General features: G+C 62.3%; 68 protein-coding genes and 1 tRNA gene (2 of these 69 cut by a window edge). 23 read left to right on the forward strand and 46 right to left on the reverse strand.

Going from position 1 to position 52646, the window contains the following annotated elements; genetic code table 11:
- On the forward strand, positions 1–526 hold the 3' portion of the coding sequence (locus H0274_RS01540) for an RBBP9/YdeN family alpha/beta hydrolase (protein ID WP_226792545.1). Its footprint begins 137 nt before the window's first position; only the last 526 of its 663 coding nucleotides appear in the window; the start codon falls outside the window, past its left edge; its stop codon occupies positions 524–526.
- Positions 527–787: 261 nt separating this feature from the next.
- Here H0274_RS01540 and H0274_RS15645 read toward each other — a convergent pair whose 3' ends face one another.
- The 11 genes from H0274_RS15645 to H0274_RS01590 form a co-directional block, all read right to left on the reverse strand.
- Positions 788–1843 carry a tyrosine-type recombinase/integrase gene (locus H0274_RS15645; RefSeq protein WP_226792547.1) on the reverse strand — a complete coding sequence of 352 codons (1056 nt, stop codon included), beginning with the start codon at positions 1841–1843 and terminating at the stop codon, positions 788–790.
- 4 nt (positions 1844–1847) lie between these two features.
- A complete protein-coding gene (locus tag H0274_RS15685) occupies positions 1848–2129 on the reverse strand; it encodes a helix-turn-helix domain-containing protein (RefSeq protein ID WP_226792549.1) in 282 nt (93 codons plus the stop codon).
- A gap of 10 nt (positions 2130–2139) precedes the next feature.
- Positions 2140–2658, reverse strand: a complete 519-nt coding sequence (locus tag H0274_RS01555) for a hypothetical protein (RefSeq protein WP_226792551.1) — start codon at positions 2656–2658, stop codon at positions 2140–2142.
- Positions 2655–3101 (reverse strand): hypothetical protein, encoded by a 447-nt coding sequence (locus H0274_RS01560; RefSeq protein ID WP_226792554.1) that lies wholly within the window; start codon positions 3099–3101, stop codon positions 2655–2657. Before H0274_RS01560 ends, H0274_RS01555 begins: the two co-directional genes overlap by 4 nt.
- 11 nt (positions 3102–3112) lie before the next feature.
- Positions 3113–3235, reverse strand: a complete 123-nt coding sequence (locus H0274_RS15590) for a hypothetical protein (protein WP_264295419.1) — start codon at positions 3233–3235, stop codon at positions 3113–3115.
- Positions 3235–3480, reverse strand: coding sequence for a DUF2312 domain-containing protein (locus H0274_RS01565; protein WP_226794413.1), 246 nt, complete (start codon positions 3478–3480; stop codon positions 3235–3237). Before H0274_RS01565 ends, H0274_RS15590 begins: the two co-directional genes overlap by 1 nt.
- Before the next feature lie 137 nt (positions 3481–3617).
- Complete coding sequence (locus H0274_RS01570; RefSeq protein ID WP_226792556.1) at positions 3618–6377, reverse strand: toprim domain-containing protein; 2760 nt, start codon at positions 6375–6377, stop codon at positions 3618–3620.
- Between the two features lie 123 nt (positions 6378–6500).
- On the reverse strand, positions 6501–6839 hold the full coding sequence (locus H0274_RS01575) for an Ogr/Delta-like zinc finger protein (protein WP_226792558.1): 339 nt from the start codon (positions 6837–6839) through the stop codon (positions 6501–6503).
- Positions 6836–7300, reverse strand: a complete 465-nt coding sequence (locus H0274_RS01580) for a hypothetical protein (protein WP_226792560.1) — start codon at positions 7298–7300, stop codon at positions 6836–6838. Before H0274_RS01580 ends, H0274_RS01575 begins: the two co-directional genes overlap by 4 nt.
- A 150-nt stretch (positions 7301–7450) precedes the next feature.
- On the reverse strand, positions 7451–7786 hold the full coding sequence (locus H0274_RS01585) for a hypothetical protein (protein ID WP_226792562.1): 336 nt from the start codon (positions 7784–7786) through the stop codon (positions 7451–7453).
- Positions 7783–8124, reverse strand: a complete 342-nt coding sequence (locus H0274_RS01590; RefSeq protein ID WP_226792564.1) for a transcriptional regulator — start codon at positions 8122–8124, stop codon at positions 7783–7785. Before H0274_RS01590 ends, H0274_RS01585 begins: the two co-directional genes overlap by 4 nt.
- An 86-nt stretch (positions 8125–8210) precedes the next feature.
- On the opposite strand from H0274_RS01590, the gene H0274_RS01595 reads away from it, so the two are divergent.
- On the forward strand, positions 8211–8867 hold the full coding sequence (locus H0274_RS01595) for an XRE family transcriptional regulator (RefSeq protein ID WP_226792565.1): 657 nt from the start codon (positions 8211–8213) through the stop codon (positions 8865–8867).
- Between the two features lie 59 nt (positions 8868–8926).
- On the forward strand, positions 8927–9940 hold the full coding sequence (locus tag H0274_RS01600; RefSeq protein WP_226792566.1) for a type I restriction enzyme HsdR N-terminal domain-containing protein: 1014 nt from the start codon (positions 8927–8929) through the stop codon (positions 9938–9940).
- A gap of 176 nt (positions 9941–10116) precedes the next feature.
- Here H0274_RS01600 and H0274_RS01605 read toward each other — a convergent pair whose 3' ends face one another.
- The 11 genes from H0274_RS01605 to H0274_RS01655 form a co-directional block, all read right to left on the reverse strand.
- Positions 10117–10587, reverse strand: coding sequence for a hypothetical protein (locus H0274_RS01605; protein ID WP_226792567.1), 471 nt, complete (start codon positions 10585–10587; stop codon positions 10117–10119).
- 364 nt (positions 10588–10951) lie between these two features.
- Positions 10952–11125 (reverse strand): hypothetical protein, encoded by a 174-nt coding sequence (locus H0274_RS01610; RefSeq protein ID WP_226792569.1) that lies wholly within the window; start codon positions 11123–11125, stop codon positions 10952–10954.
- Between the two features lie 284 nt (positions 11126–11409).
- Entirely contained in the window at positions 11410–12426 is a 1017-nt protein-coding gene (locus H0274_RS01615; RefSeq protein ID WP_226792571.1) for a contractile injection system protein, VgrG/Pvc8 family, read from the reverse strand.
- The gene (locus tag H0274_RS01620) at positions 12419–12799 is read right to left on the reverse strand and encodes a phage tail protein (RefSeq protein WP_226792573.1); all 381 of its coding nucleotides are present in this window, start codon (positions 12797–12799) and stop codon (positions 12419–12421) included. The genes H0274_RS01615 and H0274_RS01620 overlap by 8 nt, the downstream gene beginning before the upstream one ends.
- 11 nt (positions 12800–12810) lie before the next feature.
- Positions 12811–15153, reverse strand: coding sequence for a phage tail tape measure protein (locus H0274_RS01625; protein ID WP_226792574.1), 2343 nt, complete (start codon positions 15151–15153; stop codon positions 12811–12813).
- Positions 15150–15353 (reverse strand): GpE family phage tail protein, encoded by a 204-nt coding sequence (locus tag H0274_RS15690; RefSeq protein ID WP_413463469.1) that lies wholly within the window; start codon positions 15351–15353, stop codon positions 15150–15152. The genes H0274_RS01625 and H0274_RS15690 overlap by 4 nt, the downstream gene beginning before the upstream one ends.
- Entirely contained in the window at positions 15278–15607 is a 330-nt protein-coding gene (locus tag H0274_RS01635; protein ID WP_226792578.1) for a phage tail assembly protein, read from the reverse strand. The genes H0274_RS15690 and H0274_RS01635 overlap by 76 nt, the downstream gene beginning before the upstream one ends.
- Before the next feature lie 91 nt (positions 15608–15698).
- Positions 15699–16202 carry a phage major tail tube protein gene (locus tag H0274_RS01640; RefSeq protein ID WP_226792580.1) on the reverse strand — a complete coding sequence of 168 codons (504 nt, stop codon included), beginning with the start codon at positions 16200–16202 and terminating at the stop codon, positions 15699–15701.
- 45 nt (positions 16203–16247) lie between these two features.
- Positions 16248–17381 carry a phage tail sheath subtilisin-like domain-containing protein gene (locus tag H0274_RS01645; protein ID WP_226792582.1) on the reverse strand — a complete coding sequence of 378 codons (1134 nt, stop codon included), beginning with the start codon at positions 17379–17381 and terminating at the stop codon, positions 16248–16250.
- An 18-nt stretch (positions 17382–17399) separates the two neighbouring features.
- Complete coding sequence (locus H0274_RS01650) at positions 17400–17741, reverse strand: GPW/gp25 family protein (protein WP_226792584.1); 342 nt, start codon at positions 17739–17741, stop codon at positions 17400–17402.
- Positions 17738–18268, reverse strand: a complete 531-nt coding sequence (locus H0274_RS01655) for a phage baseplate assembly protein V (RefSeq protein ID WP_226792586.1) — start codon at positions 18266–18268, stop codon at positions 17738–17740. The genes H0274_RS01650 and H0274_RS01655 overlap by 4 nt, the downstream gene beginning before the upstream one ends.
- A 249-nt stretch (positions 18269–18517) precedes the next feature.
- Here H0274_RS01655 and H0274_RS01660 point away from each other — a divergent pair, with 249 nt between their 5' ends.
- Complete coding sequence (locus tag H0274_RS01660) at positions 18518–21508, forward strand: sensor domain-containing protein (protein ID WP_226792588.1); 2991 nt, start codon at positions 18518–18520, stop codon at positions 21506–21508.
- A gap of 30 nt (positions 21509–21538) precedes the next feature.
- Here H0274_RS01660 and H0274_RS01665 read toward each other — a convergent pair whose 3' ends face one another.
- Genes H0274_RS01665 through H0274_RS01680 form a run of 4 tightly spaced genes read right to left on the reverse strand, consistent with a single transcriptional unit; the run spans position 21539 to position 24992 of the window.
- Entirely contained in the window at positions 21539–21739 is a 201-nt protein-coding gene (locus tag H0274_RS01665) for a hypothetical protein (protein ID WP_226792590.1), read from the reverse strand.
- Positions 21740–21753: 14 nt separating this feature from the next.
- Complete coding sequence (locus H0274_RS01670; protein WP_226792592.1) at positions 21754–23448, reverse strand: phage tail protein; 1695 nt, start codon at positions 23446–23448, stop codon at positions 21754–21756.
- An 18-nt stretch (positions 23449–23466) separates the two neighbouring features.
- Entirely contained in the window at positions 23467–24111 is a 645-nt protein-coding gene (locus H0274_RS01675) for a phage tail protein I (protein ID WP_226792594.1), read from the reverse strand.
- Entirely contained in the window at positions 24108–24992 is an 885-nt protein-coding gene (locus H0274_RS01680; protein ID WP_226792596.1) for a baseplate assembly protein, read from the reverse strand. Before H0274_RS01680 ends, H0274_RS01675 begins: the two co-directional genes overlap by 4 nt.
- 134 nt (positions 24993–25126) lie before the next feature.
- On the opposite strand from H0274_RS01680, the gene H0274_RS01685 reads away from it, so the two are divergent.
- From H0274_RS01685 to H0274_RS01710, 6 genes are read left to right on the forward strand one after another with little or no spacing between them, the layout of a single operon-like run.
- Positions 25127–26377 carry a hypothetical protein gene (locus H0274_RS01685; RefSeq protein WP_226792597.1) on the forward strand — a complete coding sequence of 417 codons (1251 nt, stop codon included), beginning with the start codon at positions 25127–25129 and terminating at the stop codon, positions 26375–26377.
- 3 nt (positions 26378–26380) lie between these two features.
- Positions 26381–27283 carry a hypothetical protein gene (locus H0274_RS01690; RefSeq protein WP_226792599.1) on the forward strand — a complete coding sequence of 301 codons (903 nt, stop codon included), beginning with the start codon at positions 26381–26383 and terminating at the stop codon, positions 27281–27283.
- A gap of 14 nt (positions 27284–27297) precedes the next feature.
- Positions 27298–27495 (forward strand): hypothetical protein, encoded by a 198-nt coding sequence (locus H0274_RS01695; RefSeq protein ID WP_226792601.1) that lies wholly within the window; start codon positions 27298–27300, stop codon positions 27493–27495.
- Positions 27492–28082, forward strand: coding sequence for a lysozyme (locus H0274_RS01700; RefSeq protein ID WP_226792603.1), 591 nt, complete (start codon positions 27492–27494; stop codon positions 28080–28082). The genes H0274_RS01695 and H0274_RS01700 overlap by 4 nt, the downstream gene beginning before the upstream one ends.
- Complete coding sequence (locus H0274_RS01705; protein WP_226792604.1) at positions 28079–28447, forward strand: hypothetical protein; 369 nt, start codon at positions 28079–28081, stop codon at positions 28445–28447. The genes H0274_RS01700 and H0274_RS01705 overlap by 4 nt, the downstream gene beginning before the upstream one ends.
- Entirely contained in the window at positions 28407–28649 is a 243-nt protein-coding gene (locus H0274_RS01710; protein ID WP_226792606.1) for a hypothetical protein, read from the forward strand. Before H0274_RS01705 ends, H0274_RS01710 begins: the two co-directional genes overlap by 41 nt.
- 27 nt (positions 28650–28676) lie before the next feature.
- Here H0274_RS01710 and H0274_RS01715 read toward each other — a convergent pair whose 3' ends face one another.
- Entirely contained in the window at positions 28677–29021 is a 345-nt protein-coding gene (locus H0274_RS01715; protein WP_226792608.1) for a helix-turn-helix transcriptional regulator, read from the reverse strand.
- 22 nt (positions 29022–29043) lie between these two features.
- The gene (locus H0274_RS01720; RefSeq protein WP_226792610.1) at positions 29044–29292 is read right to left on the reverse strand and encodes a type II toxin-antitoxin system RelE family toxin; all 249 of its coding nucleotides are present in this window, start codon (positions 29290–29292) and stop codon (positions 29044–29046) included.
- Positions 29293–29587: 295 nt separating this feature from the next.
- On the opposite strand from H0274_RS01720, the gene H0274_RS01725 reads away from it, so the two are divergent.
- The 3 genes from H0274_RS01725 to H0274_RS01735 all read left to right on the forward strand — a co-directional run bounded on the left by H0274_RS01725 (position 29588) and on the right by H0274_RS01735 (position 30383).
- Positions 29588–29857 carry a hypothetical protein gene (locus H0274_RS01725; RefSeq protein WP_226792612.1) on the forward strand — a complete coding sequence of 90 codons (270 nt, stop codon included), beginning with the start codon at positions 29588–29590 and terminating at the stop codon, positions 29855–29857.
- A 138-nt stretch (positions 29858–29995) separates the two neighbouring features.
- Positions 29996–30148, forward strand: a complete 153-nt coding sequence (locus H0274_RS01730; protein ID WP_226792614.1) for a hypothetical protein — start codon at positions 29996–29998, stop codon at positions 30146–30148.
- A complete protein-coding gene (locus H0274_RS01735) occupies positions 30117–30383 on the forward strand; it encodes a hypothetical protein (RefSeq protein ID WP_226792616.1) in 267 nt (88 codons plus the stop codon). The genes H0274_RS01730 and H0274_RS01735 overlap by 32 nt, the downstream gene beginning before the upstream one ends.
- 82 nt (positions 30384–30465) lie before the next feature.
- Here the strand turns inward: H0274_RS01735 and H0274_RS01740 are convergent, their stop codons facing one another.
- From H0274_RS01740 to H0274_RS01760, 5 genes are all read right to left on the reverse strand, one after another.
- On the reverse strand, positions 30466–31071 hold the full coding sequence (locus tag H0274_RS01740; RefSeq protein ID WP_226792618.1) for an SOS response-associated peptidase: 606 nt from the start codon (positions 31069–31071) through the stop codon (positions 30466–30468).
- Between the two features lie 31 nt (positions 31072–31102).
- The gene (locus H0274_RS01745) at positions 31103–31303 is read right to left on the reverse strand and encodes a hypothetical protein (protein ID WP_226792620.1); all 201 of its coding nucleotides are present in this window, start codon (positions 31301–31303) and stop codon (positions 31103–31105) included.
- Positions 31304–31949: 646 nt separating this feature from the next.
- Entirely contained in the window at positions 31950–32612 is a 663-nt protein-coding gene (locus H0274_RS01750) for a thermonuclease family protein (RefSeq protein WP_226792622.1), read from the reverse strand.
- A 105-nt stretch (positions 32613–32717) separates the two neighbouring features.
- Positions 32718–33215, reverse strand: a complete 498-nt coding sequence (locus tag H0274_RS01755) for a hypothetical protein (RefSeq protein ID WP_226792623.1) — start codon at positions 33213–33215, stop codon at positions 32718–32720.
- On the reverse strand, positions 33199–33552 hold the full coding sequence (locus tag H0274_RS01760) for a hypothetical protein (protein ID WP_226792624.1): 354 nt from the start codon (positions 33550–33552) through the stop codon (positions 33199–33201). Before H0274_RS01760 ends, H0274_RS01755 begins: the two co-directional genes overlap by 17 nt.
- An 81-nt stretch (positions 33553–33633) precedes the next feature.
- Between H0274_RS01760 and H0274_RS01765 the strand changes: the two genes are divergently transcribed.
- Together H0274_RS01765 and H0274_RS01770 are read left to right on the forward strand one after the other, a co-directional pair.
- Positions 33634–33915 (forward strand): hypothetical protein, encoded by a 282-nt coding sequence (locus tag H0274_RS01765; RefSeq protein ID WP_226792625.1) that lies wholly within the window; start codon positions 33634–33636, stop codon positions 33913–33915.
- 52 nt (positions 33916–33967) lie between these two features.
- Complete coding sequence (locus tag H0274_RS01770; protein WP_226792626.1) at positions 33968–34744, forward strand: BRO-N domain-containing protein; 777 nt, start codon at positions 33968–33970, stop codon at positions 34742–34744.
- Here H0274_RS01770 and H0274_RS01775 read toward each other — a convergent pair.
- The 7 genes from H0274_RS01775 to H0274_RS01805 form a co-directional block, all read right to left on the reverse strand.
- Positions 34741–35415 carry a phage virion morphogenesis protein gene (locus tag H0274_RS01775; protein WP_226792627.1) on the reverse strand — a complete coding sequence of 225 codons (675 nt, stop codon included), beginning with the start codon at positions 35413–35415 and terminating at the stop codon, positions 34741–34743. The two genes, H0274_RS01770 and H0274_RS01775, sit on opposite strands and share 4 nt — an antisense overlap.
- Positions 35402–35920 (reverse strand): phage tail protein, encoded by a 519-nt coding sequence (locus tag H0274_RS01780; protein ID WP_226792628.1) that lies wholly within the window; start codon positions 35918–35920, stop codon positions 35402–35404. The genes H0274_RS01775 and H0274_RS01780 overlap by 14 nt, the downstream gene beginning before the upstream one ends.
- Positions 35921–35924: 4 nt before the next feature.
- Positions 35925–36146 carry a tail protein X gene (locus H0274_RS01785; RefSeq protein ID WP_226792629.1) on the reverse strand — a complete coding sequence of 74 codons (222 nt, stop codon included), beginning with the start codon at positions 36144–36146 and terminating at the stop codon, positions 35925–35927.
- The gene (locus H0274_RS01790; protein ID WP_226792630.1) at positions 36146–36622 is read right to left on the reverse strand and encodes a head completion/stabilization protein; all 477 of its coding nucleotides are present in this window, start codon (positions 36620–36622) and stop codon (positions 36146–36148) included. The genes H0274_RS01785 and H0274_RS01790 overlap by 1 nt, the downstream gene beginning before the upstream one ends.
- 123 nt (positions 36623–36745) lie before the next feature.
- The gene (gene gpM, locus H0274_RS01795; protein WP_226792631.1) at positions 36746–37540 is read right to left on the reverse strand and encodes a phage terminase small subunit; all 795 of its coding nucleotides are present in this window, start codon (positions 37538–37540) and stop codon (positions 36746–36748) included.
- A 73-nt stretch (positions 37541–37613) separates the two neighbouring features.
- A complete protein-coding gene (locus H0274_RS01800; protein ID WP_226792632.1) occupies positions 37614–38630 on the reverse strand; it encodes a phage major capsid protein, P2 family in 1017 nt (338 codons plus the stop codon).
- Between the two features lie 49 nt (positions 38631–38679).
- Positions 38680–39531: a GPO family capsid scaffolding protein gene (locus H0274_RS01805; protein ID WP_226792633.1), complete on the reverse strand. Its 852-nt coding sequence runs from the start codon at positions 39529–39531 to the stop codon at positions 38680–38682.
- Positions 39532–39646: 115 nt separating this feature from the next.
- Between H0274_RS01805 and H0274_RS01810 the strand changes: the two genes are divergently transcribed.
- The 4 genes from H0274_RS01810 (at position 39647) to H0274_RS01825 (ending at position 44338) form a co-directional block, all read left to right on the forward strand.
- Positions 39647–41503, forward strand: a complete 1857-nt coding sequence (locus H0274_RS01810) for a terminase large subunit domain-containing protein (protein ID WP_461395892.1) — start codon at positions 39647–39649, stop codon at positions 41501–41503.
- Positions 41500–42504: a phage portal protein gene (locus tag H0274_RS01815; RefSeq protein ID WP_226792634.1), complete on the forward strand. Its 1005-nt coding sequence runs from the start codon at positions 41500–41502 to the stop codon at positions 42502–42504. Before H0274_RS01810 ends, H0274_RS01815 begins: the two co-directional genes overlap by 4 nt.
- Before the next feature lie 152 nt (positions 42505–42656).
- Complete coding sequence (locus tag H0274_RS01820; protein ID WP_226792635.1) at positions 42657–43451, forward strand: DNA adenine methylase; 795 nt, start codon at positions 42657–42659, stop codon at positions 43449–43451.
- A gap of 811 nt (positions 43452–44262) precedes the next feature.
- A tRNA-Val gene (locus tag H0274_RS01825) sits at positions 44263–44338 on the forward strand.
- 178 nt (positions 44339–44516) lie between these two features.
- Here the strand turns inward: H0274_RS01825 and H0274_RS01830 are convergent.
- Both H0274_RS01830 and H0274_RS01835 read right to left on the reverse strand, forming a co-directional pair.
- Positions 44517–45296, reverse strand: a complete 780-nt coding sequence (locus H0274_RS01830) for a dioxygenase family protein (RefSeq protein ID WP_226792636.1) — start codon at positions 45294–45296, stop codon at positions 44517–44519.
- Positions 45297–45299: 3 nt separating this feature from the next.
- Positions 45300–45884 (reverse strand): TlpA family protein disulfide reductase, encoded by a 585-nt coding sequence (locus H0274_RS01835; protein WP_226792637.1) that lies wholly within the window; start codon positions 45882–45884, stop codon positions 45300–45302.
- A gap of 19 nt (positions 45885–45903) precedes the next feature.
- On the opposite strand from H0274_RS01835, the gene argH reads away from it, so the two are divergent.
- Genes argH through H0274_RS01855 form a run of 4 tightly spaced genes read left to right on the forward strand, consistent with a single transcriptional unit; the run spans position 45904 to position 49576 of the window.
- Positions 45904–47280: an argininosuccinate lyase gene (gene argH / locus H0274_RS01840; protein ID WP_226794416.1), complete on the forward strand. Its 1377-nt coding sequence runs from the start codon at positions 45904–45906 to the stop codon at positions 47278–47280.
- Positions 47277–47522 (forward strand): hypothetical protein, encoded by a 246-nt coding sequence (locus H0274_RS01845; RefSeq protein ID WP_226792638.1) that lies wholly within the window; start codon positions 47277–47279, stop codon positions 47520–47522. The genes argH and H0274_RS01845 overlap by 4 nt, the downstream gene beginning before the upstream one ends.
- A 9-nt stretch (positions 47523–47531) precedes the next feature.
- On the forward strand, positions 47532–48797 hold the full coding sequence (gene lysA, locus H0274_RS01850) for a diaminopimelate decarboxylase (protein ID WP_226792639.1): 1266 nt from the start codon (positions 47532–47534) through the stop codon (positions 48795–48797).
- Positions 48797–49576 carry a precorrin-2 dehydrogenase/sirohydrochlorin ferrochelatase family protein gene (locus tag H0274_RS01855; protein ID WP_226792640.1) on the forward strand — a complete coding sequence of 260 codons (780 nt, stop codon included), beginning with the start codon at positions 48797–48799 and terminating at the stop codon, positions 49574–49576. The genes lysA and H0274_RS01855 overlap by 1 nt, the downstream gene beginning before the upstream one ends.
- A gap of 45 nt (positions 49577–49621) precedes the next feature.
- Here the strand turns inward: H0274_RS01855 and ruvX are convergent, their stop codons facing one another.
- The 4 genes in view from ruvX to lepB are tightly spaced (each overlapping or abutting the next) and all read right to left on the reverse strand, a layout consistent with a single transcriptional unit that may run on beyond the window.
- Complete coding sequence (ruvX, locus tag H0274_RS01860) at positions 49622–50089, reverse strand: Holliday junction resolvase RuvX (RefSeq protein WP_226792641.1); 468 nt, start codon at positions 50087–50089, stop codon at positions 49622–49624.
- Positions 50086–51204 (reverse strand): DUF3089 domain-containing protein, encoded by a 1119-nt coding sequence (locus tag H0274_RS01865; RefSeq protein WP_226792642.1) that lies wholly within the window; start codon positions 51202–51204, stop codon positions 50086–50088. The genes ruvX and H0274_RS01865 overlap by 4 nt, the downstream gene beginning before the upstream one ends.
- Complete coding sequence (locus tag H0274_RS01870) at positions 51201–52328, reverse strand: AI-2E family transporter (protein ID WP_226792643.1); 1128 nt, start codon at positions 52326–52328, stop codon at positions 51201–51203. Before H0274_RS01870 ends, H0274_RS01865 begins: the two co-directional genes overlap by 4 nt.
- Positions 52315–52646 carry the 3' end of a signal peptidase I gene (lepB, locus tag H0274_RS01875; protein ID WP_226792644.1) on the reverse strand. Its footprint extends 640 nt past the window's final position, so 332 of the gene's 972 nt are visible here — the last part of the coding sequence; its start codon lies off the right edge, out of view; it ends in the stop codon at positions 52315–52317. The genes H0274_RS01870 and lepB overlap by 14 nt, the downstream gene beginning before the upstream one ends.

The raw sequence follows: 52646 nt of genomic DNA on the forward strand, positions 1-52646 counted from the left end.
GTGGGACCGGCCGCATCGCAATACCTGGGTCAACAAGCTGAACAGTGCGATTGCCGAAGCGGATCGCCCGGTGGTGCTGGTGGCGCATAGTCTGGGCTGCCATGCAGTTGCCTGGTGGAATGCGCTCGAACAGCCGGGCGAAAACAGCAAGGTGGTTGGCGCCCTGCTGGTCGCGCCGCCAGTGGTGGAAGGCAGCGCGCTCGACAGTCGCCTGACACAATTTGCTCCCCTCGTGAGAGAGCGGCTGCCGTTCCCTTCAATTCTGGCGACCAGTCAGGACGATCCCTATGTATCCTTCGGTCATGCGCGCAAAATGGCGCGGGCCTGGGGCAGCAGGCTGGTGGATGCGGGCTGGGTGGGGCATATCAATGCCAGCTCGGGCATCGCGAACTGGCCGTTTGGCCTCCATCTGCTCAACCGGCTGTTGTGGTTCATCGCCGATCCCTATCCGATGGCGCTCTATTCACAAGAGCCGCCGCGTCCGCGCAGCAGCCAGGATATTTCGCTGGGCCCCGATCCTGTCTGAGCATTACGGTGAGAGCGCCGGAAATTTCTGCATGTCCCATGGCACGGACAGATCCGCGACGTCGCCGGTCCGTTCGGGACTATGTTGGGACTCTTGATTTCGTTCTGGCTATTTACTCCCGTCCGTTCCGCAAACGCCACGGTTGACGGGGCGGGAAAATCGCTTAGAGGCGCGGGTTCCGAGTGATCGGGCGGTTAGCTCAGTTGGTAGAGCATCTCGTTTACACGGCGACTGGCTGTGTGGCGGTGAGCCGCAGGAAAGCTAGGCTTTTCGCTTCTCATTTTTGGTTTGGTCGGGACTATGTCGGGACTCGCTTGCATCGAGCGCGTTGCGGACGTCTTCGTCCAGAACGTGGGCATAGCGCAGGGTCGTTTCGATCCTGCGATGCTTCAACGCTTCTTTCGCGGCGGCCAGCGATCCGGTGGCGCGCACGATGCGGGTGCCGCGCGTGTGGCGCAGATCGTGCAGGCGAAAGGCGTCGATCCTGGCGGCCGTCAAAGCTTCTTCGAAGGGCTTGCGCAGGGCAGTGGGGGTCAGCGGGTATCGTTGCCCCTTGCGGCGCTTCTCCCGGCTCTGCTGGCAGACATAGGTGAACACGAAAGGCCCGATCACGGGTTGCCGTGCGATGATCTCCACCAGTGTGGTGGTTAGGGGGCGCACCACTATGTCGCCGCCCTTGATCTGGGTGACTGCCTGTTTGCGCGGAAGGTTCACATCGGACCAACGCAGGCCCAGCACCTCGCCACGGCGCCAGCCTGATTTCAGGATGAAATTCACCGCGTCGGCCACATCTTCGCGCAGGTGCTTGAACAGCCGTTCTTCTTCATCAAGACCCAGCTCGCGCGGCGGCTTACGCGGCACCTTCAGGGTGAGCTGCGCCCAATCCGGCATTTCTCCAATGTCGTATTTGGTGCGGTGCGCATGCCGCCACACGGACCGGGCGTTTTCCACCTCGCGGTTGACAGTGGCGTTCGATCGGTTGTCCCGCCGGGCGGCGAAATAGATCTGCAGTTCGCGCTGGGTGATCTGAGACAGCAATTTGCCCTGGCCAAGGCCGGTCACCAGCGCGGTCAGCATATATTTGATGGTGGGCCAGCTGGGCAGCAGTTCCGCGTGGTCCTGATACAGGCTGGCCGCTTCGTTCAATGTAATCGGCGGCCGGCCGGGATCGGGCATGGCGGCGCGCTGGCGTTCCCGGCGTTCGAAAGCCTCGGCCGCGCGCTTGGTATCGCAGCCGGTCGATCCGTAATAGCGGCGGCCACGGAACTGGAAATCATAGTGAAAGTGCGGTTTGCCCTTGGGCTTATAGACGCTCACCGCGTCACCGCCGCGTGTTGCGCACCGTGAATGGAACGATCACGCCGGAGCGTTTCGAGGGTTTGGAGGAGCGGGCTGTGGGCCTGTTCGGCGGGCATGGTTGCTGGACCTGTCGGAGCGATGCGACGTAAGATTCGAGATCGTCCATCGTGTAGCGAACGGATCGCCCGATCAAGACGTAGTGCAGAAGGCCCGCCTGCCGGGCCTTGCGCAACGTCCTGGGCGAAAGGCGAAGCGCCGCTGCCGCTTCAGCCTCGGTCAGCAAGATGGGTGGTGGGGCGCTCATGGCAGATCGTTCACGCTGCCTTCCGGATCTGCGCGTTCTGCAATGCCGCCAGCCTTTCCCCGCGTGTGGGGTGGCCGGCGGCGCGGCAGTTTTCGTGGATACGGCGGGCGCGTTCGCGCGCGTGGTGGTAGTGGCAGAAGAAGGTTCGTTCGCGCTCTGCCCACCAGCGCATGGCGCAGATGGCTTCGCCCTGGCGCTGGTCGGCCGGGAAGAGCGAGCCGCCTTCATTGGCGGCGAAGTCGATCCATCGTTCCACTGCGATATCCAGCGCCTTCATTCGCTGTTCGAGCGTGTTGCAGTCGGCGGGTTCGCCGTCGCCATAGGCGATCCAGTGCCAGTCCCTGGCGATCGCGCGCCAGGCGAGCAGATCGGCGCGGGCATTCTCGGCCGAGATCCGGCCCGCCTTCACCAGATCGGGATAGGAGGCATAGCGGCGCTGGTAGGCGGCCTGTGCCTCGGCTGCCAGATCGTCCCAATCATCCTTGGCCGCGTCCACATTCTGCAGCCGGGGGTGGCTCCAGTCTTTCATCGGCCATACGCTTTGCCGATTGCCGGGATCGAGCCGGGCCGTTCGGCCAGGGCAGCGAGGTTTTGCAGTTCGCGGGCCATTTCGCGGGCTTGCGCGGGGGTCAGGAAGAAGCCCAGCGGCAGCCAGCGCATCAGCGCCTGTTCCGGGCTCATGGCGATATGGAAGGCGCCATCCGGCTGCTTTTCAAGATAGAGAGCGAAGGCGCTGCTGCGCGCTTGTGGCGAGGGCGCGTTGGGGTTGGGCCGACAATCCGGGCAGAGCAATTTTGCAGCATCACCATCACGGCTACCGGGAATGAACTGCCAACCTGCGGGCCGCTCGCAGCGCGGGGAGTGGTTTTGCACGCCGCATCCGCCGCAGATGAAGGAGAATGTGAAGGCCGTCCGGCAATCGCCCTTGGCGAAGTCCAGGCCAATGAAGTTGGAGTGGGAGGGGGCAGACACGGAGCGTCCTTTCAATCAATCAGCAGGGAGAGGGAGGCGAGGATCAGGGCGAGGCCCAAGGCGCTGCCAGCAGCGATGCAGCGCATCAGGCGCGTCGCGCGGCAGGCTTCGCAAAGGCAGGGGGCAGGGCGCATCAGTCGATCCCCAGCGCGGATTTGTAGGTTTCGAGGATGTCCTCTGCCTCGCGCCGCATTTCCGGGTTCATCTTGCGCAGGGCGATGATCGCGCGGACCGTCTTGACGTCAAAGCCGACTGCCTTTGCCTCCGCCAGCACGTCGCGCCGGTCGGCCTTGATGCCGAGTTCTTCATCGTCCAGGCGCTCCACCCGTTCGATAATCTGCTTGAGCTGCTGGGCCGAAGCATCGGGATTGGCGTGGATCGGGTCGGGCGTGCGCGGCTTCTTGCGCGCCTTGGGCTTCTCGGCCGGAATGGGCCGGAATTCGTGGCGAAAGCCGCCCTGGCCGTCCGAAACGCGGACAAGGGCCATGGGCTGCAGATCTGCAGATTGTTGGGCCGTCATACCGGCAAAGCCTCCTGATGCTTGGTGTCCTGGAAAACCCAGCAGTGGCGGTTCTTGCCGTCGCGGCAGTTCACCTGCTTATCGCCCAGGAACTTGCGCGCCTTGCTGGTCTTGAGGAGCTTCTTCAGATCCAGCATGGTCCCGCCGGGGATCGAGAAGCGGTATTGCGAGAATACCTGCTCGATCTCGGGCATGCTGACCGCGATCAGGCCCTTATCGGCCTTGCGGTAATGGTTGAGGCCGTAGCATTCGGATTCCAGCTTCCCTTCGGTGATCTTGCGATCGAGGAAGTCGAAGCTTTCCCAGAATTGAACCACGCCGGGCAGATCGGCGCCTAGCGCGCCGTGCTGCAGCAGGCACATCTGCTCGATCAGCTGGTGCCCTTCGGCCAGCTGCGCGGGCGCGATCACCGGCTTGCCATCCACCATCATGGCCTGGGCGAGGCAATCGAGCGCGGCGGCCAGCTGGGCATGGTTGAAGGCAAGCCGGTCGTTCTGGACTTCCGGGTGGTCCAGCAGGCGCTGTTCGTGCAGCGGGAAGCGCTGGTGGTAATGGGCGAGGATCTGCTTTTCCTGCCGGATCATCGCCACCATCCAGTGGGAGACGGCTTCGGTATCGATCCGCTTCAGGCGATTGCCCGCATCCTTGCCCTCCGGGGTGAACCGGCTCTTGTCCACGAACAGGGGCATGATGCGTTCCAGCACCGCATCTTCCGCATCGCGCACGGGATCGTTCTGGGCGATTACCATGGCGCCGCGAAAGGGCGGGCTGAACGTGTCCGTGCCGCCATTGGCAATGCCGCGCGTGCGGGGCGAATGGCCGTTGTAGATCTTCTTGAGTTCGGACCAGTCGAACTTCCGCGCGGCGGGCTGGTCTTTCTTGCGGTCCCCTTCAAGGAATACCACCGGCAGATTGCCGTATTTCACCAGCTCGCGCGCGATGCCGGCGGCGGTGGCGCTGGCGGGATCGAAGCCTTCGTAATTGTGGCGGCGGCCCACCAGCTTCCACAGGAAGATCAGCAGGGTGGACTTACCCGAACCGGGAGGCCCGGCGATTTCCAGAAAGGCCAGGCTCTGCTGATCGCGCCGGATCTGTTCGGCAAACAGGGTCAGCAGCCAGAAGGCCAGCGAGACAAGGCCCAGCGGCCCGAAGGCCGTATAAAGATCGTTCCACCAGCTGAAATTCAGCGCATGGGGATCATACTCTATCGCGAATTCGCCAGTGGCTTCCTTGGGCTTCAGGCCCACCTTGCCGATCTCGAAGAAATCTTCCTCGTTCAGCGCGATCACGCGGCCATCGGTGACGGCGATGTCGTCAAACATCCACGCGCCATGCTCGATCGAATAGCCGGAGAAATAGAGCGTATCGACCGTGCGGATATTGTCGAGCTGGCGCTCCATCAGCTTATCCAGCTGATAGTTGCTGCCGGTGAACATGGCGCCCGGCGCCACGCTGATCAGCCGCTTCTTGAATTCGCCCGCACCGGCCACGGCCGGGCCGGGGAAAGGCGCTTTCACCGTGTCCTGCTTGCCGGGGAAATCGACGCGCACATAATAGCTGGCATCGTTCAGCGCCTTGTCGCGCTGGAAATAGAGGGTGCGAAAGGTGCAGTTGGCAATTTCCTGCACTTCCACCGCTTCGCGCGCGGCCATGTCCCATTTCTGATCGTTGGACAGGGCGGCAAGCGTCTTGTCCTCGCCATAGGACTGGATCAGCTCATTGATCCGCTCGACCGAGAATTTTGCCCAGAGCTGGCGGCTCTTGAAGGTCAGCGGGAATTCGCTGCGGCGGGACCGGCGATAGAGCAGGAACGCCTTTTCAGCGGCATTCTCCGCAATGGTGATGTCGCCATTTTCGAGGTAGGTTTCCAGATCCGCGGCGGCCAGCTTCCTGCGCTTGAGCAGGTCGTTCCAGTCCAGCTTCGTGCCTTCGCCATCGGGCCGGACCTGCGCGGCGCGGGCGGTCCACCCGGCATCGCGCGCCTGCTCGACATATTGCCGGGTGAAGCGCACTCCGGCGGGCCCCACATCATAGGCGAAGACCAGCGTGGGCCGCCGGGCCATGGGCCCCAGCTCCGCCACGGCCCTGGCCAGATCGTCCAGCCACAGGGCGGGGTAATTATTGGTGGACATGGTGGAGGCGGCCAGCGCCCCCGGCCGATCCCGCTCGAATGCTTCGCCCAGGGCGACCGCGTCAAAGATCCCTTCCGCAAACCAGATTTCTTCGGCCTGGGCGAAGTCGGCAAAACTCAGATCAGGATGGTGCCAGGCATGGCCGCGATAGGAATAGCCATATTTGATGTTCGCCTTCTTCTTGCCGAAGCGGTGAACCCGGTCGATCAGCCGTTCCCACCATCCGCCGCCGGGCAGGGCGAAGCGCACCGTGGCCGATCCGGCATTCAGCTTCCGGTCGAAATAGGATTCCTGCGCATAGGCACCCGCCAGCTTGACGATGTTCAGCCCGCGCTCGTCCCGCAAATAGGCTTTGGCCGCCGCGTGGGGATCTTCCGGCGTCTGGGGGTGCCGGTCAGACCAATTGTCGAACAGGTCGCTGTAAAGATCGCGGGTCGACCATTCATGCCCGCATTTGTTTTCCCGCCCGCATTTCAGCAGCCAGGGGTGCTTGGCATGAATGTAAAGCTCCTTGCCCTTGCAATCCGGGCAGCGCCCACCGCGCAGCCAATCGCCGCCGCCCGCGCCGAATTTGTAATCCGCGCGCAGCCGGGAAAGGATATTCTGGCGAAGGGTATCATCCATTGGGGCGGTGCGATCTTTTCAGGGTGCAGGGCATCGCGCGCCGGTTGCCCGGCACGGCGAAACAGGGATGGGAGCGGATGAGTGGAGGCTAAGTCCGGGGCTGGCTTAGGGCGCCGGGCCCGCTCAGCCGGAAGGCTTGGGGATCATCTCAAAGATGGACATCTGCCCGAAATCCTCCCCCGGTGGGCGCTGCTGGGCCGGGCGCGGCGCGCGGAACTGATCACCCAGCCCGCTTGGGGAAAGCACCCGCTCAAAGCTGAGGCTGGCCACCCAGGTCATGCCGCAGGCGATATTGCTGCAGCGGTAATAGAGTTCGCGATAGGTGGGCGTAATCTCGGTGCTGCTGCGCGTGTGGGCCTTCTGCCCGCAAACGGGGCAGCTTACCGCCGGGGCCTTGCCCATGTGGATGCGATGCACATTGGCTGGGGCAGGTTGCTGGGGCTGGGCGCGGGCGGGCATCATGCGCGGCTCTCCTCGTTCTGGGCGGCAATGCGGGTAAGCAGGCGGGTCAGTTCCGTGATCGCCTCTTCAATTTCGCGGCAGGCTTTCACGCGGGCGCGGGGATCATTGGCGTTGCGGGCCAGATCGATCGCGGCGGCCACTGCCTCGCCGCTTTCTTTGGCTGCGCGCCCGGCGCCCACAATCATGCAGGCAGGCGCGGCAGGCTCCACCGGGATCTTCAGATCCAGCTTGATGGCATAACATTCCAGCAAGGGCGCACCGTCGCCCCCGGCGGCGCGGAATGCCGCGTCCAGGCGCACGGCATCGCGCAGGCTGATTTCACGTTCCACGCCGGGCGTGCCCAGCTTGCGCACCTGGCTTTCGGATTTGCCCAGCACCGCCGCGCAGCCATCCCAGCCCAGCAGGGCGGCGATCTGCCAAAGGGCATTTTCAAAGGTGAGGGGCTGGCGAGGGATCGTCACGCGGCAGGCTCCTGAAAACGATAGGGAAGGGGGCAGTTCAAGGCCGGGCATCCCCGGCGATGATCATCAGGAACAACAGGCTGGTCAGCGCGCCCACTACGCAGGCGCCAATCATCAGCAGCCGGTCTTCACGGCGCTGGGCGGGGTCGTTCATGGCCGCGCCTCCTGCGGGGTAGTTACGCCCAGCCAGATATTCTTGCCCATGATCGGCAGGCCCACCGCCAGCCCAAGGGCAAGGATGGCGAGGATTGCCAGCTGCACCTTGGCGGCAATGGCCTGCACCCGCCGATTACGCTCCGCCAGGCGCACTTCCAGCGCTGCCGGGTCATAGCGCCATTCCGGTTCGGAAATGGGTAGCAGCGTGTGTTTGATGGGCTGGGCGGGGGCAAGCGGGGAGCCCCCGCCCAGCGTAACCGGAGCCTGCCTCGGGGATGAGTGAGGCAGGTTCGGTTTGATGGCATGGCGAGCTAGGGTCTTCCCGATCATGCCGCAACTTCCCTTTCGTCCATATACTTGGCCAGATTGCCGTATTTCGCGAGCGCATGGGCGGATAGGATTGGGCCACAGAGCGGGGCTTCCTCGCCAATCGCGGAGGCGGGAAGTGCAGGTTCGAGTGGGTAGATATCCGGGCGCAGCTGGTGGCGGGAAACGTTAGTGGCGAACTCCACTGCGATAACGTGCTGGGCCGGGATTCGCTTGGAGGATTGCAGCCACTTCCAGACCGCCGGTTGTCCAACTCGGCAAATACGCGCCAGCGCTGATTGGCTCCCCGCGCGGGTAACGGCGAGTTCCAAGGCTTCCAAGGGTGTCAGGTCGTGTTCCATGCCCCCACTTATTCCATATGGAATTAGAACGTCAAGGGCATATCGAAGGTATCGAGCAATTCCAAACGGAATAAGTGTGTGTTGCTATGCGCACAGGTGAGAGAATCGCGGAATTGCGGAACAAGTTGGGCCTGTCTCAGACTCAGCTTGCGAAGCAGGTTGGCCTGTCTCAGGCGACAATCGGCAAATTGGAATCGGGCATCAGCTCGGGATCGTCGCATCTTCACAAGATTGCGCGCGCGCTGGGCACTACTGCCGAATACCTTTCAGGCGAAACGGACGATCCTTCTGTTGGGGCGCTGCCGGTGCCATCTGCCCACGCCTTGGCCGAACAACTCGACCTGGTCGAAGTTCAGGAAATCGATCTTCGGTTCGGCATGGGCGCAACGGCTCTGGAAGTTCCCGTCACAAAACAGGTCCGTCACTTCAGCCGGGACTGGTTGCGCCAATATACGAGCGCAAATCCAGAAGCGGTCTATTTCGCCCAGGGCGCAGGCGACAGCATGATGCCCACCATCCACGATAGCGATCTTCTGCTGATCGATACTTCTCAGCAAAACATGACCTTGGCCGACAAGATATGGGCTGTTGCGTATTGCGGCAGCGGCATGGTCAAGCGACTGAGGCCGACTCCGGATGGCGTGAAGATTCTATCCGACAACCCGGCGGTCCCGCCGGAAGTGGCACACGATGGCGAATTGCACATCCTAGGCCGCGTAGTGGGGATCGTTCGGAAGATGTGACGACGAGAATGGGGGGCACTATGGATCTGGGATCGAAGATTGACGAAGTCGCGCGGACAATGCGCGCGCACCGGGAAGTTCTGGCGACCGAGGAAGCGGCGAAGAACGCTCTTGTCATGCCTTTCCTGCAAGCCCTGGGCTACAATGTGTTCAACCCTGGCGAGGTGGTGCCAGAATTCACCTGCGATGTGGGGACGAAGAAGGGCGAAAAGGTCGATTACGCCATCAAGGATGGCGATGCCATTCGCATGCTGGTTGAATGCAAGCCCGCCAACGGCGAGCTTAACCTGAAGCACGCATCCCAGCTTTTCCGGTATTTTTCCGCCATTCAGGAAGTGCGCGTCGCGGTGCTGACCAATGGCGTTATCTACAAATTCTACTCTGACATCGACGCTGCGAACCGCATGGACGAAGTGCCGTTCTTCGAGTTTACGCTTGAGCGATACAGCAAGACAGACCTCCGGACGCTGGAGAAGTTTGCCAAGCAATCCTTCGATGTCGATGCGATCATTCGCGAGGCTGGCAGCCTGAAGCTGCAGTCGCTTGTCGATGCGGAACTGGAGAAGGAATTTGCCAGCCCTTCAGATCAGTTCGTGCGCTTGATCGCTGGCCGCATCCATGAAGGGAACCTCACTCCGCAGGTGCGGGAAACCTTCAAAGAACACATCACCCGTTCGATCAGCGGCCTAATCCGTGACAAGGTCAACGACCGGCTGAATTCAGCGCTGAGCGCCTCCAATCCCCATGAGGAGGAACCCGTTGAGGTGGCTGGCGCTGACGAGATTGTGACCACCGAAGAAGAGCTGGCCGGTTACAACATAGTGCGGGCTATTGCGGCCCGTGTGATCGATCCCGCGCGCGTGGTGATCAGAGACGCGAAGTCCTATTGCGCGGTCCTGCTGGACGATAACAATCGCAAGCCGCTCGCCCGGCTACACTTCAACAGCGAGAACGTCCGCTATCTGGGGCTGTTCACCGGCAAGGACGAGACGCGCCATTCGGTGGCGGGAGCGATCGATATCTACAAATTCGAAAAGGCGCTGTTGGACCGGATCGCTGAACTAGAAGGATGACTCCACGCCGCGTTTGCGTATTGAGGCAGCAACATGATCAAGTGACTGAGGCCGCCTCCGGCTAGGGTGAAGATTCTATCCGATAATCCGGAGGTCGCGCCGGAAGTGGCACACGAGGGCCAGTTGCACATCCTGTGCGGCGTAGTCGGGATCTTGAGGACTTGTCCTCGCTGCCCTCAGCGACGTCTAGTGCCTACGACGACCCAATTCTCGGGGCCATTGAACATGGCAAACAGGCGCATGCAAACGATAACGAACTCTTCTTTTTCGTTCTTAGGTTCAAATGCCAGCCTGAACATGTGAAGAGCTTCTGGCTCAGCCTTCACTTGGGCATGTGGCTTTCCTGTCAAAATATGGCGCGCAAATCCCCCCATCCATCGAGCGAAATCAGTGTCGGAACCCAATATAAACTCTCTGATCAGAGGTTTAAAACCATCGGGTCCTAGATAAAGTACCGACCACCCCAGAGCGATTTTAGCCATCATTCGGGCAGTCAAATGAACATGGCGCATGTTGTAGCGTTTCGGCGCCTCAGGGAAGACTATCTCTTTTCCATCACTTGTCAGTGGAGCAATCATTGGAGATACTGGCCCAACGAGTTGCGTAACACCCCAGAACACTTGATTGGGATGGGCAGGTTTGATCATTATCGTGGGATCACCATAAATCGGCATGGCAAGCGATATGGGTAATTCGTTGCGAGGAAGCCACCGCTCTTCCAGATTTCCCTGCCCATCCTTCACTATGACTTTGTACTGCGGCGGTCGTCGATCCTTTCGGTCGAGATCCAGGGCGATCCGAACGAAGGGGAATACGCGACGCAAACACTCTTGCTCCAACGATTGAGTGATTTGTCGGCACACTTCGCAACTGGCCTCTCGGAGAACGTGCGCCTCGTGGTAGCCTTCCAGGGCTCGACGACCACCGAGCCCTTCCGGAATAATATGCTCTCTTGTTAGCGCGTCCGTGGAATCGCAGTAGATGCACCTGCCAACAACGCGGTGTAGTCCATCATTCGTCATTCGACTGGAGAATCTTGGCTCGCGCCCCGACCCTGATCAGGTCATCAAGAGTGGCGTCATTGGCGCTGCAACTTAGCTCGCCAGTGGCGATCATGCGCTCGACTTTGGCGTGAAACCTGGCGCTCCGCTCTTCGGGCGCTTCGTTGTGCTTAACTTTCGGCATTAGAGCCTCGCACTTGCAGTTTGATAGTTCAAACGCTTGCCAAGAATGCCCTTCGACAACGCGCTAGAAATTAAGGACTCACACCGTTTGTTACGAAACGCAAGGATTTTGCGTGATAGTACATGTGAACCGTCCCTCCTTGTGCTGTGGCGCAGACTTGAAAGTTTCACTTGGCAAGGTCGATCGCGAGAAGAGGAAGAGGGGCTTCTCCTGTCTCGCATCGCTAATACGAACAGCGACATGTTAACGCCGCGGCAGATAGTCAAACGAGCGAACAAGATTAATCACCTTGTGGCCTCCAGCACCAGCTTCGATACCAAGCCACCACCGCCATCCATGGTGTGAACCGACTCCGCCACAACCCATTTCCGCGCGTTGATCTCCGCCTTGAACCCCGTCACCGTCACCGGCGTTTCCGGATAAATATCCGGCCGCCCCAGCGGCAGGGTGAAGCTCAATTTCGCCTTGGCGCGGGTCAGGCGGCTGTCTTCACCTTCGGCGGCCTGGCGGGCGTCGGCTTCATTGGCGAAGGTCTTGCGGATGCGCTTGGGCTTGGTGTCGCTCTTGCCGCTGCCGCCCACTTGCACTTCCTGCCGTCGTCCGCTGGCCTTGTCATGCCACACGGCAATGACGCCGCCGTAATTCTCCCGCTCTATCCGTTCATATTCCGCGCCATTGGTGGCTGCGCGGTCGATTGTTATCGCGGGGATCGTGCCGCCGGTGGGGGCTTTGCCCTTGCCGATCGGGGCGAAGAGCAGCTTGCCCGCCTTCACCGTGGCCATGGCATCAAAGCGTTTGCCCAGCAGCATCAGCAGCGCGGCATCGCTTTTCGCGCCGGGCCCCAGCGCGGGGATGGTCTTGCCGCCCAGCGCGGCATCGATGGCGGTGCCCAGGCCGTTTTCCCCGGCAATGGTGGAGAGAACGTCCCGCACGCTCTTGCCCACAAAGCTGCGTTCCCGCCGCACGCGGAAGGCATCGGTGAAATCGGCGCTGCGCGCGCGGATGGTCACGATGTCCAGCGCGCCGCTCCACTTCGCTTCATCCACCCGGAAGCGGCCCTTGTGGACCAGCCCAAGGGGCAGGCCCGCGCCGCGCAGCCAGCCCATGGATACTTCCAGCTCCACGCCCGGTGTGGGCAATTCCAGCAGTCCGTCCGCATCCTGCAGCACGATGTCCAGCTGGTCGGCTTCCTCGGCCCGCTTTTCGGTGATGCTGGCGGAAAGCAGGCGGGGGTTGAGCTTGTCGGTCATGTCCTTCCCGTCCAGCATCACCAGCCATGTGGCAAAGGGCAGGTCAGCCATCGGCGCGCACCAGCGAGAGGGCGAAATCCGATTTGCGCGGGGCACCGTCTACAAAGAACAGGCTCTGCGTCAGTTCCAGCGACCGGATAGTGAATTCGCCCAGGACTTCGCCCGCGCCGCTGGTGAGGGTGTAGGAATCGCCCCGCGCGGCAAGATCGCGGATCGTCTCGATAGAGGAATAGGCGCCGATCCCGTCCCCCGGATAAAGCGCGCCGGAAAGGTCCAGGCTTTCCGCGCCGGGGCCAAGGAATTGCGTTGCCGGGCGCACGCCAAAGCGGTCCCCTTCGGCAAAGCGCCATTCGAAGCGGTGGCGCAGCTCGGTATAGGGCAGGGTGCCGATTTCGAAGATGAACTGGTCCAGGGCCATCAGCATGGCGCAGGCTCCTATTGATCGGAAAAGGAAGATCGCTTCGCAGCGGCCTTGCCGTCCGCCAGGCGGCGGAATTCAGCCACCACTTCATCCGCGATATTGGCGGCGCTCTGACCCGGCGCGGCCTTGATGGTGATGGCGCCGGGGCCGAAGGTGAAATTATTGTTCGCCGCTGCCGGAGCTGCGCCGCGCATTGGGGAGAGGGCCAAGGGGAGGTTGCGTGGGCGCATGGCGGCCATGGCCACATCGCCCGCCATGGCGCGGCTTGCCTGCACGGGCCCATCCCCGCCGCGCTCAATCCCGCTGGCAAGGCCCTGCGTGATGAAACTGCCCTGCAGCATCATCAGACGGGAGGGGGATTTGATTCCGAAGAAATTCTTGAAGGCAGTCAGCCCGCTTTTGGCGATGTCCAGCAGGCGGTGGCGCAGGCCCAAGGGATCGAGCCCGTTCAGCAGTCCGGCCATGATCTGCTTGCCCAGCCCGAGCATCTTGCCCGGAAGGCCGGCAAGGAAGTCCAGCCCGGCGCCAAAGGCCGATTTGATCCCGTCCCAATGGCGGATGACAAAGGCCACGGCCACACCGATGGGGCCGAACAGATAGGGGAAGCGCATGAAGGTAGACTTCAGCCAGTTCCACGCGCCGGACAGCATGGCCAGGCCGGAATTGAAGGCCGCCTTGATGTTGTCCCAATAGCGCCAGATCAGATAGCCCACCACGACCACCGCCAGCACAATGCCGCCGAGCGCCAAGGGGGTGACAGACATCATCGCGGCTAGTCGAACGAAGCCTTGGCCCAGCATCAGGGCGGCACCGCGGATCTTGCCGAAGGCGGAAACGAAGGTGCCCGCTTCCTTCAGCATCTGAAACTGCTTCCACGCTTTCCAGAGCGTCACCAGGGGGCCAATCGCAAATCCAATGCCCAGTTTCAGCGCGCCAAGGCCCAAGGTCACCCCGGCAATGCCGGTGGCAGTCAGCATCAGGCCCTTGGCCAGATCGGGATGTTCCTTCGTCCAGGCGCGCACGGAATTGGCGATGGCCACCACTTTTTGCGCGCCTTCGGTAATGGTCGGCAGCAGGGCCTGCCCCAGCGTGATATTCACGGCGGACAGGCCGTTCTTCGCCAGCCCCAGCGCCCCTTCGGTGGTGGCGATGCGGGCCAGATATTCCTTCTGCATGCTGCCCGCATAGGCTGTGCTGTCCCCCACCAGGGCGAAGTTCTTTTTCAGCTGGTCCAGATTGGTCAGCATCGGCGCAATGGCGGCCACGCTTTCCGATCCGAATAGCTGGGTCAGTGTGCCGGCCTGCGCTTCCTTGGGCAGCTGGCGCAGCTTTTCCAGCAGGCCCAGGATCGCGCCGCCCGCGTCCTTCTGCATGGCAGCGGCCATGTCGCGAGCGTCCAGCCCCAGCGCTTCCATTGCCTGTTGCTGGCTCTTGGTGGCCTTGTCCCCCTTGGTCATGGCCAGCATCATGTTCTTGATGCCAGTGGCGGCGATCTCCTCTTCCACGCCCACCGAATTCATCAACTGGCCCATGGCCGCGATCTGCGGCGCGGCAAGGCCCGCCACCTTGCCCAGCGCGCCGATCCTTGTGGTGATGCCAGCCACGGCGCCCACATTGCCGCCATAGGTGTTGGTCAGCGCGTTGATCTGGTCAGCCAGAGTGCGCACGTCCTTCTGGCCCATGCCGAAGGCAGTGCGCCATTTGGCCATCATGCCGCCGGCATCCTCTGCCGTGGTATCGAAGGCGATGCCCATCTGCGCGGCATCTTCAGTGAAGGTCAGCAATTCCTTGCGCGCCACGCCCGCGCGCCCGGCGGCGGCCACGATCTGGGCCATGCCTTCCGCCGTCATCGGGATGCGCGTGGAAAGGTCCAGCAGATCGTCCCCCATTTGCTGGAACTGCCGGGGCGTATCGAAATCCACCACCTTGCGCACATCGGCCATGGCGCTTTCAAAGGTCATGGCCTGCTTTGACGCCAGCACCGCCGGGGCGGCCATGGCCACGCCGGTTACGATATTTTCGGTTCCGGCAGAGCGCAGATCGGCACCGCGATTGCGCATGGCATCGGCGCGGGCATTGATGGCCAGCAGCTTGGTCTGGCGTTCCATCTCGCTATTGGTGCGGGCAATCCTTTCGGCCAGGTCGCGTTCGCGGTTCATCAGGGCGGAAACATTGCCGGTGGAACGCTTCAGTTCCCCCTGCACATTGCGCATTTCCTTTTCCAGATCGCGCGCCTCGCGCTTCATCGCGGCCAGCTGTTCGCTGCCCGACTGGCCCAGCCCCACGATATTCTTCAGCGGGCCGGACAGCCGGTCGGAACTGGCAAAGCTGACGAGAAGGCGCAGGTTCTTGTTCATTCGGCCACCCGGTTGATGTCATTCCAGCGGCTGACCGCCAGTTCCCGCCACATGCGCAATTCGGCCAGTTCCATTTCCAGCAGCACGGCGGGCGGCCAGTGGAAGATCAGGGCAATGTCCGCGATCAGCTCTTCAACACTGCCTCCACTCGCTGGCGGTCGGCCGGGGTCAGAAAAAAATCGATGACTGCACCGGCGCAGGCGGCAGCGTCTGCCGGATCGAGAGCATCGGCCTCCGCCTGCGTGATTGGCGGGGTGGCAATACGGGGAAGCACGTCCAGCACAGCGCTGACGCGGGCATTCATCAGATCCTGAATGGAAAGGCCGCGCAGCTCGCCCGTGCGGGGCTTTCGCAGGGCGATGGCCGCGATCTGCTCATCGCCGCGCTGGATGGGTTCGGAAAGCGTGATGGGATCGGAGAATTTGCGCGCAGCAGCGGCGGACTGGTCGGCCATGGGGCACCTTTCGAGGATGGGGAAGGGGGAGCGGAAAATTCCCCGCCCCGGCGCGTCCGCTCGATGCACGCCGGGGCGAAGCTTCTGCGGGCTAGATGCCCAGATTGCGGCGATGTTCGGCCATGCGGTCCACGCCGCCCACGATGAAGACCATGTTGATCTCGTCTTTCTCGATCAGCGTGCGGCCATCGACCATCAGCTTGTAATAGGCGCAGCGGGTCTTCACGGTCTGCTCGGTATCGCTGCCAGCCTTGGCGCTGCCGGGATCGATCTCGGAATGGCGACCGCGCACGGTAATATCCACCGTCTTGGTCTGGCCGGTATTGTCGTCCTGATAGGAACCGACAAAGCGCAGCGGCACCGCGCTCAGCGTCGTGGCGCCGAACTGGGAATAGACCTTTTCCAGCATTCCGCCGATCTTCCATTCGAACTCGATCGGCTCGCCGCCCAGGTCTACGCCCACGGCAGCATCGAAGCCGCCGCCGCGCCAGTCTTCCAGCGTGCGGACAAGCTTGGGCAGGGTGACTTCGCCCGTTTCGCCCAGATAGGATTCGCCGTCATTGAAAACGGTCAGGGTCTTGAGTTTGGAGGGCATGCCCATGGCTGATTACTCCGGAAAATTGGGGGAAGGCGGGCGTGCTCAGGCCGCCAGCAGCTGGGAATAGAAACGGTCGGAAATCTGCGGGCGCAGGCCGATGGCCTCGGCGGGCGCGCAGTCGGTGAATTCATAATCGATCACCAGCTTGCCCGCCTTCAGGGCTTCCGCAGGATTATCGGCGGAATTATAGCTGGCTTCGGCACCGATGATGCGGCCATCCGCCTTCAGCTCGCGGAATTTGGCGTTGATGCTCTCAAGGATGTCGCGGATCAGGCCAGGCACAATCGGCTTGTCGATGGCCCAGACCAGCCCTTCGGCAATGGCATCCTGCAGGGCGTAACTGGTGCGCACCGTGCTTTCGAAAGCGTAGATCGGATCGTCCGAACAGGTGCGGTTGCCCCAGAAGCGATAGCCATCGATCCGGGCCAGCGTGGTGATGTCCGCATCGTTCAGCTGGCTGGCCAGGGTCACATCGTTGGCCAGGATGGAAAAGGGCACCGGGCGGGCAAGGCCGGTCACGCCGTTCACTGCCACGTTGGACAGGGTCTTGTGCCACCCGGTCTGCTGGTCGATTTTGCTCCGCAGGCCCAGAGCGCGGGCAATCGCGCTGCCATCAAAGTCGGAAAATTCCGGCCAGATCAGCATCATTTCCCGCTGGCCAAAATTCTGGCGATAGGCGGAAAGCTCGCCCAAAGTGTCACCCTGCGCCGCGCAATATGCAAAGCCGCGCAGCTTCTGCGCCACAGTGGCAAAGGCTGCGGCCACGCTTTCCCCATCCAGCCCCGGCGCGCCCAGAATGCGCGGGCGAAGGCCCAGCTGGGATTCAGCGCCCAGCAGCGCCTGCATACCGGTCAACTCGCCGCCCGCCGTGGTGGTGCCAACAACATTGGCGCTGGTTTCCGCCGTGGTCTCTCCCTCGGCCACGCGCACCACCACCACCGGGGCATTGGCCTGGTCGGCAATGGCATCCAGCGATCGGGCCAGCGTGCCGTCATCCCCGGCCTTGCCGATTGCGGCGGCAAGGTCTTCCAGATGCACTGCCTCGTTCAGCGGGAAAGTGGCGGCATCGGCATCATCGGCAGTGCAGACCATGCCGATGGTGGAAGTGGCGACATCGGCAATGGCGCGGGTGGCGCTGTTATTCTCGGTTACGCGGATGCCGTGGTAATAGGGCATGGGGCGGCCTTTCAGTGGCTAGAGGGCTAGGGTGAGGGAGTAAGGCGGCTTGCCCGGCAGATCGGTGCGATAGCCCTTGATGGTCAGTTCCGGGCGGCCCGCGCGGGTCAGCCCAGTCGCGGAAACGCGGGTGGGGCGCACGCGCGGCTCCCACCGGCGGATGGCAATGGCCGTGGCCGCAAACAACAGCAGGGGCAGGGCAGGGCCCAGCGGGGCGTCCACCAGTTTGAACAGATCGCTGCCGAATTCGTGGCGCATCACGCAGCTGCCCTTGGGCGTGGTCAGGATTTCGGCCACGCTCTGGTCAATCTCGGCATCGCCGCTCAGCGCGCGGCCCGTATTGCGGTCCATCGCGCTCATTGCGGGCCTGCCGTGCTGGCACCGCCGGATTGCACGCCGGGGTGAGTATGGCCCTTGCCGCTGATCCCGGCGGCGATCACATCGCTTTGCCCGGTGACCGTGCCATCCACATCGGCATCGCCGCTGACGGCCAGATTGCCGGTGATGGTGACATCGCCGGTAATGTCGATTCCGCCGGGCGCGGCGATCACGATCCCGTCAGCAGTGAGTTTGATCGTCAGCCCATTGGGGCCGTGCAAATGGTGGTTTTCATCGCTGGCGGGCGCGGGGAAGGCGTTGGACAGCAGCCCGCGCAGGATGATCGCCCCGGCGATGTCCGCCTCCGGGCAGATAAGCAGAACCTGTTCGCCCACGCTGGGCGGCGCCCATGTGCGAAACGCGCCCGCCAGTTCTGTCCAGGGCACAGGCGGGGACAGGACTTCGCCGCATTCCACCTCGGCCAGCCCGGCCTCCAGATCGACCGACGCAATCCGGCCAGGGCGCAGCAAATCGCCAATCTTGCCGGGAATGTCGTCCTCGTCTTCCATGAAGGCGAGGGATGGATGCTATAATCGAAAAAATTGAACGACTGTCTTTGTGGTGGTGTCGATCACAAATTCAATAGGTTAATCAAATGTCCTGAGCTCGGTGGTCTACCCCCTGACCTTTAGGGCATATGGTTGGTAGTTAACACATTGGTTACGTTTTGATCATTACGGGCTCTTCGTGCGCATCGCGCCTTTCGGGTCAAACGACAAACATAACAGTGTGTTGCGTGCATAATGAAGAACTCTTGGTTGTTCAGTGACGAGAATGGTCATTCCAATGGAATGGCCATTCTCCGACCTCCAAAAATCGAAAACTCTCTTCGAGATCAGGCCTTTGATGAGCTTGTTCGCCTTGCCGCGTCGATCTGCGAGACGCCGATGGTGGTTCTGAGCCTGCTCGACGAGGATCGGTATTGGTTTAAGGCCCGTATCGGAGTCGATGCCGGCGAAGCGCCAAGAAGTTGGTCTGTGTGTGAGAGTGTTCTCAGCGCGGGCCGCTTTTATCAGTCCAGCAGTCCTGGCGCCCCGACAGTCGGGCACAACTGGTCGTTGATCGACTTGCCCGCGGTGGAGTTCTACGCCGGGACACCGCTTTTCTCGGCTGACGGTATCGCTTTCGGAGCGATCTGCGTCATGTCGAGCTCTGCGCGCCCGTCCGGGCTCAGCGAAAAACAGATACGTGGACTGGAATCGCTGGCAAATCTTGCCACGGCAGTGATGGACCGGCGTGGGACAGAATTGCTTGGTGATCCGATTGCCAATGATCACGCCAAACGTGGCGCGGCGAGTGACAATCTAATTGGAAATCTCCCCGGAACCGTTTTCAGAAGCAGCCTTCAATTCCCCCGCCAGATCAGTTTCCTGAGCGACACCGTCACGCGCCTGACCGGTTACGAGAGGTCGGAATTTCTCACCGGGACCGCGAGCTGGTCAGGTTGCATTGAGCCCGAGGATTTGGCGGTCTTGGAAAATGCCGTCTTGGAGGCAAGCCGGAAAGAAGGCGCTTACGAAGTAGTCTATCGATTCCGCAAGAAGGGAGGCGAACTGACCTGGCTTCGCGAAAGCGGCCTTGTAACCCGCGATGCGGGAACGAGCACGCTTGAAGGTTATATAATAGATTATTCGAAATACAAAAATGCTGAAGCCGCGCTTCTGACAAGCGAAGCCCGAATGGCGACCGTTCTGCGCAACGCAACTGTCGGCATCCTGCATCGGGACATATCGGGCAATATTATCCTGATGAACGAGAAATATGCTGAGCTAACCGGTCGAACGGCGGAGGAGCTTGACGGGTTACACTTCGAGGAGTTCACGCATCCCGACGATCTCAAGGCAACCCTGGATAGCGTTGCAGAGTGTTTGCGCACGGGGCAACCAAGCACCGTAAAAAAGCGCTACGTTCACAAGGACGGCAGTTGTCGCTGGTGCGAAGTGACGATTTCCATGGTGAAAGATGGGGATGAAAGTGCAGCAACTCTGGTGGCGATTGCCAAGGATATTGATGCCGAAATCGCCGCCGAACATGCGATACGAGAGCGCGAGGAACGGCTTTCGCTCGCGGTGGACGCAGCTCAGATGGGCATCTGGGACATAGACCTCCACTCTGGGAAGCAGGTCTGGTCCGCAAAGCTGGTCGATCTGCTGGGACTGAACAAATCCACCGAACCCAATTTGCGGAAATTCCTCGGTCGTCTGGCGGAAGGCGAGATGCACCGTCTGCGCCATCGTCGTCTCCAAATTCGCCGGCGTTATGGCGACCGCGATACGCTGCGCCTTGGCTTTCGATTCAAGGAAGTATTCCAAATTATCCGAGCCGATACGGCCAAGGCTCGCTGGTTGTCCTGTGCTGGCCGCCTGGTGCAAGGCGACACCCCGCAAGGACGCCTGATCCTGAGCTTTCGTGACATCACGAACGAGATCGAGACGCATGAAAAGGTCCGGTGGATCGCTAATCACGACAATTTGACCGGCCTGGCCAACCGTCGAAGCTTTTCTCGGGTGCTTGAGACCCGCCTGAGCGATGGAGGGCGTGTCAGCGGCCCGTTTGCCCTGATCCAGATTGATCTCGATAATTTTAAGGATGTCAACGACACCAACGGCCACGAGGCCGGTGACGCGGTGCTGTGTTCAGTGGCCGACCGGATCCGACCGCTCCTTGATCCAGGTGGATTGCTTGCACGCCTCGGCGGCGATGAATTCGGAATCCTGATCAATAGTGATAGCGAGGGAGTAGCGGCGGAGCATCTGTGCCGCAAAATTGTGGCAACTCTCGGTGATCCGGTTGCTCTGAGCGACGGCCGGGTGGTGGATGTGCGGGCGAGCATGGGGATTAGCCTGTTCCCCGAACAAGGTCGGGACATAAACACATTGCTGCGCCATGCCGATTTGGCACTTTACGCCGCTAAGCGCAGTGGGAAGGGATCCTTCCGCACGTTCAGCGCCAGAATGGCAGACGAGATGAACGAACGATCGTTCATGATTGGCAATGCACGGGCCGCAATTCGAAACGAATCCATCATCCCCTATTATCAGCCCAAGCATTGCCTTCGGACGGGCCGCAGGGTCGGGCTTGAGGCTCTGTTGCGATGGCGCGATGAAGTTGGCGTGATGCGTTCGCCCGATTGCCTGGCGGCGGCGTTTGACGATCACGAGATGGCGACCAAAATCACGGACATCATGCTCGGCAAGATTGCGGACGACATTCAACAGTGGACCCTCAGCGGAATCGACTATGGGCATGTAGCAATCAATGCCACTTCGGCCGACTTGCGCTCGGGGGCGCTGTTTGAAAGAATCTCCGGGGCGTTGGGAAGCCGCAACATTCCGATTGACGCGGTGCAGGTTGAAGTAACTGAAAACGTCCTCATGGAAAGCCGAACCGGCAAGATCATGAAGGAACTGGAAAAGCTGCAGGGGCAGGGCATCACGATCTGTCTGGATGACTTTGGGACAGGATTTGCCTCTCTCGCACATCTGCGGAATTTTCCGGTCGATGTCATAAAGATCGACAGGTCATTCGTCTCGGAAATCCGCAGTTTCAATGGGCGCTATGCGATCGTGGATGCGATCGTTCACATGTGCCGTGCGCTGAACATTCTCACTGTGGCGGAAGGCATAGAGACCCCGGACCAAGAGGATTACCTCCGGTCAGTGGGATGTAATCTCGGCCAAGGTTTTCTGTTCGGGCGAGCTCAATCCGCGGATGAAGTGGCGAAAGCGAAGCTTTTTCACGTGGCGTAACTAGCTTCGCCAGATCAGATATTTGGCGGCCTAACCAATAATCCCCCGCTCGATTTTATATTCCACCCCGCGTGCCTGGGCGTCGATCAGCTCGCGCGTGGCCTTGCGGTCGTAAGTGCCATCCGCGTCCAGGGCGGCATTGATCAGGCGGCGGTGGCGCACCTTTTCATGTGTGAAGGTCACCGGCACTGTGCGGGTTTCCGGGTCGAATTTGCCGATAGAAATCTTCATGGGATCGTCCTTTCTCAAACGCCTCTGGCGGACCATTCCACCTGCTGGCTGATCCCCTCCACATTGCGCAGGGTGAAGCCGCTGTTGTTCTTGGTGGTCCAGCCCACATTGTCCTGCGTGCCGCCGCTGGCGCGGATCGAAACGCCCAGACTGAGGTTCACCCAGCTGGAAAAGCCGCCATTGGGAAAACTGACATTGGTGGTGCCGCCTGCCGGAACATAGGCACTGCCCCACATTTCCTTGAAGCCGTCCGCATACACGCGATAGCCGGTGGCGGCATAGCTCCTGCTGGCGATGCGATCGAAATCGCCGGCGTGGTAACCGTCCAGCGTATCGGCATCCAGCCCGGATCCCGCGCCGTCCACTGTCACCAGCTTTGCCAGCAGCGCCGCCGCCGTCACCAGCTGATCGACATATTGCTTGGTGGCCGCATGGAGATTGGACGTGGGCGCGCCGGACAGGGTCAGCCGCCCTGTCATGGTGTCGCCCGCGCGGTTCACGGGAGTGAAGCCCAGCGCGGCCCCGGCCACGGCATTATCGACATAGCCCTTGTTCGCCGCATGCATCGTGGCGCTGGGCGCGGCGTTGAGCGTCAGGAAGCCGCCCATGGTGTCGCCCGCACGATTGACAGGCGTGTAACCGATCCGGCCAAGGATAAGGGCGGCGGTCACGAAGCTGTCCAGGAATTGGGCCGGGGTCTGCCCGCGCCATAGATCGGCATCCAGTCCGGACCCTGCGCCATCCACGGTCATGAGCCGGGCCAGCAGGGCAGCGGCGGCCACCTGATCATCCACATAGCCCTTGTTGGCCGCGTGCATGATGTTCAGCGGCGCGTCGGACAGGGTCAGGCGTCCGGTCATGCTGTCGCCCGCCCGGTTCACCGGAGTGAAGCCGATCCCGGCGCCCGCCACCAGATCATCGACATATTTCTTCGTGGCAGCATGCAGATTGGCCGTGGGCGCGCCGGGCAGGGCAAGCGGCCCTGCCATGCTATCACCCGCCTTGTTGACTGGCGTGAAGCCAAGCCGGGCCAACACCAGCGCGGCAGTGATCTGGCTATCCACGAATTGCGCCGGAGTCTGGCCGCGCCACAAATCCGCATCCAGCCCAGATCCGGCCCCATCATTGCCGGGGTGCCAGATGCCGCTATTCCCGATGCCGAAGCGGGAATTCAGCCATGCCGTGACGGCTGCCAGCAGGGCGGCGGGCGGCACGGCCCGTTCGGCATCCATGCCCGCCTGCGCCTCTGCCGGCGTCGCCAGCTCCACCACGCCAAGCCGCTCAGTGGTGGCGGGCGGATTGAGGAAGTTGGTATCGCCAAAGCTCAGCAGCGCAGCATCGATATTGGCAAAGCGCGCATCGATTGCCAGCAACATCATGGAAGCCGCCGCCTTGGCGATGATCGGTTCTTCCTGGCCATAGATGGCGAACAGGGTTCCATCGGCCAGATAGAGCCCGACACTGCGCATGGTATAGCTATCGGCGCTGTCATCGCGCACGATCAGGTGAATGGTGCCATCATCCACCTGATCGCCGGAAAGCGTGGCCAGGCGCTTCACTTCGCCCGGCAGGCTGGTGAGGGCAGGGGCAGGGGCCAGCGCAGCTTCGGACAGGCCGAAAGCGGCGATGGCCACTGGCGCGGTGCCTGTGTGCTGGGCATTCACCAGCGCGGCAAAGCCCATATTGGTGACAGTCAGGGTAAAGGCCATCGCGGGATCCTTGGATGGTCAGACCGGAATGGGCGCGGTCAGCAGCTGGCCGCTATCGGGGTCGGTCAGGAATGCGCCGCTGTCCGGATCGGAAAGGACGTTGGACAGGTCGATTTCAGGGGCGGAAATTGCGGTGAAGCGCAGGCGGGCATAGGCCACGGGACGGGCGGCCATGGCGAGTGCAGGGGCAGCTTTCGCTTCCAGTCCCTGGGTAAAGGTGAAGTGCCGGGAAAGCGGCTTGGTCCGCTCGATCTCGCGAATGACGGAGGTGAGATATTCCTCGCTGGGCGGTGCGCCCGCCACGGCGGCCAGTGACAGCACGACATTGAAGGTGCCGGGTTCTGCCGGCGGATCGGTTTGCCACCATTCGCGAATGGCAATGGCCGCGCCAAAGGCGCTGATGGCCTGCTCCACTGAGGCCAGCGTTCCCTTGCGCCGGTGGATTTCGATGGAATTGGCAATCACCGCGCGGCGCACGGCGATGGGCCAGCCCGCATCCCAATTATCGACCGAGAAAGACCAGGCGAGCCAGGGCAGCAGATGTTCCGGGCAGCGATAGGGATCCCAATAAGTGCGGATGGTCTGGTCCGGCAAAGGCGGCAGGGCCACGGCCTGTTCCAGTGCCCGCATCTGCGAGCTGGCATTGGGCGGCAGGATGCTCATTCGGCAATGCCCGCATGTGAAATGGCAATGCCGGTGCAGATCGCCGCCTGCGTATCGTCCAGCACGATGTCTTCCGCCGGGGACAGGATGGAGACATTTTGCGCCCCGCCCACGAATAGCGCCGAATTGATGGCCGCGCGGGTGATGTCCCGCCCGATCTTGCGATTATCGGCCACGAATTGTTCAATCCGCGCCTGGGCATTGGCCATGACTATGGAGGCATCCGGCCCGGCGAAGCTGGTGATACGCGCTTCGATTGCATAGGGCACGATCGTGGCGGATTGCACCGTCACCCGGTCGCCAATGGGGCGCACTGTCTTGTCGGACAGGGCAGCGGCAACCGTGGCGATCAGCTCGGGCGATGCAGTGCCCTCGGCCGCGCGGGACAGCACATAGATTTCAACTTCCGCCGGGGCGGGGCTGCGCGCCGTAACCGATGCCACCTGGCTATCCGCCGTCAGCGCATAATAGAGATATGCCCCTTCCGGTCCGGCCACTGAATAGCCTTCCGGCGCCAGCGTGATGCGGAAGCGCAGATCGGCATCCGATTCCATGACGGCGGGCAGGTTCTGTTCGGGATCGGCGGGGGAAATCTGCAGCCTCTGCACGCCAAAGCGTGCCCCGATCTGGTCCAGATCCGCGCCCGTGGCATAGGCCAGCATCGCGCCCACGGCATCGTCATTGGCCTTTTGCCGGTCCAGCAGGCGGAACCATGCCGCCACCTGCAGCACGCGCATGGCAGGATCGCTCTCCACCGGCACGAAATCGGGGAACAACTCCTGATATTTGGCCAGCATCTCGGCCAGGATCGCCTCGTAATCCAGCGGATCGACGGCGACCGGCGCGGGCAGTTGGGAAAGATCGATGGCAGTGAAGGGCATGGGCGCACTTCGCCACTTGCCTTGCGCGACTGCCAGCGGGCCCCTTTGTGATGGCGGGCACCACAAGGGCCGCCGGTAGAGAGGAGCGTGGGGGCGGGCAAAGGTGGGAATGTAACCACTGCCAGAGGGCCCCCATGTCGCAGCCATCCCCCTTCAAAGCGCTTGATGAAGATGTGATTGCGCGCAGCGGTGGGGAGACGAAAAGCGATCTGGAACAACGCTTCGGCTCGCTTCGCCTCCGCCCGTTTTACCACGCCATCTATTCCCACGCTTTGGTGGACGAGGCGGATAATATCCTTGCCCTGATTGAGCGGGCCACCGGCAAGTGGAAGCTGTTCCTCACCGATGATGCCGGGGTGCCGCCGCTGGGAGGCGGGGTGCGCTTCATGCCCATGCCCGAAAGCTCGGGCTATCTCTTCGGCCTGATCGACAGCGCCGATCAGATGCTGGGCGGCGTGCTGCTGAACGGCAGATGGCGCATTGCGCTGGACGATAGCGCGATCATCCCTGCCGGGACGGTGCTGGCGGCCATCACCCAGAATTATCCCGTGCTGGCCAATGGCGGCATTTCCGGGCCGGACATTGCCCGCATCGGGGATAGTCTTACCGCGCAGGCAGGCACGAGCAATCTGGCCGCGCTGACCGGGCGGACGGTGCGCAATCTGGGCGTCGGCGGGGAGACTGCCCGCACCATTGCCGGGCGCTTCGGATCGTGGCCCTGGCTGGCCACCATCTCCGGCGGGGCCATTCCGGCCAGCGGCGGCGTGGCCGTTACGCTCAAGAGCATGGATGGGGGCGATGTCGCCCCGCTGATGCAGGGCAGCGCCGGAGTAAATCCCTGCAGCATCGCCGGGGTAGTGGGCACGCTCAGCCTTGCCGGAGGAATTTACACCTTCACTCGCTCAAACAGTGGCGCCGAAGTGCCAGTGCCTTTCCCGGCCCCGGTAGTGACCGATGCCTATGCCAATCGCCGGGGCGACATCCTGATTATCAAGATCGGCCAGAACGGCGGCTATGCCGACACCGAGCAGCTGCTGGCGATGATCGATTCCATCGTCAACAGCCAGACCCGGCCGGTGCGCCGCTTCCTCGTGATCGGCTTCACCACGGCCACTCTGGCGGGCCGCGCGGCGGTGCATGGCGCGATGCTGAACCGCTATGGCCGATGCTTCGTCAACTCGCTGGCCTATCTCTCCAGCTATGCCGCCCTGGCGCAGGCCGGGATCGCGCCCACTGAGGCTGACGATGCCGCGATTGCCAATGGCAGCCTGCCGCCCAGCTTCTTCGTCAATTACCCCTCCGACCCGACTCACATGAACGCCGCCGGTTACGGGCAGGAGGATTTCTTCATCAACCAGCGCCTGCGCGAACTTGGATGGATCTGAACTATGGGCTCTGCACTTATGCTCGCCGGCGCGGCCAGCGCCTCTCCTCTCGGCAAATATCAGCCTTACGAGGGAGTGTGGGATAGCACCGTGGCCCTCTGGGATGCGGGCTTTGCCCCGCTTGAGGAAATTCCCGCGCATAATGCCGTCCTGCCCAATCTGATGCGGGAGCGGATGGCGGAGATTACCGGCCTCTCCCTGGCCGATTGCGACTTCACGATCGACAACACGCTTTCCGCAGGCTTCGCCGCTGCCGAAGTGACCGAAAAGGGCGGCCTGCATGTCGCCTCCACTCAGGCGGGCGAACAGAACGCCATCTGCAATTTCGGTGCGCTTTACAGCCAGCCCTTTGCCGAATGGCTGATGGGCCAGACCGATGCCGGCGCCGATTACGGCGTGCTGTTCACGCTCTGGCACCGGCCGACGCGGGCGCTGGTGACGGCAGGCAATACCGCGCCGCAATCGCTTGCCCATCTCTGCAATACCACCACGCCCAGCATCAACCGGCTTTACGTGATGCAGAATGGCAGCGGCCTGCTGCCGGGCTCCGCCCTGATTGCCGGGCAAACCCACAATGCACTTGATATGCCGGGCGTATCGGCGGTGGGCAGCCAGGGCTGGTCTGGAGCCAAGCCGGCGAATTTCTCGCTCCGCAGCGGAAGGGTGTTCTTCAACGGCGGCGCGCAGGGCGGATGGGCCACATCGAACTACAACAAAGCGGGCAGCGGGATCTTCTACCGCGCCCAGCTGGACCTTGTGGACCTGTCAGAGATCGCGGGGGCCACTCTGGCTGACAAGGCAAGTGCCATGCTCGCCGCCATCAACACGCTGGCTGCGCGCGACTTTGCCGAAGGCGGGCGCTTCCACGGGGACGAGTTCACCCCGGCCGCCACTCTCAAGCCCTGATCGGAGCGGCCGACATGCGCGATTTCTTCAGCAATCTGTCCAGCGGCACCAAGCACACGATCGATGCCGTGTCGATCGGCACGGTGGTGGCTTCCATCGTCCAGTGGCTCCCCTCCATCGCGGCGCTGCTCTCGGTCGTATGGACGGCCATCCGCATTTACGAAACGCCCACTATCCAGCGCTTTGTGCGCCGGGGGGAGGGGCAGCCATGAGCCGGGGCAAGCTCTCCCTCGCCATGCTGGTGGGCAGCGGGGTGGCGCTCGCCCTGGGCGCCTTCATACCGATGGAGGAAAGCGGCCGCAGGGTGGAAGCCAGCATGGGGCAGGCCGGGCAATTGCAGATCCGGCACATTTCCGGGCGGCAATATCTCACGGCCTATCTGGATATGGTGGGCGTCCCTACGGCCTGCGATGGCATCACCACCTATCAGGGGCGGCCCATTCTGCCGGGCATGAAGTTCACCGAAAGCCAATGCGCGGCCATGCTGGAAGAGGAACTGGTGAAACATGCCGCCGCCGTGATGGCCTGCACACCCGGCCTCGCCCTGTCCGGCGATCCGGTGATCGAGCGCCGCCGCGAAGGCCCCCGCTTCGCCGCTGTCTCGCTCGCCTATAATATCGGCCCCGGCCGCTATTGCGCCTCCACCGCGCGGGCCCGGTTCAACGCTTTCGACTATCCCACCGGGTGCAGCGCTATCACCTGGTGGAACCGTGCCGGTGGTGCCGTTTCGCGCGGCCTGGTCGCCCGGCGGGCGCGGGAGGCCAAGGTGTGCCGGGAAGGGCTGGGGGCGCTCCATTGACCGGCCCGTGGCGCAAACTGGCTCCGTGGCTGATCGGGGTAGCATTGCTTGGCCTTGGCATGTGGTGGCTACTCGCCACGGCGACTGGCGGGAAATCCGCCAAAGTGGATGCCCGGCTGAACCGCAATCTTGCCGGTGCGGCCATGGAAAGCGGCAGCGATGCCGTGGCCGCCATCGGCGGGCAGATCGCCAGCGAGGCTGCTGCCGATAGTCTCTCATCGGAGAACGCACATGAAATCCGTTCCGCACCGGGCGCAGATGCGCCTGTGGACCCTGCCGCCCATGCTGCTGGCCTGCACAGCCTGTGTAAGCGCGCCGCCTATCGTGGCCGCCCCGAGTGCCTGCAGCCGCCTGCTGCCCGATGAATGGCAGGAGGGAGTGCCAGGCGCGGAACTGCCGGCAGGCCAATCGCTGGCGGACTGGATGATCTTTGGCGATGCCCAGACCGGCCAGCTCGACAAGTCGAACGATCGCTATCGCGCGGCAGTGGGCATCGTGGCGCGGTGCGAGGAACGGGACCGGCAAGCCGTCAAGGCCAGTCGCTCCCGGCTGTTCGGTGTCTTTTAAGGGCGCGGACATAGGTCCGGCAGGGAGCTAGACCAGATCGTCAATCGCCACGTTCAATGCGGTGGCCAGCTTCCTGACCGTGTCAATCGATCCGGATTTGCGGCCCGCTTCGATATCCACGATCTGCACCCGGTTCACGCCCGAGAGTTCGCCCAGCTGGACCTGAGACAACCCACGCAATTCGCGGAAGACGCGCAGCGGGCTTTCGCCATCCAGAATTCGGCGCACGGCATCTTCCGGAATGAGTTCATCATCGCCAGCGGCCAATGCGGCCTTGGCGCGATCATACGCGCGAAGGTCCGCGAAATCTTCCGCCGTTTCGATAAGCCGGTCATATTCCGCCCGGCTGATAGTGACCATTTCGCCCATCATGTTCCTCCTTGAATTGAGGGGCTTATTCATAAATCCCGCCACGCGGGCCAATTTCGAGAACCGCCAGAACGATGCCATCCTCCATGATGACACGCCAGTCACCCACTCGCAGCCGGATGCCGTCACGCCCCTTCAACTCGGTTACATTATTGGCGAGTGAAGCAGGATCGGCGGCATATTGCTGGACCTTGGCCCTGATGCGCGCCGCGACATTGGCAGGCATCCGGCGCAGAGCCCTGAGAGCGTTGCGGGTATAGACGATCTCTTTCATGTCCGGGATGTAGCCTAGGGCTACAATGTAGTCAAGGGCTACATTGCATTACGCACGGAATTCAGGCTGTTGTTTGGACGCTAAATTGCGTCGGCGCAGGCACCAGCGGATGCTATAATCCCCTCCATGCTGGCTGTTCTCAAAATTGCGGTTCTGCTGGGCATCGCCTGCCTTGGCTTCCTTGCGGGCAAGCTGGCCGTTCGGGTGATGAGGGAGCATGCCCGGTCACGCGAGCGCTGAACGAGTGGCTCCGAGCCATATTGGCCGAATCGAATGTTCCGATTATGTTCTGCTCATGGTCAGACGAATGGTCCCCTATTGGAAAACCCGTATCCAGCAATATCCGATCAGAGTGGCGCTTGAGCCGCCTGCTCCGGATCGCGGCTTTGGCCATGTGCTGCTTGAGGCTCAGGAATGGCTCAATGAGAATGTCGGCGGGCAGAACCATTTCAGCTTCGGCGGCTACTGGTATTTCCGCACTGTCGCGGATCTGGCCGCGTTTCTCGAGGCGTTCCCCCAGCTACGATTGAAAGACCCGCAGAATGAGGGGACAAGACCTGAATGAGGGTCCGCTTCCAGGAGGCTTTGTGGGGAGGCTGAATGGCCGCATTGTTGTGGAAAGCGGCCATGAGAAACTCGTCATCCTGAACTTGTTTCAGGATCTATTTTTCCGGATCGAACGGCAGCCTGTGGGGAAAGATGGATGCTGAAACAAGTTCAGCATGACGACAATGCAAACGTCCGCAATGCTGTCGTGTCCGGAACGGCAGCATTCGGCGACTTTGTTGTGGAAAGCGGACATTCACTGATGCTAGCAAAGCGCAATGCAGGTGAGCCGCCAAACCATAACGAATGACCGTGATGTGCCCATCTACGTGTCCATTGAGCCGACGCCCGAATGCTACGAACTTGAACCCGGCGAGAAACTAACTCTTATCTTCCAAGTCCCGGAAGATGGCGACGCCTTGGAGGTGAACTTCATCAATGAGCGGGAGCTAGTCGTCTGGCCGGGCGGGCATCTCGACGAGCCAGAGGTTCTGATAAACGGAGCTTCCGCAGAAGGACGAAGCTGGACTTTCAAACACAAGTAAGCCGCATGTCCGCAATGGTGTCGTGTCCGGAATGGCGGCTTCCGGACAAATCCAGCAGGAAACCGCCGCACTTTCACTCGGTCTAATCCGCGTTCCAGCGCACGGGCGTCTGCTCGATCGACATCACCCCGGAGTAAGGCTGGCACAGTGCAAAGGCTTGCTCCGGCGTGCCGTTGGTCCATTCGGAACAAGTGGCGGGCGGCAACACCACCGGCATGCGATCATGAATTTCAGCCGTTTGTGCGCAGGGGGCGCAGGTAACCATCGAATAGACTGGCCCCCATTCGTCGCTTTCGCGCCAGATCCCTGCAATGGCGAGCAAATCCGCGCCCGGCACGCTCAGCCAGGTGCGCGTCATGCTGCCATAATCGCCCTCTGCCTCTGCGAAGGCCGTGGCGGGGATCAGGCAGCGGCGGTGCAGGAAGCTGTCGCGCCAGAAGGCGGAATGGAGCCGATCGTCGCGCGTATTGGTGACCACCTTGGGCTTGATCGCCTTGCCGGTGCGCTTGCTGACCTGGGCGAGAGGAAAGCCCCAATTCATCACCCGCACTTCCCCCTGGGCGACGACCAGGCCGGTATAGCCGGGAAAGATCAGCTCGGCATGGTTCGCGCCCATCATGCGGTCCGTTGCGCCGAACCATTGGGCCACTTCCGCTCCGGCCTGGCTGAGCTTGTAGAGGTTGCACATGGCGGCAGGCTGGCCGCCGTCGCGTGGAATGTCAAAACTTCCGCAGGTCGAAGCCTTCGTCCTTCCAGCGTTTCGTGCGTCGCTTGGGTTTGGGAAGCCGCACATAATACCATTCAATCGGCATTGGTGCCTTGCCCACCATTCGATAGGCCGCATTCTTCGCAAGCTGGGCAAGGATCGAACTGGCCCACAATACGCCAATGAAGGTGAAGGCGAAAATAACTCCGTTCACCAAACCGCCGGATGGGATGAGCCTTTCAAGCAGCAGACCGGCCCCATAACAGCCGAGGAGAATGGCGCCGACGGAGAATACGGTGCTCAGAGCCACAAGGACGAGCCGCTGCCCCTTGAGGGGACGTCGATTGCCTGCCAAGGCCGCGCTCAGGCCAGCATAAGCAATTATGCCAATCGACCATATAGCGGCGCTCCAAACGGCGATTTCCGTAAAGGTCGGCTTCATCCTTGGCCCCTGAGTGACGATTTCGCTCGGTAACCATTTACATTAACGCATCTGCCGGTTCACCTGTTTTCTTTGCTTAATAATTTCAAATTAGAACGCTTGTCCGGAAGGGCGGATTAACCACTACCGCTGACGAATGGCGTGGATGGAGCTGGATCGAGGCGCGCCAACGCCAACGCCTGATTTCAGTTTTCCACGCCTGCTCCGGAGGCATGGGCAAGGTGATGGTGGGTTTTCCGTCCCGATCCGCCTCGATCATCTTTGGGCGCACCTTGCCCGGTAATTCGCCAGGCAACAGGTGGCGGCGACCCTGCCGGCTAGAGAGTAACTCATTCAGGAACGAACGAAGAACGACGGGGCGTAGGCAAGCCGGGTGCGGAGCGGATGCGCCGAGTGGACCCGGCGGAAAAGCGGGCCTCTAGCGTCGGCCGCGATAGGGTTCGCAGGCGATTCCGTCATTATCGCCATCCATTTCAGGACGATAGCCGGGCTGGCCGCGATAAAGCGGGGCGGCGCCTGCTGCGCGTGCCTCGTTGCAGTTGCGATAGAAGACTGCGGGCCGGGCAGGTGCCGCATTCCTGATGGCCCGTTGGGGCGGGGCAGCCCTGCTGTATTTTTCCGGGTGGGCGGCGCGATAATCGGCCGGCATCTGGAATTGAGAGCCCCAGATGCCCAGGCGGTTCGTACGGGCGAGTGCCTCGCTATCGACATAGGCGAGAGAGAAGTCGGGCAGGGCGACCACCATGCCCAGCCTTGCCTGCTCGTCCGCCATATCGATGCCGCCGGCGCGGCACAAGGCTACGGGTCGGCCGAAATTGTCGCGGCTCTTTTGCTCGCATTCCACTTGTTTGCCGTCAACCAGGGCCGCCAGCGCGGCCTTGGAAGCCTGGCCGCATGCCCAATCGCCTCCATCGCGCAGGCAGGTCTGTTCAGCCTCGGGCGCATCCACGCCGTGCAGGCGGATGCGGAAACCATCCATCCTGAGCGTGTCCCCGTCGATCGCTTGGGCCTTGCCGGTGATCAGCTGGGCGAATGCGGGGGCTGGCAGAAGTGTAAGCGCGAGAGCGAAAGCCCATTTCATTGGAGCGCTTTCCAGCGTCTTCCTGTTTGCCCAGTCGTTCCACATGACATGAGAAGTTATCGCTCCAGCATGTTCGAGCAATGAACCACCCGAAACCGGCATCGGCTAAAGGATGGCATTTACGGCAGTTAAGGCCCCACCTATGAAGCAGCTCAAGGAAATCACGGAGAGGGCAATTGCACCGTAGAGTGCTTTGTTGCCCCTGCGCAAATAGAGGTCTGGATCATACTCCGGCGTATCGTCTGAAAGCTCTCGATTTCCGTTTTCGGAAACCGCAGACGCATAGAATAAGAACGCATTCTGCGAAAAATAGGCACAGAAATATGCGATTAGGGTGGTAAAGATTCCAAAGCCGAAGCAGAGCATCGCGTCTTTTATCAGTTCCGGGTGGGCAACAGCTCCTTTGTTGCCGATGAAGGTAAGAAGCGAGATAATCGCTCCCCCATTCACCAGCATTAGACTTTTTAGAGTCGCCTGACCAAGCTGGTTGCCGACCTCCGAACGGTGGCGCATTTCAGCTACGTTGTGTTCAATCGATCGTTCGAGATATGACCGCCGAGCATTGCTGAGTGAACTTTTATTTTCGTTATTTGCCACGCTCATGCTTCAGCCCTTCTTTGATAAGGTGGCGGATCGCTTCGGGCAGGGATAGCTCGTCGGGAAGCGACTTTCTCCACTGCTCTATTGAGTGCTTTTCCGAGGCATCTAATCCCACAATCTGGGGATCCAGACCGACGTCCAATTGGCGATAATAATCAAGCATTGGGCCGATCAACCGCCGGACGGCTTCTGGTCGAGATGGATAAGGGGGGGGCACTCTGACAATCCACTCATCAATTCGCGCCAGCATTTCAGGTTGGAACCGTGTGCCTACCAAAGTGCCCGTCTGGTCCGGGCGCCTTTTTTGTGTTTTCGTGTTAACATCAATTGACTTGCTCATGCTTTCGCGTTAACACGAAAGTGGGCCGGAGGGAAGCGGCAACTTCCACCCCGGCCCTAACTCGAACCATGGAGCGAACCCATGCCTCAAGCTGGACGCCAGAATACCGGCAAGTCCGTCGCAGTGCAAATTTCCGCGCGCGGCTATGTCGTCGATGAAGATCAGGATCTCGCGCTGAAAGATGCTTCCACCGCGCTGATGGCCCTCGCGCTGATCTGCGATGAAGCAGGGGATCGCTTCGCTGAACTCGATGGCGGTGACTTCGCTGCGATCTTCCGCACTTTCGGCCGCCAGATCGAGCAGGTGCGCGCGTCCGCACCCTATACTCTGAAATGCGATGCCCGCCCCCGCGAACTGCATTGAGGGTGCGGGTGTTACGCCCACACGTTTCGAGCATTGAACACTAGGAACGCATATGAATAACGAACTCGCGCTTTTTGAATTCGGCGGCAGCACCGTTCGCGTCGTCCATCTCGGCGATCAACCCTGGTGGGTCGCAACGGATCTTGCAGCCGTGCTTGGTTACCGAAACGCCTCTGACATGATCCGGAAGCTGGATGATGACCAAAAGGGTACGCACAAAGTGCGTACCCTTGGAGGCGATCAGGAAGCCACCGTTGTCAATGAAAGCGGTATGTGGTCCTGCGTCATTCGCTCACAACGAGATGAGGCCAAGGCCTTCCAGCGCATTCTGACGGGTGACATACTTCCCTCTCTCCGCCGGCAGGGCTTTTATGCATTGCCTGGCGTGCATATTTCGCCCCCAGCCAGCGTGGCCGAGCTGCTGCGCGTGGGCAACGCACTCAAGAAAGAGCGCGATCCCCGGATGCGCGCCATGCTCGAACATCGCCTCGATCAGATTGCGGATAGCTGGAACGTCGCGCGCGTCCCCCATGGCTCCATCGGATTTGCCGATCCCGATTATTCGGGTGTGTTGCAGGAATTCTGGTCCGCCGTGAATGGGCTGGAAGAGGCGGGGCTGACTATCAATCACAGCCGCCGCAACCATCTGATTGCCCTGTATCTGCCGGAAATTCGGCGTCACTTTGCGGAAGTGGGGGTGCCCATCGACGTGGACCGTTCGCTTACCCTTGCTCTGCGTTCGTCGAAGAACCCGGAATTTGTGGCCGACAAACCAGTGAATTGCCCGGACGGTGCGGTCCGCCATTGTTGGGTATTCTCGCGGGCCTAGCTGCCCGCCAGATGCTCGATAACAACATCCAATAATGCTTCCCGCTCGGCCGCCGTCATCCCTAGAAGCTCGCGCCGGGCATAGCGGGTTTCGCGGGCAAGGGGCGCTGGCCTGTCTTTCAGGCCATATTGGTGGATGTTAGCCACTGCCGCCGCCATGCCGCCAAATCCGATCCATGCCTCCTGATCGTTTTGCCCGGCGCGGATTTCCCTGCCGATTTTCTTGAACATCGCCTGCTGGCGGATCGTGGTCCGTTTGCGGATGCGGCCTGCGAATTTGTTTTCTTCTGTCGGATCGACATCCAGAAACTTGAGGATTTTCTCCTTCTTGAAGGTCCGTTCCTCGCCCACCTGGATGTCGTGGCCGATGTAATAATCGCCCTGCTTCTTCCAGCTTTTCATGAACGCCAGGCGAGGTTCTCCGCTGCCGCCAGAGGGATAGAGGAACTTCAACGCGAAATTCACCGGCTTTGGCGGCACCGGCTTTTTCCGAGGGGCAAAGGCCGAGCCATCCGGGTTACGCTGGGCCCTGATCCGTTCCCGCTGCTGGCGGCGCATGGTGGTGGTGATCTGGCGCAGCAGCTTGCGCCGCGCGGCGGGTTCCAGCGATTTGAGGATACCGCCTACGAAGCCTTCCAGCTCCGCAAGGTCGCCCCCATCAACCCCCGCCATTATCCGCATCCGGATGGCCGACAAGGAATTCGCTGGCGGGCGGGCCCGGCGCCCAGATCTGGCGCAGCAGCGCCACATTGTCCGCCAAAGGCGCAAGGTAATCGGGCAGGCTCTCGTCCCGCACGCTCATGGCATAGGTGCCATCCGGCCTGGGCAGCACGTCCACCGCTTCGGACAGGGGCAGAGTGATTTCCACATCGGCGGCGCCATTGTCGACCGGATCGACGCGGAATTGCAGCGCCTGCACTCCGGTTTCATGGTTCAGCAGCAGATCGGGCTGTTGGCTGCGCAGCCACAGGGTTAGCGGCAGAAACAGCTGCTGTGGCGCGCTGCGGAAATCGAGCAGCACCAGGTGCAGCGTGTAGCGGATTTCGAAGCCCAGATTGGGCCCGTGGCGGGCTGCGATGGTGCCATTATTCACGAAGATGGACAGCGCATCCGGCTCTCGCCCCAGCTCGGGCAAGGCCTCAGTCAGGAAGGCGCGCAAGTGGTCGGGCTTCTTCACTGGCTCAATCCCACAACTGGATCATTTCGCGCTGTTTCACGCGCGGCGCGGTGAGATTTGGCAGCACCACTTCTTGCCCCTCGGCCAGTGTCGGCCCCTGCGCTGCGATGCCGCGGTTCATCGCCAGCGCCTGTTCCACCACGCCTTCGGTCTGGCCCAGCACGCGCCAGCACAGGGCGGACAGGGTTTCGTCCTGCAGGGCCATGGCCGTGACGGTGGCGGGCATCAGATCAGCTCCACGGCGGTGCGGGTGCGGCCCAGAATGTCCCGAATGGCATGGGTGGCATTGCGGCGATGATCCTCTGCCCGCAAATCCAGCTCGCCCAATGCCGCCTGCCCTGTGCCGGTGGCCGTCACGTCGCGATGGGTTTCCACCAGATCGGCCGTGGCCATGGCATAGACCGCGCGGCGCCACAGCAGCACATTGCGCTTCTGCGGGCCGATCTGGACGGATGGCACGGCGGCAAGGCTGGCAAAGCCGCGTTCTTCCTGCGCAGCGCGCCATTCCGCCAAATCGCTTTCCACGGCCATCAGGGCGCCCAGCAGGGCATCGCTCAGGCGCGGCGTGGGGATCAGCGTCCCGCCGATCCGCTGCGCATCGCGGAAATGGTTGATGTCGATATCCGGCCAGAACGGGCCGCAGGCCAGCAGCTCGCCCGGTGGCGTGGCGGCAGGGGCAGGGGAGGAAACGAAGCCGTTCAATCAAGCCTCCGCTGAAATGTGGGCAGGGGGAAGAAGTGGGGGGTGGGGACCGGGATCGTGGGGGACAAGGCAAAGGCCCGGCCCCGATCCCGTTCCGCCCCCCGGCGCCGGGGCGCGAGCTGGTTATTCGGTCGCGGCATCCGCATCTGCCGCCGGGGCAGCGGCCGGGGCAGGTGGGTGCTTGTTGAGCCAGGCGGTAAGCCGCTCAATATCCTTCACCACGCCGATCTTCGGTTCCAGCTGCAATGCGCGCTGGAACAGAGCGAGGGCGGCCTTGCGGGAGGCATGCGGCGCGCCCGCCGGTGCATTGTCCGGGTCAGCGTCCGCCGCCTGGGCGATCCGCACCAGCTGCTGCGCCTGTGCCTTGGCCAGCTTGGCGCGCACGGCATCGGGCATGTCGAAATCGCCGGTCAGTTGGTCGGCGCGCTGCAGCACTTGTAGCGGGAAATCCCGGTCGATCCTGGCAGCTTCCAGCGCGGCTTCCGCGATCAGCTCGGCCACCAGCGTGGCGGGGGTGCGCTGGAAACGGGCGGGGAGGCGCAGGCCGAAGCCCAGCACATGCTCGGCAATGTCCAGCCCGCGATCGTAATCCCCGATGTCGAGCCGCCAGATCATCATATTAACCAGCAATTCGTCCTGCACGGCCTTGCCGCTGTCGATCGCGGCGGCCAGCGTGGCATCGACATGCGCGTCATAGGCGCCGATCATTTCGCGCTTGGCGGCAATCTTCCCTTCGGTGGACTGGATGTCCTTCAGGCGGCGCATATCCTCGCCCAAAGCGGCCAGCAGCAATTCATATTCCGTGGCGGCGGGGCCGCTCTCCTGCCGTTCGGGCGCGAAACCGGCGGCGCTGGCCTGTTCAACGGCTTCGCGGGCGAGAACGGATTGCTTGAAACGAGCGGCGGGGCTCAGGCGCATGAGTCAAAATCCTGAATGAGCGGAAGGGGTGTCGGGGGAGAAGGTTGCCCCTCTCCCCCGGTCGCGGCGGCGGTTATTCGACGTATTCGATGTTCTCGATCAGGCAGGCGAAGTCGTAATCCTCGATCGGATAGGCATCGTTGCTGGACTGGTAATCTTCCCAACGGTTCTTCTTCGGATTGTCCACCAGCGTGCGGCGGCGCTTGCCTTCCTGTTCGTAGACCGAAAGGTTCTCGTGGCTGGTGATGAACACCTTGCCCGCCGGGAAGGCATAGGGGCGTTCGGCCGGCAGGCCGCCCAGGCGCTTGGTGGCCATGATCGTATCGCGGGCAAGCTGCTCGGTCGGATCGCGATCCTCATTGATCAGCGGGAAATATTTGTCCTTCAGCAGATCGCGGGAGACGAAGGCGTAAAGCTGGGTATCGTCCTGCGCCCAGGGCGGCAGCAGCGAATTGACCGCATCCCACACCAGCGCGTCCAGCGTGGCGTAATCGCCGCCGGGCCCATAGGTCACCTTGCCACTGCCGGCGCTGCTTTCGGTCATGACCTGCGATGCACGATCTTCGCGCAGGTTCTGCAGCCAGCCCTTGTTGACGTCCTGCAGCTTGGGGTTCGCCACCTTGTTGGTGGTGGCCGCCACGCTGGTGCCGTTGAAGCCGATCATCACATGGGCGCGCCGCTGGGACTGGACGATCAGGTTCTGGATGCGCTTTTCGAAGTCGGGGAACTTCGCCCACATGTCGAGCTTCTTGTAGGTCAGATGGGTGTCGTAATCGGTCTGGAACAGTTCGTAATCATGGGCCGACATGCTGCTGGGATCGCTGGTCTTGCGTTCCCCATCGCCGCTGGTGTCGGTTCGGGAGGCATTGGGCGCCCCGATTTCGAGGCCGATGATTTCGCCCTTGAGTTCGGGCACCTGGCGCAGGTTGATCCGGCCAAGGAAGCTCCTGGGGTCTTCCTGCTTCAGATCGACCAGCACCTGCTGGACCGAAGGGTCAACGGTGAACTGTTCGGTGGCCGACCGCGCGCCATTCAGCTCGGCAATGTTTTCGAGATATTCGTGGAAGAGGTCGCGGGTTTCGTTACGCATTTCGGGCTCCGGGAGAAAAGGGCGAGCGGCGGGATTGAAGGGTGGCGGATCAGCAGACCGCGCGTTCGCGGTCCCCGCCGCCGCTGGCCAAGGGCCGGGCGCGGTAGGTCTGGGGCTTGGCCTTCTCGATTTCGCCCTGCAGTTTGGCGAAATCTTCCGCCAGCTTGGCCAGGCGGGTTTCCGTTTTGGCCTGCGATGCGGTGAAGGCACTGGCCAGTCTGTCCATGCCTTCGGTCATGGCCGCCGCGAAGGCAGCCAGATCGGAAGGGCTGCCGCTGCCTCCCTGATTGGGCGGAGTGGGCTCAGTGGGCTGGAGCGGGGCCAGCGGCGCGGGCGCGGTGAAGCTGTCGAAGAATTTGCGCATGGCGGCAAAGGCGCCGCGCACTTCGCCATCGCCCTGCCCTTCATCCTCGAATTCCACGCTGAAGGCGTCCGAAATGGCGATCAGATTATCCTTGCGGGCATCTTCCCGCGTGGAGAATTTCAGCACTTCGGTGCCCAGGCTGGCGGGCGTATCGGTCAGCGCCAGGCCATAAAGGTATGCCTTGCCGCTGTTGGCGAAATTGGGCGCAATCTCGATGCTGGAAAACACTTTCTGATCGGCAGCGGTCAGCGCGCGGGCCTGATCGTTCACATCGAAGCTGGCCAGCAGGGCAAGGCGTTTCTGATCCTTGCCGCCCAGCTTCAGCGTGACTTCCTCGGTCTTCAGCGCATCGACCGAGCCATAGGCATTGAAGGGCGGTTCCGGCGAATAGCCGCGCAGATGCTCGCAATTGATGCGCGCGGTATAGGTTGCGCGGTCATAGCTGGCGGCCATCTGCTCGATATGGGCGCGGTCGATCTTGCGGCCATCGACGGTGTCGCCTTCAACGGCAACGCGGAAAAACTTGGTCTTTGCCATGGGGCGGCGGCTCCGGGGTGTGAATGAGCGTGTGAGGCCCATTCGCGCCTGATCGGCCCCTTCCGGCAATGTGCCCGCATTGTGGTTCGTGTCATCACAAAGGAGCGTGCGGGAAGTGGATCGCGCCCGCGCGCAGGGTGGCACCCCCATGGCCGCCGTCAACCCAGAGTGCCCCCTTCCCCCGCCGCCGATTCCGTATGATGCGCGGCGGGTGGCGCGCGCCTATTACTGGCGTGGCTGGGGCGTGACGGAAATCGCCCAGGAACTGCAGCTTTCGGAAAACACCGTGGCCAGCTGGAAGCGGCGCGATCGCTGGGACGATGATCCCGTGATCCGCCGCATCGAAGACAGCTGCGAAATGCGGCTGAACCAGCTGATCTTCAAAGAGAAGAAGAGCGGCAGCGACATGAAGGAAATCGATCTGCTGGGGCGGCAGATCGAGCGCATGGCCCGCGTCCGCCGCTATCGCGAGCCGGGCGGCCATGAAGGCGACCTCAACGAGAAAGTGGCCAATCGCAACGCCGGGGAACGGAAGAAGAAGCCCAAGAACCTCATCACGCATGAGGAATATCTCAAGCTGAAGCAGGCGTTCCTGGACTGCCTCTACGGCTATCAGGAATTATGGTGGGACAATTGCGGGCGGCGCACCCGCATGCTGCTGAAGTCCCGCCAGATCGGCGCGACTTTCTATTTCGCGCGCGAGGCTTTCATCCGCGCGCTGGAAACTGGCAACAACCAGATCTTCATTTCCGCGAGCCGGGCGCAGGCCAACATCTTCCGCCAATATATCGTGGAATTCGTCTTCAGCGTGCTGGGCCGCCAGCTGACGGGCGACCCCATGGTGGTGAGCCGCGAAGGGGACGATGGGGAGGCGCTGGACCCCGTAACCTTCTATTTCCTGGGCACCAATTATCGCACGGCCCAAGGCTATCACGGCGACGTCTATATTGACGAATGCTTCTGGATCTACGGCTTCGAGCAGATCAACAAGGTCGCCAGCGCGATCAGCACCCAGAAGCGCTATCACAAGACCTATTTCTCCACCCCCAGCACCATCGCCCATGAAGCCTATCCCATGTGGACGGGGGAGCGCTTCAACAAGCGCAGGGCCAAGGAACAGCGCCTTCGCATCGACATCAGCCATGGCGCGCTGGCGGGCGGGCAACTGGCGGCAGATGGCATCTGGCGCCACATCGTCACTATCCGCGATGCAGTGGCGCTGGGTTTCGATCTGGTCGACCTGGACGAATTGCACCTGGAATATTCGGTCGATGAATTCGACAATCTGTTCCTGTGCCAGTTCGTGGATGACAGCAAATCCAGCTTCCCCCTGGCGCTGCTGCGCCCCTGCATGGTCGATAGCTGGGAAGTGTGGGACGATTTCCAGCCCTATGCCCTGCGCCCCTATGGCGATGGCGAAGTCTGGATCGGATACGATCCGGCCGAAAGCGAGGATGGGGACAATGCCAGCTGCGTGGTGGTGGCCCCGCCCATTGGCCCACGCGGCAAGTTCCGCGTGCTGGAAAAGTTCCAGTGGAAGGGCAAGGATTATGAAGGGCAAGCCGCCGAAATCCGCAGGTTGACGCGCAAATATCGCGTCACCGAAATCGCCATCGATGGCACCGGCATGGGCAGCGCGGTGCATCAGCTGGTCCGCAAATGGTTCCCCACCGCGCGCCGCATCGATTATTCGCCGCAGGTGAAGACTCAGATGGTGCTGAAGGCCAAGAACGTCTTCGAAAAGCGCCGCGTCGAATTCGACGCCGGGTGGAAGGATCTGGCCGCCGCGCTGATGTCCATCCACCCCAAGCTGACCAAGGGCCAGACCCAGCTGACTTACGTGGCGCGCCGCAGCGCCGAGACCGGCCATGGCGATCTGGCCTGGGCGCTGCTGCATGCCCTGTTCTGCGAACCGATGGACGCCACGGATGGCGCCGGAAGCAACACCCCCCGCGTGGAGATCAATCAATGACCGAAGAAGCGAAGAAGCCGGGCGGGCAGGTTGTCGCCTTTGCCTTGGACGATGCCGTGACCGTGATGGGGCGGCGCGAGCTGCTGGGCTTTACCGAATGCTGGTGGAACGGGCGCTGGTATGAACCGCCGATCAACCCAAAGGATCTGTCCAAGCTGCGCGGTGCCTCTGCCCATCACGGCAGCGCCATCAGCGTGAAGCGCAATCTGCTGGTGAAGCACTTCATTCCGCACCCGCTGCTGAGCCGGGCGGAATTCGCCAAATATGCGCTGGATTTCCTCGTGATGGGCAATGCCTATCTGGAAAACGTGCCCAATGTGCTGGGCCGCACGGCAGAGCTGAAGAACAGCCTGGCCATCAACACCCGGCGCGGGAAACACGGCACCTATTGGTTCGTGGAGAAATACCACGATGCCCACCAGTTCGAGCCCGGCCGGATTTTCCACCTGATCGAGCATGACACGGCGCAGGAGCTATACGGCAAGCCGGAATATATGGCCGCGATGCAGAGCCTGTTGCTGAACGAGAATGCCACTCTGTTCCGCCGCCGCTATTATCTCAACGGCGCCCATGCGGGCTTCGTCTTCTACCTGTCCGAAGCGAGCATGCAGGATGCCGATGTGGAAGCGATCCGCAAGGCGCTGCGCGATGCGCGCGGCATGGGCAATTTCCGCAACCTGTTCCTGCACGCGCCCAATGGCAAGAAAGACGGAGTGCAGATCATCCCGATCAGCGAAGTGGCGGCCAAGGACGAATTCCTGAACATCAAGAACGTGACGCGGGACGATGTGCTGGCCGCCCACCGCGTGCCGCCCCAGATCCTCGGCGTGATCCCCCAGACTGCCGGCGGCTTCGGCGATGTCCGCACCGCGAACGATGTCTTCTTCGTCAACGAGATCGAGCCGCTGCAAATGCGCCTGGCCGAAGTGAATGACTGGATCGGCCAAGACGTAATCCGCTTCAGCGAATGGAAGCCCAGCGCACACCCCGTGGCCGCCTGAATTCCCGCCCGCGCAGGCGGGGGGCAGAGCGCGCCAACGCTCCACCCCGGCAAACTCCCTTGCCGCAAGCCGGGCGCGATCGCCGCCCGACTCGTCCCGCCGCTCGCGAGTGGCGGAACATTTAGCGAACGATTTTAGGGAGTCCAGTTTTCATGCAGTCTTTTCAAGCCGTTGATCCGGTTCGCCCCGTCGCACCCTGGCTGGGCGGCAAGCGCAACCTTGCCAAGCGCCTGGTGGCGCGGATCAATGCCGTGCCGCACGATACCTATGCCGAAGCCTTCGTGGGTATGGGCGGCGTCTTCCTGCGCCGGGACCGGCGGCCCAAGTGCGAAGTGATCAACGATGCCAGCCAGGACGTGGCGAACCTGTTTCGCGTGCTGGAACATCATTACGTCGCCTTCACCGACATGATCCGTTTCCAGATCAGCAGCCGTGCCAATTTCGAGCGCCTGTCGCGGCAGGATCCCGAAACGCTGACGGACATGCGGCGGGCTGCGCGGTTCCTTTACCTGCAGCGTCTGGCATTTGGGGGGAGGGTGGCAGGGGCCCGCTCGCTTGCGATGGTGGCAGGTCGGCCCGCCTATTTCGATGTAACCAAGATCGCGCCGATGTTGGCCGACCTGGGCGATCGGATGTCGGGCGTAAACATCGAATGCCTGGACTGGCAGGTGTTCCTGCGCCGCTGGGATCGGCCGGGAACATTGTTCTATCTCGATCCCCCCTATTTCGGATGCGAGCGAATGTACGGAGCAGGCATGTTCGATCGCGGCCAGTTCGAAGTGATGGCCCAGCTGCTGGCCGACATCAAAGGCCGCTTCATCCTCAGCCTTAACGACCACCCCGAAGTGCGCCGGATCTTCGCCGCCTTCGATATCGAGGAAGTGGGCACTACCTACAGCACCGGGCCAAAGCCCAAGCCAGCGCGCGAACTGATCATCAGCAACTAACCCAGCCCCCAAGGGCCAAACAGGGCCGCTGCGAGCACCCCTCGCAGCGGCCCTTTCCATGTCCAGCCCCCGCCGCGTCATCGCGCTGACGAGCCCGCGCAACCCAATTGCCGAACCCTCCCGCGCCAACCCCGCGCGCCGCGCTCAGCTCCCCCCCTCGCCTGCGGGCTTCTTATGTCGAGTTTTGTGCAGACCGGCTTCGGCCGTGCGTTGGGAAACGAGCTGCATTTTCGGGCGATTAATTCTATGCGCTGAAGGGTGCATATCCGTGCGCAGTGACCGGGAAAAACGCGATGATTTGCGTGTGCGCCGGTCAGTCACGGCAGGGGGGAGGGGAGCGGTTTGCCCTACATCCTCTACATGCCGTGCGAACCTCTCCAAAACTCTCGGAAAACCGCTACTTTTTAGGGGTGCCCGTATCCCTATGTCTGCCCTACGGATTTCACCGCTCTACCCTATATTATTGAAAATAAACGATATTATACTTCAAAATGTAGGGTAAGGCCGCTCCTATGTGGTAGGGATGAGGTAGGGCAGAATGTAGGGCGCGAAACCCGCAGAAATCCGCCAATGTAGGGTATGTAGGGCAAATCTCGCACCCCCTCCCTAGATCAGCGGTCCGCGCCCTAGTTTCAATTTTAACCCCACAACACCGCTCTCTGCCTTCGAGGATCTTCGCCGGCTCCCATTTTGGTCGGGACTATGTCGGGACTCTTGGTTCCGTTCTGTTCTATTTGGTGCCCGTCTGTTCCGCGAACGCCACGGTTGACGGGGCGAAAAAATCGCTTAGAGGCGCGGTTTCCGAGTGATCGGGCGGTTAGCTCAGTTGGTAGAGCATCTCGTTTACACCGAGAGGGTCGGGGGTTCGAGCCCCTCACCGCCCACCATGGAAATCAGCGAATCTCCATGATGCTTGTATGCCGAGCGCTCGTGCATCGGGAAGCTGTGTCTTGCAGGCCGCTGCTTGCGAAGCCGCAGTGCCGCCAACTCCCTCCTATGGCGAGATTGGCGTCCACAGCGCTGCTACGGCGGCAGGCGGCTCCGCTTGCGACTGGCGGAGGCCTCTCAGCCCAGCGTCACGGTCGCGGTTCCGGCATAGCCCTTCTCGGGGCTGCCGGTGAGGTGGATGGTCTGGGCCATCCGCTCCTCCTCCGGGCCGGAAAAGGCGAAGTCGCGCGTGGCAGGCCACCGGCGCAGATTGGCCAAGCTTGCGCCATATTCGCGGCTCGCCTCATAGACCCTGGCGCATTCCTCCTCGGTGAAAGCGAGCTGGGACACGAGCAGGCTGGCATGGCCGGAGGTTGCCGCATCAAGGCTCTTGAAAGCCTCGATATGCACATGCGGGGCTCGCCCGCCGTAGCAGCCGGGGATGATGGTAGTGAAGCGCACCATGCCATCTGCGTCGCTGGCCTGCATCCCGCGCAGCCAGTTCACGTCACGCCGGTGATAGAGCGAGTAATCGCCCGCCGCATCGCATTGCCACAGATATAGCGCGCGGCCTGCCAGCGGAACGCAGGTTTGCGCGCTGACCAGCCGGATCGCGCAATCGAGGCGCACTCCGGGCGCCTCACCGGTCATTCCCGCAAAGCTGCTGCGGATGTCCTGCCGCACCAGCTCCCGCTGACCGAAAACGGAGAGGGTCTGCCCGCTCGCATTGGTGCCATCGGCGGGGAAGGGGCCGCGAATCTCGGTTGGCGTGAGGAGACATGCCTCGCCACTTGCGGTGCGCGCCGCCACAGTTTCCTGGCAGGCCGCCACCAGCCCTCCCAGCCCCAGCGCCGCCACCCCCATGGCCTGACGGCGGGAGGCAAGGGCGGCAAGATCCGTGGCGAGGCGGGATGTCATGGCTCAGCCTGCATTGCCCATGGCTTCGGCGATCAGGGCCTTGGCTTCCTCTCCCTCCCAATCGAAGGCGCCGGTTACGCGGGCCACTTCCTTGCCGCTGGAATCATAGAGGAACGTCGTAGGCAGGTCGGACGCGCCGGAATTGAAGCTGAGATCGCTCTTGGTATCCAGCCACGGTTCCAGATGAGCGAACTTCCCTTCCTTGAAAAAGGGCGTGACCACCTCGGCGCCTTTCATGTCCTGGCTGACGGTCACAACGCGGAGCTTGCCTTCATGCTCTGCGGCAATCGCGTCCAGCACCGGCATTTCCGCCTTGCAGGGCGCGCACCATGTGGCCCAGAGGTTCAGCAGCACCGGCTGGCCCTTCAGGCTGGCGAGGGCCAGCACCTTGCCCGAAGGGTCGGTCGCGGTAAAATCAGGCAAGCTTTCACCGGCAAATTTGCGGCTGACAGGGCCTTCCTTGGCGCTTTGAGTGGACGTTACGTCGCCCTGTGGTTGCGCGGCGGGGTCGCTTTCCCTATCGCACCCGGCCAGTGAGACGGCAAAGCCGAGTGCGAGCGCGAGCGTGACAGACAACGAACGGGACATGAAGAAAAGCTCCAATCAGATGTGGGGCGGGCGTTTTGCGGAAGGCCCGTCGGCAATCATGCGCGAAATTAACGCCTCGATCCCTTTCGACAAGGCATTGTGGCGGCAGGACATCGCCGCCAGCAAGGCCCATGTGGCCATGCTGGGCGCGCAAGGCATCGTTTCGGCGGAGGATGCGCGGACCATCAGCGAGGGGCTGGACCGTGTCGCGGGCGAATATGAAGCCAGCGGTGTTCCCGAGGACTGGGATCTCGAAGACATCCACATGACCACGGAAAGCCGGCTTGCCGAATTGATCGGCCCGGCGGCGGGGCGCCTGCATACCGCGCGCAGCCGCAACGATCAGGTGGCCACCGATTTCCGCCTGTGGGTGCGCGATGCGATTGACGAGGTCGATGCCGGGCTCGCCGCCCTGCAGCGCGCGCTGGTTACGCGGGCAGGGGAACATGTCCGTTCGATCATGCCAGGCTTCACTCACCTGCAGGTCGCCCAGCCGGTTACGCTGGGCCATCATTTGATGGCCTATTATGAAATGCTGCGGCGCGATCGTTCGCGCTTTGCCGATGCGCGTGCGCGGCTTAATGAATGTCCGCTGGGCTCGGCGGCGCTGGCGGGAACTGGCTTCCCCATCGACCGGCAGGCGACGGCCAGCGCGCTGGGATTCGCCAAGCCGACCGATAACAGCCTCGATTCGGTATCCGACCGCGATTTCGCGCTCGATTATCTGATGGCCGCCTCGCAATGTTCGCTGCACCTCTCGCGGCTGGCGGAAGAGATGATCATCTGGGCCAGCCAGCCCTATGGCTTCGTGCGGATGCCCGATGCGCTGTCTACCGGCAGCTCGATCATGCCGCAGAAGAAGAACCCCGACGCGGCCGAGCTGGTGCGGGGTCACTCGGGTCGGATCGTGGGCTGCGCCACGGCGCTGATGATTACCATGAAGGGCCTGCCGCTCGCCTATTCCAAGGATATGCAGGACGATAAGCCCCCGGTGTTCGAGGCGGCCGGGCTGCTGGGGCTTTCCATCGCGGCGATGGAGGGCATGGTGGCCAATGCCACGTTCAACACCGCGCGGATGCGGCAGGCGGCGGAACTCGGCTATGCCACCGCCACCGATCTGGCCGACTGGCTGGTGCGGCAGGCGAACATCCCCTTCCGCGAGGCGCACCATATCACCGGCGCGACGGTGAAACTGGCTGAAAGCAAAGGGGTGGCGCTCGAAGCTCTCACCCTGAATGAACTGCAGGCGATCGATGGGCGGATTACCGAGGATGTATTTCCTCAACTTTCCGTCGAAGCCTCCGTCGCCTCGCGCGCCAGCCATGGCGGAACCGCTCCATCCGAGGTAGAAAAGCGCGTCGCACAAGCCCGCGCCGCTCTGGGAATGGATGCATGAAGCAACTCGCAGCTCTTTTTGCTCTCCCGGCCTTCGCCCTGCTCGCTGCTTGTGGGCAGACGGCGGATCTGCGGCCGCAGGCGGGCAAGGAACTGCCGCAGCCACCCTATGGCCGGAAAGACCGCCCTTCCGCCGAGGAATTGATGGAACCCGCACCGCAGGCCGCGCCGGAACGCAGCGTGGAACTGCGTCGCCGCTCGGAAGAACGCGAGGACGATCCTTTCGATCTCCCGCCCGAATAACAGGTAATCATGGATCATTTCGAACTCAGGAACGGCGAGCTTTACGCCGAAGACGTGCCGCTGGCCCGCATTGCGGCTGAAATCGGCACGCCCGTCTATGTCTATTCCCGCGCCACGCTGGAACGCCATGCCCGCGTGTTTCGTGAAGGGTTGTCGATGCTGCCCAAGGCGCATCTCGCCTTTGCGGTGAAATCCAACCCCAACCTTGCCGTACTGAAGATCCTCCAGCGTGAAGGCTATGGCGCCGATGTCGTCTCGGGCGGCGAGCTGGAGCGCGCGCTGCGCGCGGGCATGCCTGCGGAAGACGTGGTGTTCTCCGGCGTGGGCAAGACCGCACGCGAATTGCTGCGCGGGATCGAGGCGGGCATTGGCCAGTTCAACATCGAATCCGAGGAAGAGGGCCGCGAACTCGCCGCCATAGCAGAGGCCATGGGGGCGAGCGCGCCCTGCGCCCTTCGCGTGAACCCGGATATCGATGCGGGCACGCATGACAAGATTTCCACCGGCAAGGCAGACAACAAATTCGGCGTGCCGATTGACGAGGCACCCGGCATTTACGCCCGTCTTTCCTCGCTGCCGGGCCTCGATATGCGCGGCGTTGCCGTCCATATCGGCAGCCAGCTTTCCGATCTCGCGCCGCTGGAAAAGGCCTTCACGCGCCTTGGCCGCCTGATCGCGGAACTGCGTGCGGCAGGCCTCAAGGTGACCCATGCCGATCTCGGCGGCGGCCTTGGCGTGCCCTACAAGGCGGGCGAAGTCATGCCGAGCCCGGCCGAATATGGCGAAATGGTCGCCCGCGTGACGAAGGACTGGGACGTTACCCTGATGTTCGAGCCTGGCCGCGTGATCGCGGGCAATGCCGGCATCCTGCTCACCTCCGTCGTACGGGTTAAGCGCAACGGCAATCGCGATCCCTTCGTGATCGTCGATGCGGCGATGAACGATCTCGCCCGCCCGGCGCTCTATGGTTCGTGGCACGATTTCGATGCCGTTCGTCCCACGGGCGCGAAGATGACGGCGAATATTGTGGGCCCGATCTGCGAAACGGGCGATACCTTCGCCATGGGTCGCCATATGGACGCGCTGGAAGCGGGCGATCTGGCGGTGTTCCGCACGGCCGGCGCCTATGGCGCCACCATGGCATCTTCCTACAACAGCCGCGGCTTCGTGCCTGAAGTGCTGGTTGACGGGGATCGCTACGCCGTTGTGGCGGACCGAATCGCGCCGGAAGCGATTGCCGACGCGGAACGCGTTCCGGACTGGCTGCTGGGCTGATGCAGTCCCTGCCGCTCTTCCATCGCATTGCCGGCCAGCCGGTGATCGTGCTGGGGGAGGGGCCTGCCGCCGAGCCCAAGCGTCGGCTGGTGGAGCGGGCAGGCGGAGTAGTTGTCGACGAAGTGGGGCAGGGCCTGGCGCGCGGGGCGCGGCTGGCCTTCGTCGCGCTGGACGATCAGGCTGTTAGCGAGGAAGCGGCCCGGCAGCTCAAAGCGCAGGGCCTACTTGTGAATGTCGTGGACCGCCCGGATCTGTGCGATTTCACTACGCCCAGCATTCTGGACCGGGATCCGGTTCTGGTCGCCATAGGCACGGGCGGAGCCTCCGCCGGGCTGGCGAAGCAGTTGCGCCTGCGGCTCGAATCATTGCTGCCCCCTACGCTTGGCGCTCTGGCAGAATCGCTTCAGGCCGCCCGGGAAAAGCTGCGCGCACGCTGGCCTTCACCGGCGGACCGGCGGCAGGCGCTTGATGGCGCATTGGCACCGGGCGGGGCGCTCGATCCCCTGCGCGGGGAAAGTGCGGATGCGGTGGACGGCTGGATCGATGACGCGGAGACCGGGAATTCGCCCGGTCAAGCCGTTATCACCCTGCGCAGTGCCGATCCGGATGATCTGACCCTGCGCGAGGCCCGGTTGCTGGGCAGCGCGGATGTGTTGCTGGCGGAGCCAGGCGTTCCGCAGGCAATTCTGGAGCGCGCCCGGGCTGACGCTCTGCGGCGATTGCTGCCCTGCGAGGACGACTTGCCGGGGGGGCTGGTGGTGGAATTGCGGTTGGGGTGAGGTCTGTTTCGTCATGCCGGCTTGCGCTGGGAGGACGAGGGTCTTCTAAAACGCTGCCCCGGCCAGCGCATCGATTGCCCCCTGCAGGATCACCGCCGCCGCATGGCTGTCGATTCGTTCTGCGCGTTTGCCGCGGCTGAAATCCTGCGCGATCATGTCGCGTTCGGCGCTGGCCGTGGACCAGCGTTCATCCCACAGCAGCACGGGCAGTCCCAGCGGCTCCAGATTGCGTGCATAGGCGCGGCTGGCCTGCGCGCGGGGGCCCTCCGAACCGTCCATATTGAGCGGCAGGCCGATGACTATGCCTTTCACGCTGCGCTCGGCAATCATCGCTTCCAGCTTGGCCTTGTCAGCCGTGAACTTGCCGCGGGGCAGGGTCTTGCCTGCTGTGGCAAAGCTCCAGCCTGCATCGCAGAAGGCCGTGCCGATTGTCTTGGTGCCAACATCCAGCGCGATCAGCGCACCGCCGCCGGGAAGCGCTTCGCGCAGTTCCGGAGCGCGGGTAGTAATCATGCCGGGGGCGTCCACTGCTTCACACGTTCAGTCACGTCCTGCTGCAGGTTCTTCCAGAACAGCGGGATGTCATAGACGTGGTAATTGTTGCCCGGCAGCACCGCCGGACCCAGTGCTGGCGGATCGCCAATCAGCAATATGCCGTTGCTGTTGCAGCGAGCGGGCACGGCTCCGGGTGTCAGCATCGCATCGGTGAGGGAGGCATTGGGTACAAGCGTGCCCAGATTCGCGCTGGCTGGCGCCGAATCGGCCGCCCTGCCGGTCAGGGGATTGGTGCAGAGAATTGCGCTGTCGGTGCGGGGCTTGCCGTCAAAACCCGGCGAATCGCGAAAACGCATGAGCATCTGGGCCGTATCTGCGGGCTCGGCAAAGCTTACCCAGCTTTCGATGCAGCCCGCCTGATGGCGTACGGAACAGGCGGGCAGGCCGAGCGAGGGCAAATCCTGCTCCAGCGAGATTGGCCAGCCAATCGCATAGGCCATCGCAATGCGCCTTTGTGCAGGCGTGCCTTTCACCTTTTCCGCCAGAAGCCGCAGCAGGTGCAGCGAACCCTGGCTGTGCCCTGCCAGCACGATGGGCTCGTCTGCCGGGACCTGCGCGAGGAAATAATCGAAGGCCAGGGCAACATCGCGATAGGCCAGATCGAGAGCTTTCTCCGCGCTGGGATCGTCCGTCAGGAACGCGCCATAGGCTGCCTGCCGATAGCGCGGCACCCAGATTTCTCTGGCCTGGCCGAAGGGGCTGGCCATGCCTTTCAGAAACAGCCGGGCGCGATCATCGGCGGATTTGTCATCCAGCGCGGCGTTCCATCCGGACTTTTCCAGGAAGGAAGTCGGGTGGATGAAGAACACGGCATAACGGGTTGTGCCGGGCTTCTGAACGCCTCCGCCCGGTTGCCAGCGCACGATCTCGTCGCCCTTGCCGGGCCGGGCGATCCACATCGCCGGGTCTGCATAGGCATTGACGCCGAGCGCCTGCTGTTCCTCGAATTCGGCAGTCGGAACGAAGGCCAGCGCGGTCAGCTCGTCAGACCAGATCCGCAGCGCAAAGAATGTCCCGATCACCAGCACGATGCCGGTGGCGATCATGTAGAGGAATATCCGAGCTGCCTTCACAGGGCCTCCGCCTGCACTTCCGTCTGCGCATCGCGCGCTGCGTCATATTTCGCGGAGCGCCGCTCCAGCGCCACCTTGATCATCGCGACCAGCGGGTCGGCCAGGGCAAGCCCCAGCACGCCGAACATCACCCCGAGGATGAGCTGGGTGGCAAGGACAAGGGCAGGGGCAAGGTCTACCGTCTTCTTGGCGATCAGGGGGACAAGGATGTTCCCGTCGATCGTCTGGACGAAGAAATAGACGAAGATCGTGTACAACCCCATTTCCGTTCCGCCGGAAAAGCCCACCAGCACCATCAGCACGCCTGAAATCACCGCGCCGACATTGGGAATGAAAGCCAGCGTGCCGGTGATGAGGCCCAGCAGAACCGCCATCGGCACCGGTACGCCATCGTTCACCAGCGCATAACCGGTCAGCATTGCCCAGGTGAAAATCCCTTCCACCACCATGCCGAACAGGCGACCGCCGAGCAGGTGACGCAGTTGGCGCGCCATCAGCGATCCGGTGATGTAGAAATCCTCGCGCCGGTCTTCGGGCAGCATCCAGGCAATGCCGCGTTCGTAAAGGCGGGGCTCCAGGGAGATGTAGATGCCCAGGAAGCCTATCAGGATCATGCTGGCAATGCCGCCCAGCAGGCCACTGAGCGCCCGTGTGACCGTGCCGACGCCGCTGGCAAGCTGGCTGGCGAAGCTCTGCATGGCATTGGCATCCACCGCCACGCCGCGCGATTGCGCCCATATTGCCCAGGCATGGAGCTGTTCTTCCACAATACGTGGCAATTCCGCTGCCTGCTGGGCAATGGTCGTGCCCGCATAGATCACCACGGCGATCAGGAAGACGACGCCCAGAGTCAGTACGATGGCGATGCGCCAGGCTCGCCCGATCTTCAGGACGCGGCCGAGCAGGCGCGCGCCGCCATCGATCATGGCGGCAAACACCATGCCGCCGAACACCACGAGGAGCGAGCGGGCCATGTAAACCGTCAGAACGGCGGCGCCCACTACGAGCACCCACATGAAAGCACGGCGGGCTTCGAAGGCCAGCCTGGGATCGGCAATCTGCGCCGGGCTGGAGCCTACCTTACGTTCGCTCTCCGGCGCGTTCTTCCCGTCACTTCGCTCCATCCCCACCCCCATTTGTGCCATTCCCGGCGGCGGCGGCAGCCGGTTCGGCCTTCGCGGGGCGCAGGCTAGTCCAGGTGCGGCCTTCGCGGAAGGCCTTGAACCAGGTCAGCGGGTTCCAGCTCATGGAACCGTCGAGCGAGAAGGTGATGAATTCAGCGCGGCCGCCGATGCTGGACAGCGGAACCGGGCCACCAAGTCCATTGGCGATCGGCTTGGCGGGAACGCGGCTGTCGGCGGAATGGTCGCGATTGTCGCCCATCAGGAATACGTGGCCTTCCGGCACCGTGATTTCACCATAATCGTCGTTCATCTGGATCA

The sequence above is a fragment of the Fulverythrobacter ferritrahens genome (assembly GCF_020539485.1).
Taxonomy (GTDB): domain Bacteria; phylum Pseudomonadota; class Alphaproteobacteria; order Sphingomonadales; family Sphingomonadaceae; genus Andeanibacterium; species Andeanibacterium ferritrahens.

Excerpts from the sequence above, each read along its gene's own strand:
- H0274_RS15685 (WP_226792549.1), bottom strand. The coding sequence starts at position 2,129 with ATGAGCGCCCCACCACCCATCTTGCTGACCGAGGCTGAAGCGGCAGCG.
- H0274_RS01555 (WP_226792551.1), bottom strand. The coding sequence starts at position 2,658 with ATGAAAGACTGGAGCCACCCCCGGCTGCAGAATGTGGACGCGGCCAAG.
- H0274_RS15590 (WP_264295419.1), bottom strand. The coding sequence starts at position 3,235 with ATGCGCCCTGCCCCCTGCCTTTGCGAAGCCTGCCGCGCGACGCGCCTG.
- H0274_RS01570 (WP_226792556.1), bottom strand. The coding sequence starts at position 6,377 with ATGGATGATACCCTTCGCCAGAATATCCTTTCCCGGCTGCGCGCGGAT.
- H0274_RS01575 (WP_226792558.1), bottom strand. The coding sequence starts at position 6,839 with ATGATGCCCGCCCGCGCCCAGCCCCAGCAACCTGCCCCAGCCAATGTG.
- H0274_RS01585 (WP_226792562.1), bottom strand. The coding sequence starts at position 7,786 with ATGATCGGGAAGACCCTAGCTCGCCATGCCATCAAACCGAACCTGCCT.
- H0274_RS01590 (WP_226792564.1), bottom strand. The coding sequence starts at position 8,124 with ATGGAACACGACCTGACACCCTTGGAAGCCTTGGAACTCGCCGTTACC.
- H0274_RS01595 (WP_226792565.1), top strand. The coding sequence starts at position 8,211 with ATGCGCACAGGTGAGAGAATCGCGGAATTGCGGAACAAGTTGGGCCTG.
- H0274_RS01600 (WP_226792566.1), top strand. The coding sequence starts at position 8,927 with ATGCGCGCGCACCGGGAAGTTCTGGCGACCGAGGAAGCGGCGAAGAAC.
- H0274_RS01605 (WP_226792567.1), bottom strand. The coding sequence starts at position 10,587 with ATGATCAAACCTGCCCATCCCAATCAAGTGTTCTGGGGTGTTACGCAA.
- H0274_RS01610 (WP_226792569.1), bottom strand. The coding sequence starts at position 11,125 with ATGCCGAAAGTTAAGCACAACGAAGCGCCCGAAGAGCGGAGCGCCAGG.
- H0274_RS01615 (WP_226792571.1), bottom strand. The coding sequence starts at position 12,426 with ATGGCTGACCTGCCCTTTGCCACATGGCTGGTGATGCTGGACGGGAAG.
- H0274_RS01620 (WP_226792573.1), bottom strand. The coding sequence starts at position 12,799 with ATGCTGATGGCCCTGGACCAGTTCATCTTCGAAATCGGCACCCTGCCC.
- H0274_RS01625 (WP_226792574.1), bottom strand. The coding sequence starts at position 15,153 with ATGAACAAGAACCTGCGCCTTCTCGTCAGCTTTGCCAGTTCCGACCGG.
- H0274_RS01635 (WP_226792578.1), bottom strand. The coding sequence starts at position 15,607 with ATGGCCGACCAGTCCGCCGCTGCTGCGCGCAAATTCTCCGATCCCATC.
- H0274_RS01640 (WP_226792580.1), bottom strand. The coding sequence starts at position 16,202 with ATGCCCTCCAAACTCAAGACCCTGACCGTTTTCAATGACGGCGAATCC.
- H0274_RS01645 (WP_226792582.1), bottom strand. The coding sequence starts at position 17,381 with ATGCCCTATTACCACGGCATCCGCGTAACCGAGAATAACAGCGCCACC.
- H0274_RS01650 (WP_226792584.1), bottom strand. The coding sequence starts at position 17,741 with ATGAGCGCGATGGACCGCAATACGGGCCGCGCGCTGAGCGGCGATGCC.
- H0274_RS01655 (WP_226792586.1), bottom strand. The coding sequence starts at position 18,268 with ATGGAAGACGAGGACGACATTCCCGGCAAGATTGGCGATTTGCTGCGC.
- H0274_RS01665 (WP_226792590.1), bottom strand. The coding sequence starts at position 21,739 with ATGAAGATTTCTATCGGCAAATTCGACCCGGAAACCCGCACAGTGCCG.
- H0274_RS01670 (WP_226792592.1), bottom strand. The coding sequence starts at position 23,448 with ATGGCCTTTACCCTGACTGTCACCAATATGGGCTTTGCCGCGCTGGTG.
- H0274_RS01675 (WP_226792594.1), bottom strand. The coding sequence starts at position 24,111 with ATGAGCATCCTGCCGCCCAATGCCAGCTCGCAGATGCGGGCACTGGAA.
- H0274_RS01680 (WP_226792596.1), bottom strand. The coding sequence starts at position 24,992 with ATGCCCTTCACTGCCATCGATCTTTCCCAACTGCCCGCGCCGGTCGCC.
- H0274_RS01685 (WP_226792597.1), top strand. The coding sequence starts at position 25,127 with ATGTCGCAGCCATCCCCCTTCAAAGCGCTTGATGAAGATGTGATTGCG.
- H0274_RS01690 (WP_226792599.1), top strand. The coding sequence starts at position 26,381 with ATGGGCTCTGCACTTATGCTCGCCGGCGCGGCCAGCGCCTCTCCTCTC.
- H0274_RS01695 (WP_226792601.1), top strand. The coding sequence starts at position 27,298 with ATGCGCGATTTCTTCAGCAATCTGTCCAGCGGCACCAAGCACACGATC.
- H0274_RS01700 (WP_226792603.1), top strand. The coding sequence starts at position 27,492 with ATGAGCCGGGGCAAGCTCTCCCTCGCCATGCTGGTGGGCAGCGGGGTG.
- H0274_RS01715 (WP_226792608.1), bottom strand. The coding sequence starts at position 29,021 with ATGATGGGCGAAATGGTCACTATCAGCCGGGCGGAATATGACCGGCTT.
- H0274_RS01720 (WP_226792610.1), bottom strand. The coding sequence starts at position 29,292 with ATGAAAGAGATCGTCTATACCCGCAACGCTCTCAGGGCTCTGCGCCGG.
- H0274_RS01725 (WP_226792612.1), top strand. The coding sequence starts at position 29,588 with ATGGTCAGACGAATGGTCCCCTATTGGAAAACCCGTATCCAGCAATAT.
- H0274_RS01730 (WP_226792614.1), top strand. The coding sequence starts at position 29,996 with ATGCTGAAACAAGTTCAGCATGACGACAATGCAAACGTCCGCAATGCT.
- H0274_RS01735 (WP_226792616.1), top strand. The coding sequence starts at position 30,117 with ATGCAGGTGAGCCGCCAAACCATAACGAATGACCGTGATGTGCCCATC.
- H0274_RS01740 (WP_226792618.1), bottom strand. The coding sequence starts at position 31,071 with ATGTGCAACCTCTACAAGCTCAGCCAGGCCGGAGCGGAAGTGGCCCAA.
- H0274_RS01750 (WP_226792622.1), bottom strand. The coding sequence starts at position 32,612 with ATGAAATGGGCTTTCGCTCTCGCGCTTACACTTCTGCCAGCCCCCGCA.
- H0274_RS01755 (WP_226792623.1), bottom strand. The coding sequence starts at position 33,215 with ATGAGCGTGGCAAATAACGAAAATAAAAGTTCACTCAGCAATGCTCGG.
- H0274_RS01760 (WP_226792624.1), bottom strand. The coding sequence starts at position 33,552 with ATGAGCAAGTCAATTGATGTTAACACGAAAACACAAAAAAGGCGCCCG.
- H0274_RS01765 (WP_226792625.1), top strand. The coding sequence starts at position 33,634 with ATGCCTCAAGCTGGACGCCAGAATACCGGCAAGTCCGTCGCAGTGCAA.
- H0274_RS01770 (WP_226792626.1), top strand. The coding sequence starts at position 33,968 with ATGAATAACGAACTCGCGCTTTTTGAATTCGGCGGCAGCACCGTTCGC.
- H0274_RS01775 (WP_226792627.1), bottom strand. The coding sequence starts at position 35,415 with ATGGCGGGGGTTGATGGGGGCGACCTTGCGGAGCTGGAAGGCTTCGTA.
- H0274_RS01785 (WP_226792629.1), bottom strand. The coding sequence starts at position 36,146 with ATGCCCGCCACCGTCACGGCCATGGCCCTGCAGGACGAAACCCTGTCC.
- gpM (WP_226792631.1), bottom strand. The coding sequence starts at position 37,540 with ATGCGCCTGAGCCCCGCCGCTCGTTTCAAGCAATCCGTTCTCGCCCGC.
- H0274_RS01800 (WP_226792632.1), bottom strand. The coding sequence starts at position 38,630 with ATGCGTAACGAAACCCGCGACCTCTTCCACGAATATCTCGAAAACATT.
- H0274_RS01805 (WP_226792633.1), bottom strand. The coding sequence starts at position 39,531 with ATGGCAAAGACCAAGTTTTTCCGCGTTGCCGTTGAAGGCGACACCGTC.
- H0274_RS01815 (WP_226792634.1), top strand. The coding sequence starts at position 41,500 with ATGACCGAAGAAGCGAAGAAGCCGGGCGGGCAGGTTGTCGCCTTTGCC.
- H0274_RS01820 (WP_226792635.1), top strand. The coding sequence starts at position 42,657 with ATGCAGTCTTTTCAAGCCGTTGATCCGGTTCGCCCCGTCGCACCCTGG.
- H0274_RS01830 (WP_226792636.1), bottom strand. The coding sequence starts at position 45,296 with ATGACATCCCGCCTCGCCACGGATCTTGCCGCCCTTGCCTCCCGCCGT.
- H0274_RS01835 (WP_226792637.1), bottom strand. The coding sequence starts at position 45,884 with ATGTCCCGTTCGTTGTCTGTCACGCTCGCGCTCGCACTCGGCTTTGCC.
- argH (WP_226794416.1), top strand. The coding sequence starts at position 45,904 with ATGTGGGGCGGGCGTTTTGCGGAAGGCCCGTCGGCAATCATGCGCGAA.
- H0274_RS01845 (WP_226792638.1), top strand. The coding sequence starts at position 47,277 with ATGAAGCAACTCGCAGCTCTTTTTGCTCTCCCGGCCTTCGCCCTGCTC.
- lysA (WP_226792639.1), top strand. The coding sequence starts at position 47,532 with ATGGATCATTTCGAACTCAGGAACGGCGAGCTTTACGCCGAAGACGTG.
- H0274_RS01855 (WP_226792640.1), top strand. The coding sequence starts at position 48,797 with ATGCAGTCCCTGCCGCTCTTCCATCGCATTGCCGGCCAGCCGGTGATC.
- ruvX (WP_226792641.1), bottom strand. The coding sequence starts at position 50,089 with ATGATTACTACCCGCGCTCCGGAACTGCGCGAAGCGCTTCCCGGCGGC.
- H0274_RS01870 (WP_226792643.1), bottom strand. The coding sequence starts at position 52,328 with ATGGAGCGAAGTGACGGGAAGAACGCGCCGGAGAGCGAACGTAAGGTA.